This is a genomic window from Limosilactobacillus sp., from assembly GCF_041859915.1.
Taxonomy (GTDB): domain Bacteria; phylum Bacillota; class Bacilli; order Lactobacillales; family Lactobacillaceae; genus Limosilactobacillus.
The window spans coordinates 1-57671 of sequence record NZ_JBFLGB010000003.1 but is presented as its reverse complement, the minus strand read 5'-3'; the positions used below and the strand labels follow the sequence as shown (position 1 = coordinate 57671).

48 protein-coding genes, 6 tRNA genes and 1 riboswitch (1 of these 55 running past the window's edge) are annotated in these 57671 nt (G+C 43.5%); of the genes, 46 read left to right on the top strand and 8 right to left on the bottom strand.

The window, feature by feature from the left end; translation table 11 throughout:
• From ACEYV4_RS01200 to ACEYV4_RS01175, 6 genes are all read left to right on the top strand, one after another.
• On the top strand, window positions 1–1450 hold the 3' portion of the coding sequence (locus ACEYV4_RS01200) for a hypothetical protein (RefSeq protein WP_373841629.1). 104 nt of this gene lie to the left of the window's left edge; the window shows 1450 of its 1554 coding nt (coding positions 105–1554); its start codon lies off the left edge, out of view; it ends in the stop codon at window positions 1448–1450.
• 78 nt (window positions 1451–1528) lie between these two features.
• Window positions 1529–2578, top strand: a complete 1050-nt coding sequence (locus ACEYV4_RS01195; RefSeq protein ID WP_373841614.1) for a zinc-dependent alcohol dehydrogenase family protein — start codon at window positions 1529–1531, stop codon at window positions 2576–2578.
• Between the two features lie 41 nt (window positions 2579–2619).
• Entirely contained in the window at window positions 2620–3207 is a 588-nt protein-coding gene (locus tag ACEYV4_RS01190; RefSeq protein ID WP_373841613.1) for a peptidylprolyl isomerase, read from the top strand.
• A gap of 121 nt (window positions 3208–3328) precedes the next feature.
• Window positions 3329–3940, top strand: a complete 612-nt coding sequence (locus ACEYV4_RS01185) for a GTP pyrophosphokinase family protein (protein WP_373841612.1) — start codon at window positions 3329–3331, stop codon at window positions 3938–3940.
• Between the two features lie 13 nt (window positions 3941–3953).
• A complete protein-coding gene (locus tag ACEYV4_RS01180) occupies window positions 3954–4613 on the top strand; it encodes a response regulator transcription factor (RefSeq protein ID WP_373841611.1) in 660 nt (219 codons plus the stop codon).
• 14 nt (window positions 4614–4627) lie between these two features.
• Complete coding sequence (locus ACEYV4_RS01175) at window positions 4628–5869, top strand: sensor histidine kinase (RefSeq protein WP_373841610.1); 1242 nt, start codon at window positions 4628–4630, stop codon at window positions 5867–5869.
• 40 nt (window positions 5870–5909) lie between these two features.
• Here the strand turns inward: ACEYV4_RS01175 and ACEYV4_RS01170 are convergent, their stop codons facing one another.
• Entirely contained in the window at window positions 5910–6782 is an 873-nt protein-coding gene (locus ACEYV4_RS01170) for a LysR family transcriptional regulator (protein WP_373841609.1), read from the bottom strand.
• 129 nt (window positions 6783–6911) lie between these two features.
• Here ACEYV4_RS01170 and ACEYV4_RS01165 point away from each other — a divergent pair, with 129 nt between their 5' ends.
• The 6 genes from ACEYV4_RS01165 to ACEYV4_RS01140 all read left to right on the top strand — a co-directional run bounded on the left by ACEYV4_RS01165 (window position 6912) and on the right by ACEYV4_RS01140 (window position 15307).
• Window positions 6912–8531, top strand: a complete 1620-nt coding sequence (locus ACEYV4_RS01165; RefSeq protein WP_373841608.1) for a malolactic enzyme — start codon at window positions 6912–6914, stop codon at window positions 8529–8531.
• A gap of 149 nt (window positions 8532–8680) precedes the next feature.
• Window positions 8681–10069 (top strand): class II fumarate hydratase, encoded by a 1389-nt coding sequence (locus ACEYV4_RS01160; RefSeq protein ID WP_373841607.1) that lies wholly within the window; start codon window positions 8681–8683, stop codon window positions 10067–10069.
• 22 nt (window positions 10070–10091) lie between these two features.
• Window positions 10092–11483 carry a flavocytochrome c gene (locus ACEYV4_RS01155; RefSeq protein WP_373841606.1) on the top strand — a complete coding sequence of 464 codons (1392 nt, stop codon included), beginning with the start codon at window positions 10092–10094 and terminating at the stop codon, window positions 11481–11483.
• A 213-nt stretch (window positions 11484–11696) separates the two neighbouring features.
• Window positions 11697–13061: a threonine/serine exporter ThrE family protein gene (locus ACEYV4_RS01150; protein ID WP_373841605.1), complete on the top strand. Its 1365-nt coding sequence runs from the start codon at window positions 11697–11699 to the stop codon at window positions 13059–13061.
• A 10-nt stretch (window positions 13062–13071) separates the two neighbouring features.
• Window positions 13072–13722: a uracil-DNA glycosylase gene (locus tag ACEYV4_RS01145; RefSeq protein ID WP_373841628.1), complete on the top strand. Its 651-nt coding sequence runs from the start codon at window positions 13072–13074 to the stop codon at window positions 13720–13722.
• A gap of 109 nt (window positions 13723–13831) precedes the next feature.
• Window positions 13832–15307: an MFS transporter gene (locus tag ACEYV4_RS01140; protein WP_373841604.1), complete on the top strand. Its 1476-nt coding sequence runs from the start codon at window positions 13832–13834 to the stop codon at window positions 15305–15307.
• 79 nt (window positions 15308–15386) lie between these two features.
• Here ACEYV4_RS01140 and ACEYV4_RS01135 read toward each other — a convergent pair whose 3' ends face one another.
• Window positions 15387–16724 carry a replication-associated recombination protein A gene (locus ACEYV4_RS01135; protein WP_373841603.1) on the bottom strand — a complete coding sequence of 446 codons (1338 nt, stop codon included), beginning with the start codon at window positions 16722–16724 and terminating at the stop codon, window positions 15387–15389.
• A 102-nt stretch (window positions 16725–16826) separates the two neighbouring features.
• Between ACEYV4_RS01135 and ACEYV4_RS01130 the strand changes: the two genes are divergently transcribed.
• Both ACEYV4_RS01130 and ACEYV4_RS01125 read left to right on the top strand, forming a co-directional pair.
• Entirely contained in the window at window positions 16827–17816 is a 990-nt protein-coding gene (locus ACEYV4_RS01130) for an alpha/beta hydrolase fold domain-containing protein (protein ID WP_373841602.1), read from the top strand.
• 14 nt (window positions 17817–17830) lie between these two features.
• Window positions 17831–18400, top strand: a complete 570-nt coding sequence (locus ACEYV4_RS01125) for a DJ-1 family glyoxalase III (RefSeq protein WP_373841601.1) — start codon at window positions 17831–17833, stop codon at window positions 18398–18400.
• 80 nt (window positions 18401–18480) lie between these two features.
• Here the strand turns inward: ACEYV4_RS01125 and ACEYV4_RS01120 are convergent, their stop codons facing one another.
• Together ACEYV4_RS01120 and mprF are read right to left on the bottom strand one after the other, a co-directional pair.
• On the bottom strand, window positions 18481–19443 hold the full coding sequence (locus ACEYV4_RS01120; protein ID WP_373841600.1) for a 2-hydroxyacid dehydrogenase family protein: 963 nt from the start codon (window positions 19441–19443) through the stop codon (window positions 18481–18483).
• Between the two features lie 101 nt (window positions 19444–19544).
• Window positions 19545–22133 carry a bifunctional lysylphosphatidylglycerol flippase/synthetase MprF gene (gene mprF, locus ACEYV4_RS01115; RefSeq protein ID WP_373841599.1) on the bottom strand — a complete coding sequence of 863 codons (2589 nt, stop codon included), beginning with the start codon at window positions 22131–22133 and terminating at the stop codon, window positions 19545–19547.
• A gap of 128 nt (window positions 22134–22261) precedes the next feature.
• Here mprF and ACEYV4_RS01110 point away from each other — a divergent pair.
• Window positions 22262–22336 (top strand) — tRNA-Asp (locus ACEYV4_RS01110).
• A gap of 62 nt (window positions 22337–22398) precedes the next feature.
• Window positions 22399–23277 (top strand): RluA family pseudouridine synthase, encoded by an 879-nt coding sequence (locus ACEYV4_RS01105; protein WP_373841598.1) that lies wholly within the window; start codon window positions 22399–22401, stop codon window positions 23275–23277.
• Window positions 23278–23504: 227 nt separating this feature from the next.
• On the opposite strand, the gene ACEYV4_RS01100 is transcribed toward ACEYV4_RS01105, so the two are convergent.
• Both ACEYV4_RS01100 and ACEYV4_RS01095 read right to left on the bottom strand, forming a co-directional pair.
• Window positions 23505–24068 carry a DUF4811 domain-containing protein gene (locus ACEYV4_RS01100; RefSeq protein WP_373841597.1) on the bottom strand — a complete coding sequence of 188 codons (564 nt, stop codon included), beginning with the start codon at window positions 24066–24068 and terminating at the stop codon, window positions 23505–23507.
• Window positions 24065–25522: an MDR family MFS transporter gene (locus ACEYV4_RS01095; RefSeq protein ID WP_373841627.1), complete on the bottom strand. Its 1458-nt coding sequence runs from the start codon at window positions 25520–25522 to the stop codon at window positions 24065–24067. The genes ACEYV4_RS01100 and ACEYV4_RS01095 overlap by 4 nt, the downstream gene beginning before the upstream one ends.
• A 197-nt stretch (window positions 25523–25719) precedes the next feature.
• On the opposite strand from ACEYV4_RS01095, the gene ACEYV4_RS01090 reads away from it, so the two are divergent.
• The 7 genes from ACEYV4_RS01090 (at window position 25720) to ACEYV4_RS01060 (ending at window position 32270) form a co-directional block, all read left to right on the top strand.
• Entirely contained in the window at window positions 25720–26160 is a 441-nt protein-coding gene (locus ACEYV4_RS01090; protein ID WP_373841596.1) for a MerR family transcriptional regulator, read from the top strand.
• Window positions 26161–26256: 96 nt separating this feature from the next.
• On the top strand, window positions 26257–26604 hold the full coding sequence (locus ACEYV4_RS01085; protein WP_373841595.1) for a DUF3368 domain-containing protein: 348 nt from the start codon (window positions 26257–26259) through the stop codon (window positions 26602–26604).
• 268 nt (window positions 26605–26872) lie between these two features.
• Entirely contained in the window at window positions 26873–28633 is a 1761-nt protein-coding gene (gene rnjA / locus ACEYV4_RS01080) for a ribonuclease J1 (RefSeq protein WP_373841594.1), read from the top strand.
• 263 nt (window positions 28634–28896) lie between these two features.
• Entirely contained in the window at window positions 28897–30084 is a 1188-nt protein-coding gene (locus ACEYV4_RS01075) for a lysostaphin resistance A-like protein (protein ID WP_373841593.1), read from the top strand.
• A 156-nt stretch (window positions 30085–30240) separates the two neighbouring features.
• Complete coding sequence (locus tag ACEYV4_RS01070) at window positions 30241–30717, top strand: universal stress protein (RefSeq protein WP_373841592.1); 477 nt, start codon at window positions 30241–30243, stop codon at window positions 30715–30717.
• A 167-nt stretch (window positions 30718–30884) separates the two neighbouring features.
• A complete protein-coding gene (locus ACEYV4_RS01065) occupies window positions 30885–31568 on the top strand; it encodes a VIT family protein (RefSeq protein ID WP_373841591.1) in 684 nt (227 codons plus the stop codon).
• Window positions 31569–31583: 15 nt separating this feature from the next.
• A complete protein-coding gene (locus ACEYV4_RS01060) occupies window positions 31584–32270 on the top strand; it encodes a VIT family protein (protein WP_373841590.1) in 687 nt (228 codons plus the stop codon).
• A 101-nt stretch (window positions 32271–32371) separates the two neighbouring features.
• On the opposite strand, the gene ACEYV4_RS01055 is transcribed toward ACEYV4_RS01060, so the two are convergent.
• Window positions 32372–33316: a cation diffusion facilitator family transporter gene (locus ACEYV4_RS01055; RefSeq protein ID WP_373841589.1), complete on the bottom strand. Its 945-nt coding sequence runs from the start codon at window positions 33314–33316 to the stop codon at window positions 32372–32374.
• A 201-nt stretch (window positions 33317–33517) separates the two neighbouring features.
• Between ACEYV4_RS01055 and ACEYV4_RS01050 the strand changes: the two genes are divergently transcribed.
• From ACEYV4_RS01050 to ACEYV4_RS00955, 20 genes are all read left to right on the top strand, one after another.
• Complete coding sequence (locus ACEYV4_RS01050) at window positions 33518–34171, top strand: metal-dependent transcriptional regulator (protein WP_373841588.1); 654 nt, start codon at window positions 33518–33520, stop codon at window positions 34169–34171.
• A 99-nt stretch (window positions 34172–34270) separates the two neighbouring features.
• The gene (locus tag ACEYV4_RS01045; protein WP_373841587.1) at window positions 34271–35026 is read left to right on the top strand and encodes a threonine/serine exporter family protein; all 756 of its coding nucleotides are present in this window, start codon (window positions 34271–34273) and stop codon (window positions 35024–35026) included.
• Window positions 35027–35037: 11 nt separating this feature from the next.
• A complete protein-coding gene (locus tag ACEYV4_RS01040) occupies window positions 35038–35505 on the top strand; it encodes a threonine/serine exporter family protein (protein WP_373841586.1) in 468 nt (155 codons plus the stop codon).
• Between the two features lie 46 nt (window positions 35506–35551).
• Window positions 35552–36226 carry a phosphatase PAP2 family protein gene (locus ACEYV4_RS01035; RefSeq protein WP_373841585.1) on the top strand — a complete coding sequence of 225 codons (675 nt, stop codon included), beginning with the start codon at window positions 35552–35554 and terminating at the stop codon, window positions 36224–36226.
• A 44-nt stretch (window positions 36227–36270) separates the two neighbouring features.
• Window positions 36271–36723, top strand: coding sequence for a GNAT family N-acetyltransferase (locus ACEYV4_RS01030; RefSeq protein WP_373841584.1), 453 nt, complete (start codon window positions 36271–36273; stop codon window positions 36721–36723).
• 33 nt (window positions 36724–36756) lie between these two features.
• Window positions 36757–36930: riboswitch (Lysine riboswitch) on the top strand.
• A gap of 75 nt (window positions 36931–37005) precedes the next feature.
• Entirely contained in the window at window positions 37006–38490 is a 1485-nt protein-coding gene (locus ACEYV4_RS01025) for an amino acid permease (protein ID WP_373841583.1), read from the top strand.
• A 112-nt stretch (window positions 38491–38602) separates the two neighbouring features.
• Window positions 38603–39244, top strand: a complete 642-nt coding sequence (locus tag ACEYV4_RS01020) for a deoxynucleoside kinase (protein ID WP_373841582.1) — start codon at window positions 38603–38605, stop codon at window positions 39242–39244.
• 65 nt (window positions 39245–39309) lie between these two features.
• A tRNA-Val gene (locus ACEYV4_RS01015) sits at window positions 39310–39382 on the top strand.
• A 3-nt stretch (window positions 39383–39385) separates the two neighbouring features.
• Window positions 39386–39467 (top strand) — tRNA-Leu (locus tag ACEYV4_RS01010).
• A 90-nt stretch (window positions 39468–39557) separates the two neighbouring features.
• Window positions 39558–39629: transfer RNA gene (locus tag ACEYV4_RS01005), tRNA-Gly, on the top strand.
• A 5-nt stretch (window positions 39630–39634) separates the two neighbouring features.
• Window positions 39635–39708 (top strand) — tRNA-Arg (locus tag ACEYV4_RS01000).
• A 52-nt stretch (window positions 39709–39760) separates the two neighbouring features.
• Window positions 39761–39834: transfer RNA gene (locus tag ACEYV4_RS00995), tRNA-Pro, on the top strand.
• A 77-nt stretch (window positions 39835–39911) separates the two neighbouring features.
• Window positions 39912–40586 (top strand): matrixin family metalloprotease, encoded by a 675-nt coding sequence (locus ACEYV4_RS00990; RefSeq protein WP_373841581.1) that lies wholly within the window; start codon window positions 39912–39914, stop codon window positions 40584–40586.
• Window positions 40587–40843: 257 nt separating this feature from the next.
• On the top strand, window positions 40844–41863 hold the full coding sequence (gene adhP / locus ACEYV4_RS00985) for an alcohol dehydrogenase AdhP (protein ID WP_373841580.1): 1020 nt from the start codon (window positions 40844–40846) through the stop codon (window positions 41861–41863).
• Window positions 41864–42036: 173 nt separating this feature from the next.
• On the top strand, window positions 42037–42504 hold the full coding sequence (locus tag ACEYV4_RS00980; RefSeq protein ID WP_373841579.1) for a CtsR family transcriptional regulator: 468 nt from the start codon (window positions 42037–42039) through the stop codon (window positions 42502–42504).
• 13 nt (window positions 42505–42517) lie between these two features.
• Complete coding sequence (locus ACEYV4_RS00975) at window positions 42518–45004, top strand: ATP-dependent Clp protease ATP-binding subunit (RefSeq protein ID WP_373841578.1); 2487 nt, start codon at window positions 42518–42520, stop codon at window positions 45002–45004.
• 138 nt (window positions 45005–45142) lie between these two features.
• On the top strand, window positions 45143–45742 hold the full coding sequence (locus ACEYV4_RS00970; RefSeq protein WP_373841577.1) for a TetR/AcrR family transcriptional regulator: 600 nt from the start codon (window positions 45143–45145) through the stop codon (window positions 45740–45742).
• Window positions 45743–45966: 224 nt separating this feature from the next.
• A complete protein-coding gene (locus ACEYV4_RS00965; protein WP_373841576.1) occupies window positions 45967–49575 on the top strand; it encodes a DNA-directed RNA polymerase subunit beta in 3609 nt (1202 codons plus the stop codon).
• A gap of 47 nt (window positions 49576–49622) precedes the next feature.
• The gene (gene rpoC, locus ACEYV4_RS00960; protein ID WP_373841575.1) at window positions 49623–53258 is read left to right on the top strand and encodes a DNA-directed RNA polymerase subunit beta'; all 3636 of its coding nucleotides are present in this window, start codon (window positions 49623–49625) and stop codon (window positions 53256–53258) included.
• A 77-nt stretch (window positions 53259–53335) separates the two neighbouring features.
• Window positions 53336–54517 carry a DUF998 domain-containing protein gene (locus tag ACEYV4_RS00955; protein WP_373841574.1) on the top strand — a complete coding sequence of 394 codons (1182 nt, stop codon included), beginning with the start codon at window positions 53336–53338 and terminating at the stop codon, window positions 54515–54517.
• A gap of 44 nt (window positions 54518–54561) precedes the next feature.
• On the opposite strand, the gene ACEYV4_RS00950 is transcribed toward ACEYV4_RS00955, so the two are convergent.
• A complete protein-coding gene (locus ACEYV4_RS00950) occupies window positions 54562–55248 on the bottom strand; it encodes an A24 family peptidase (protein ID WP_373841573.1) in 687 nt (228 codons plus the stop codon).
• Between the two features lie 253 nt (window positions 55249–55501).
• Here ACEYV4_RS00950 and rpsL point away from each other — a divergent pair, with 253 nt between their 5' ends.
• The 3 genes from rpsL to ACEYV4_RS00935 form a co-directional block, all read left to right on the top strand.
• Complete coding sequence (gene rpsL, locus ACEYV4_RS00945) at window positions 55502–55915, top strand: 30S ribosomal protein S12 (RefSeq protein ID WP_373841572.1); 414 nt, start codon at window positions 55502–55504, stop codon at window positions 55913–55915.
• 19 nt (window positions 55916–55934) lie between these two features.
• Window positions 55935–56405, top strand: a complete 471-nt coding sequence (gene rpsG / locus ACEYV4_RS00940) for a 30S ribosomal protein S7 (RefSeq protein ID WP_006500626.1) — start codon at window positions 55935–55937, stop codon at window positions 56403–56405.
• A 136-nt stretch (window positions 56406–56541) separates the two neighbouring features.
• On the top strand, window positions 56542–57671 hold a 1130-nt coding region (locus ACEYV4_RS00935; protein WP_373841571.1), incomplete at its 3' end, for an elongation factor G.

Here is a 57671-nt window from a genome sequence, read left to right as displayed (position 1 = left end):
AGTAACGGGAGATTTCATTATTTTCATTAATAATCACTTTAACCTTCCGGTAATTGTTCGTCACCCGCAGCGTTTTAATGATTCCCGCTCATTTATGACCGCTTTTAAGCGTAATTTTATTCAAATGTTAGAGTTAGCTCCGATTCCGCACGCCAAAATCCGGCTGATTCGGGATGCCCAGTTTAAGCAAATCAGTTTTGGCCGTCAGATTCCAGTTGCAGTTCAACAGCGATTGCAACGCTGTGAAAGTATTTTAACGGGTCCTAATTCCTTAATCGATTGGGGAAACCAGCCCACCAATGCCCAATTAGCTTTAAAAATGGCCGAAAATATTGTGACACGAGATTCAGCAACGGGTGATCACTTGACGGCCAGTGAACTCTTGGAAAACTACGTAATGGAAAATTACCAACTGCCAGCTCACCCACACTTTAATGAGCATAACCGCACTTATCTTTATCGCAGTCAGTCACTTAATGACATCATGAACGCCACGATGGTTAGTGAGCACTTCTTGCATGATTATGCTACCTATTTGACTAATCGTCGGAAGAGTGACCAGATAATTGATCGAGACATTGATACGGCAACTGACTACTTGACTTACTGTGAGGGTAATGGAGTTTCGGTATTAGCTGACCTGGGCCTGGTTTACGATTACCTACTTAGTTATGAAAAGCGGAATGACGTCCAGCTAAGCGACTCTCGTTTGCGCAGTCAGGGAATAGCATTACGTGAATTAGGACGCTTTTTGCGTTACCAGGAGCTTTTCTCGGCGGAAGACTTTGACCAGTTCGTTCAGGCAATTGGTCAGGGAATGGACAACCTTGCTTCCCATTTGCGGATATACCACTTACAACGTTGGCTGTGGAATATGCAACAACAGTTTGAAGGCCAACGTAGTGCTATGGAACGGGCCCGCCATTTTCGTAGTGACATTTATACTCTCACGGTAACCCTAGTCGATTACCAGCCGATGATGTGGCGACGCTTTGAACTGAGTGGGGCCACGCGGTTGGACCAACTCTGTTACCAGATCTTGGCTAGCTTTCATGCCCAAGGTAACCATCTTTTTGAAATCAGTGATGGTGACCATCATTATCAATTGCCAGTTTTTGAAAATGGAATAGACAATGAAAGAAATATTCAGCTGCAGTGGTTAGGAGACTATCAGCCAGGAGCTCAACTAACCTTGACTTATGATTTTGGTGACAATTGGCAGTTTCAAGTTGAAATTGATACAGTAAAGAAACAATCGCGGTTGCGTGGTGACGTCACAGCTAAACTAGTTGATGGTAGTGGAATTGGAATTATTGATGATATCGGTGGGGTGACCGGCCTAATGAAAGCTGCACAAGATGACCCTACGATTAACCGAGCTCCAGATCTTGACCATGAACAGAAAATTTGGCGGCAACGAGTAGAAAGGCTTAGACAAAACTATGCCTAATGATGTTCTTTTCTTCACAAGCTCACGAAAAGGGTTACAATAAATATGTAGAGTTTAATTAAGTGAGGGTGATAGACAATGAGTAAGCAAATGGATAATTTACCAAAGACAATGAAAGCTTGGGAAGTAACCACGCCGGGACCAATTAATGGTGAAAAATCGCCGCTCAAAATGGTTGAAAAGCCGGTGCCAACCCCAGGACGTGGTGAAGTCTTGGTAAAGGTTTTGACCTGTGGGGTTTGTCATACTGACCTCCACGTTGCTGAAGGCGACTTACCAGTGCATAAAGAGCACGTTACTCCTGGACACGAAATTGTCGGTCGGGTTGTTGCCGAAGGACCGGAGACGCAACGGTTTAAGCTCGGTGAACGGATTGGAATTCCGTGGTTCCGTCATGCCTGTGGTGTCTGCAAGTTCTGTCGGTCTGGTCGAGAAAATCTGTGCCCCCACTCCGTTTACACCGGTTGGGATCATGATGGTGGCTACGCAGAATACGTGACCGTTCCGGAAGGCTTTGCTTACCGAATTCCAAAGAAGTTTGATTCATTAGAGGCTGCTCCGTTGCTCTGTGCCGGAATTATTGGCTACCGGGCTTATGAACGGGCTAACGTTCCTGCCGGTGGTCGGTTAGGACTTTATGGCTTTGGTGGTTCTGCCCATATTACGGCGCAGATTGCCTTAGCCCAAGGGGTTGAAGTTCACGTCTTTACTCGTGGGGCTGATGCCCGCAAGTTCGCCCTTCAACTCGGTTGTGCTTCTGCGCATGGTGCCTATGACTTGTCTGACGTACCGTTGGATTCTTCAATTATTTTTGCCCCAGTTGGCGCCATTATTTTACCGGCATTGGAAAGCTTGACCCCAGGTGGTACTTTAGCTCTAGCTGGTATTCATATGACCGATGTTCCAACTCTTAATTATCAAAAACACCTCTTCCATGAGAAGACGATTACCAGTGTTGAAAGTAACACGCGGCGTGATGGTGAAGAGTTCCTTACCTTGGCTGATCGGCTTGATATTCATCCTGAAGTTCATGAATACGCCTTTGATAAGGCCGATGAAGCCCTTAAGTACGTTAAGGCTGGTGACATTAAGGGTGCTTGCGTACTGCGGATCAGTCAAGATGACTAAATCATTACATCGCGATCTTAAAAGTGAAATGAGGAATAAAAATGGATTATCCACAACTAGCATTAGACCAAGTTAAGGGTCCTCAAGTAACCATCAAAACTAACTTGGGAACGATTAAGGCCCAACTTTTTAACCATCTGGCTACTAAGACAGTCAAAAACTTTATTGAATTAGCAAAAAAGGGCTACTACGATGGGGTTATTTTTCACCGAGTAATTCCTGATTTCATGATTCAAGGTGGTGACCCAACCGGTACCGGCCGTGGTGGCAAAAGCATTTATGGTCATCCCTTTGAAGATGAATTTAGTGACCAGCTTTTTAACTTTAACGGGGCCCTTTCAATGGCTAATGCTGGTCCAAACACTAATGGTAGTCAATTCTTCATTGTGTCTAATGAACACGTACCGGCTAACATGGTTGCTCAAATGAAGGCGGTTGGCTATCCGCAAGTGGTGATTGATTATTATCAACATCATGGTGGAACTCCGTGGCTGGATCACCGTCATACTGTCTTTGGCCAGGTGATTGCTGGCATGGACGTAGTGCAAAAGATTAGTAAAGTTCAACGTGACCAAATGGATAAGCCAAAAGACGACGTAGTGATGGAAAAAGTTACTATTGATGAATAATAAATAAGAGCATTAGGCGGCTGAGATATTTCAGTCGCCTTTATTTTTTCGTTAAGAGTAACGGATAGTGATTTTTGATTGTTAGATACTTGTTATAATGAAAACATTGGAGGGAATCAGAATGTCAATCTATGGTCCTTATGATCAAGACCTGCAAAAAATCTTAGCCACCACGCGTGACCGAATTCAACAACTAAATCAAGCGGTGGTAACAGCTCATCAGCCGAAGCTTTATGAGCACTTAATTGGTCGGGTTAAAGAACCAGCAAGCATGGAAGAAAAGTGTCGACGTAAAGGTTATCCGGTGACAACTGAATCGGCGTTACGGCGCTGCCACGATGCCGTTGGACTGCGGATTGTTTGCAATTTCATTGATGATATTGATCGGTGTTTGAAACAATTACGTCGGGCCAATTGGTGCACAATTGTTCAAGAGAAGGACTACATTACCAATGCTAAACCTAATGGTTACCGAAGTTATCACCTGATCTTAGATGAGCTGACCCCTTATAAGGATATTGATGGTCGTCAACCGGGTCACTTTTATGTGGAGATTCAGCTACGAACGATTGCCATGGACACTTGGGCTAGTTTGGAACATGAGATGAAGTATAAACACCATATTAAAGACCCCGAACGAATCAGTCGAGAACTAAAACATTGTGCCGACCAGCTTGCCTCGTGTGATGTTCAGCTACAGACAATTCGGCAATTAATTCATGAAGAAAATTAGGAGGATATTGAAGATGCGGATTTTAGTGGCGGAAGATGAACAACAGTTAGCCCATGTTCTAGCAACGGCAATGCGGGCGAGTGGTTATCAGGTCGACGTTGTGGGGGATGGGCAAGCCGCTGTTGATTATGCTCGAAAGAATCCTTACGACGTGATTATCCTTGATATCATGATGCCGGTTAAGTCTGGCCTTGACGCCTTGCGGGAGATTCGAGCGAGTGGCGATCAGACTTACGTAATGATGTTAACGGCAATGGGTGAAGAGGATGACCGGGTCAATGGCCTCGATGCGGGGGCTGATGATTATTTGACCAAGCCATTCTCCCTCAAAGAGCTGTTAGCGCGATTGCGATCCCGAGAACGGCGCAGTGAGGACTTTAATCAGGATGTTTTACAATATGGTGATTTAACCCTTAATCAAAATGACCAGTCCATGGAGAGTCACAATTCGATTGGCCTGACTGGGAAGGAGAGCCGCCTTCTCCAGTACCTGATTTTAAATGCAGGTAAAAAATTGACAACTGACGAACTGATTAACCATGTTTGGCCAGATGAAGAGGCCGATGCTGAAGACGTTTGGATTAATATTTCCTACTTACGCCAGAAATTGCAATCGATTCGGTCAACGGTCAAGATTAGTGGTGAAAAAGGTGGTTCGTTTACATTAAAATAGGCGGGTGCTAACCAATGATTCAAAAATTCCGTTATAAGTTTATTGCTATGTCAACCGTCGCTCTTCTGGTAGTTATCTTGACAATTGTGAGTAGTATTTGCGCGCTCACTTACTATCATGCTCGTCAGGAGGTCAACAACGTTTTAACTATATTGATAGATAATGAGGGACAGGTTCCTAACGATAGTCAAGTCCGCCAGTATCCTCAACCCCAATTTAGTCGGGAGGGCCTTCAACAATATCGTTATTTTAGTGTAGCTTTTAATCGTGATACCAAAACGACAACGGTTAATGATAATCATATTGCTAGTGTTGATCCTCAGGAAGCCCAGAAACTAGGGCAACGAGTATCAAAGCGTCGTCGTACAACAGGACAGTTGTGGTACCAGGGAGTTTCGTATGCTTACCGGGTTCGTAAGCAGAAACGAACAACCACCATCGCCTTCCTTGATGAATCATTGCTGATGGCGCGGACAAAAGAATTGATGCATACCGGTCTTTTTTTGGGAGTCATTACTCTGGTTCTTTACACCATTCTTTTAATGCTTTATTCACGTCGCGTCATTAAACCGATTATTCAGGCTGAACACCGCCAGAAACAGTTTATTACTAACGCTAGTCACGAATTAAAAACACCATTGACGGTCATTGCCGCTAACACCGAAATGCAAGAGATGCTTGGCGGAGAGAATGAATGGACGAAAAGCACCCATGAACAGGTTGAACGTTTAACAAAGTTAATCAATAACCTAGTTTCTTTGGCTCGCATGCAAGAGCAGCCCCACATTACGCTGACGACGGTCGACATTAGTCAAATTGCCCGGAAGGCAGCCAGCAGATTTGTCAGTGTGGCTCGGTCGGGTAATAAACAATTTGCGACTCAGGTGGTTTCTCAGTTGAAAGTAGACGGTGATGAAAATCTGTTGCGGGAACTTTTTAATATCTTATTGGATAATGCTAATAAGTATTGTGATCCCCAAGGTACCATTCGTTTAACCGTCCAAAAGGGGAGGTACGGTAAAAACGTGGTTATTACAGTTGCTAATACTTACCGACAAGGGGCAAACGTGGACTATCACCGATTCTTTGAGCGTTTTTACCGGGCTGATGAATCCCATACGAAGGGCAGTAAAAGTGGTTTTGGCATTGGCCTTTCGATGGCTCAATACATTGTTAGGCTGATGAAGGGGAAAATCACTGCCAAGTATGTTGACCATTCGCTTGCCCTTGTGATTACGATGAAATTGGTTAAATAAGAAAATCTCCAGTCACGAAAAAATGACTGGAGGTTTTCTATTATTTGGCTAAAAGGTTCCAAAGTTCTTGTTTAGTTGGGGTTAGAATAGTAGTTTTACGCGTAGCAATAGAAAGATGAAAAATTGGTTGAACACGATTAGTGAGTGCTAAACTAACAACCTGGTCAGCCGGGGTAATCGCCAGGCTGGTTAAAAACGAGATACCTAGTCCCTCAGCAACCATTGCTTTAATAATGTGGATGTCGTTGGTCCGGTAAATGATGTGGGGACGGAAATGAGCGGCTTGACACATTTGCTTGAAGGCCTGTTCATGAAAAAATTCAGTATCAGGAATGATAAAGGATTGGCCTTTGAGACTAGCAAAGTTGATCTTTTGCTTGTTAGCTAATGAATGCTGGGGACCGACGATGATTTGGAAAGGGTAATGGACGAGTTCATGGGCCTTAAGGTTGGAATATTGAAGTGGGGTAAGCGAACCGAGCAAGGCCACATCAAGTTCTCCGTGAGTCAGTAACTGCAGAAGTTCTCGAGAGCCGTGCTCATAGGTTTCCAACTTTTCCATCAGGTGGTGACGCATCAGTAATGGTGTTAGTGGTGGAAAGTAGTAATTACCAATAATGGGTGGCAAGCCGAAACGGATCTTGGTTGAATTGGCCCGGGCGATTTCTTTACGGGCGACGGCCAATTCGTTGAGGATTATGTTGATATGGCTAGCAAACTGCTTGCCAGTCGGGGTAATGTGGAGTTGCTTGTGAACATGGTCCCGAATAAAAAAGGTCGTATCAAAATCACGTTCGAGTCGTTGAATCGCCATCGTGATTGTTGGCTGACTGACATGAAAATCACTAGCAACCGCTGAGAAATTTTGCCTTTTGACTAAGTGTTGATAATATTCTAAATCCTTAATTTTCATTTTAATTGCCTCTATTTCAAGCATTGAATGGCAGTCCATTAATTTTCTTTATATCTTAGCACAAGTTTGACTATAAATGTGGGGCCTCCTTATGATGTGGATAATTAATCAAGAAAGAAGCGGTATTGAATGAACAAGGCAATGGCGATTTTAAACAATCCTTTTAAAAATAAAGGGACGGCATTCACAATTACGGAGCGTCAACAACTTGGTTTGTTAGGGGCACTGCCGCCGCGGGTTAAAACCATTGAGGAGCAGGCTCAAGAAACTTACGCTCTCTTTAAGACTAAATCTAGTAATATTGAAAAGCGGCATTTCTTAATGGAAGTTTTTAACACCAACCGGACATTATTTTTCTACCTGATGAGGCAGCACATTACGGAATTTATGCCAATCGTTTATGATCCGGTAATTGCCGAATCAATTGAAGCGTATAATGAACGCTATCAGCGCCCCCAAGATGCCGTTTACCTTTCCGTCAAACATCCCGAACGGATTAGAGAAAGCTTGACGAACGTCAGTAATGGACGTGATATTCGCTTGATCGTGGTTACCGATGCCCAAGGAATCCTTGGCATTGGCGACTGGGGGGTCGATGGGGTTGATATTGCCGTTGGTAAGCTGATGGTTTATACTGCAGCGGCCGGTATTGACCCAGCCCAGGTACTACCAGTTTCTATCGATGCTGGGACCGATAATTCCAAACTATTGAATGATCCCAACTACCTTGGTGAACGTCATCCGCGGATTACTGGTTCCCAATACTTTACTTTCATTGATCAATTTGTTGACCAAGTGGAAGCACTTTTTCCCAAAAGTCTGTTACATTTTGAAGACTTTGGTCGGAACACCGCTGCACGACTCCTTGATAAGTATCGGGATAAAATTTTAACCTTTAATGATGATATTCAAGGAACCGGGGTAATTGCCTTAGCCGGAGTTTTAGGGGCAATGAAAATTTCTAAGGAAAAACTAAGTGACCAGACCTTCTTGACCTTTGGTGCCGGAACCGCGGGCATGGGAATTGTCAAGATGCTTTACGATGAGTTAATTCGTCAGGGCCTCAGTCCCCAAGACGCCAAACAGCATTTTTACCTCGTTGATAAGCAGGGCCTGCTTTTTAATGACACCGAAGACTTAACCCCTCAGCAAAAACCGTTTACTCGTCAACGAAATGAATTTGCCAATGCTGGTCAATTGACTGACTTGCTAGCCGTTGTTAAAGCCGTGCAGCCAACGGTTATGATTGGAACTTCTACCCAGCCAGGGGCTTTCAATGAACGGGTCGTTAAAGAAATGGCTGCCCACACCAGCCGTCCGGTGATTTTTCCCTTATCAAATCCAACTAAACTGGCTGAGGCCAAGGCAGCGGACCTATTGAAATGGACTGCTGGCCGGGCTCTGATAGCGACTGGGATCCCGGCTGCTGATGTTAGGTATAATGGAGTAACTTATCAGATTGGTCAGGCTAACAATGCCTTAATTTATCCTGGCGTTGGCTTTGGTGCTTTGGCGGTTCAGGCAAGGCTGCTAAATGATAAGATGCTAGCTGCTGCTGCCCATGCTCTTAGTGATTTGGTAAAAGCTGACCAACCTGGAGCTGCCGTCTTACCGCCAGTAGCAAAGCTGCCAGTCTTTTCTAAGCGGGTAGCTGAACAGGTTGCTCAGTCAGCCATTGATCAACACTTGACGACATTAACTGATGCTCACCAGGCGGTTGCCGATGCTAGCTGGGTTGCACAGTATTGATTAATAACAAAGTCGATGAAGCAATGGCGGCCATTAATCTTAGACCGTTAATGACATTTAACACTGGGTTAGTGCTATAAATGATGTATAATGATTCACAAATTGTTATGGATGGTTGTCATTAATTAATTTGTCTGGAGGTTTTCAAGATGACAGAATACCGTACTGAAGAGGATACGCTGGGTCCCGTTAAAATTCCTGCTGACGCACTGTGGGGCCCACAGACGGAGAGAAGTCGTAATAATTTTCCAACCGGCCCATACATGCCACTAGCGATCATTCGAGTTCTGCTTCATATTAAAAAGGCTGCCGCTCAAGCCAATATGGAAGCACAGGCAATTACTCCTAAAAAGGGTAACCTGATTATTAAGGCAATCGATGAATTATTAACCTTAAATGATCGTGACCTGCGGCAACATTTCCCACTGAAGGTTTACCAGACTGGTTCCGGAACGCAAACCAACATGAACGTAAATGAAGTTGTTGCTCATAAAGCACACCAACTTAATCCGGCCGTCGAAATTCTGCCCAATGATGATGTTAATAAGGGGCAGAGTTCCAACGATACTTTTCCAACGGCGATGAACGTTGTTGCCCTGAAAGCATTAGCTAAGCTAAAGCCAGCCGTTCAGCACTTGATTGGTGAACTGAAAGTTAAGCAAGATCGGTACTGGAAAACAGTCAAAGTTGGTCGGACCCACCTTCAAGATGCCGTTCCATTAACCTTTGGCCAAGAAATTTCCGGGTACGTAGCGGCCCTAGAACACGACTTAAATTATCTTAAGGCATTGGAGCCAACCCTTGATGAACTGGCCATCGGGGGAACTGCTGTCGGGACTGGGCTGAATGCTGCTCCTGGGATGCCTGCTAAAATTGCGCACAAGTTAAGTACGGTTTATGGTTTACATCTGACCGCTAATAGTAATAAGTTTTTTGGCTTAGCTAACCACTCCGGCTTAAATGTTGTTCACGGTGCCCTTAAGACTCTGGCTGCTGATGTGTTTAAGATTGCTCAGGATTTGCGTTTTCTTGCTTCTGGGCCCCGAGCAGGTTATGGCGAATTAAATCTCCCGGCAAACGAACCGGGCTCTTCTATTATGCCTGGTAAGGTCAACCCAACTCAGGCCGAAGCCGTCACGATGGCTGCTATCCGGGTTTTTGGTAATGATACCGTAATTACGATGGCTGCTTCCCAGGGAAATTTCGAGATGAACGTTTATAAGACGGTGATGATCGCCACCTTTCTGGAATCTGTTAACTTGTTAACGGGCACTATTACCAGCTTTGCCGATAAGTTAGTGCATGGCTTAACCGTCAACCAAAAGCGAATGACCGAAATGGTTAATAAGTCCCTGATGACCGTAACTGCCTTATCACCCCACATTGGTTATCACGAAAGTGCCAAGATTGCCCAGACCGCAGAGGAGACCGGTAGCACTTTAAAAGAGGCGGCTTTGAAATCCGGAAAAGTAACTGCGCAACAGTATGACGAATGGATGGATATGTTGAAAATGACCAATGCAGAAAACAAGAATTAATGAGACAAAGGAGTGGAGATTTATGGCGGAAAAATTTCAACCATTATCCGTTGGTAAGTTAGCTGATGACTATGATGTTATCATCATTGGCTCTGGAGGAACTGGCTTGACGGCCGCTATCCAGGCACATGAATTGGGAATGAAGGTAGCCGTTTTTGAGAAGGAAGAACAACTTGGTGGCAACACCAACCGGGCTTCTTCCGGGATGAATGCCGCTGAAACCAATGTCCAGTTGAAACACGGAGTGATCGACAGCGTTGCCGATTTTTACCACGAGACTTACAAGGCCGGTGGTCGCCTCAACGATAAGGACATGTTAGGTTACTTTGTTTACCATAGTGCTTTGGCAATTGATTGGTTGGCCGATCACGACATTAAACTCGATGACATTACCGTTACCGGGGGGATGTCAAAAAAACGGACGCACCGGCCAGCAAGCTTGGCACCAATTGGTGGTTTCCTGGTTAAAAATTTGTTAAGAGTGATCGCTAATGAGCAAATTCCGGTCTTTAATAAAACTAGGGTCACTAAACTAGTTCAAGACAGTCAGGGGAAAATCAGTGGGGTCCGTATTAATGCTAATGGCTTGATCAAGACGATCAATGCTAAGACAGTAGTCCTGGCGACGGGTGGTTTTGGTGCCTCTAAGGAATATATCGCTCGTTTTCGCCCGGATCTGAAGAATTATAAGACCACCAACCAGCCAGGAGCCACGGGGGATGGATTAAAATTAGCTGAAGATGTTGGTGCCGAATTGATGCAAATGAACCTGGTGCAGGTCCACCCGACCGTTCAACAGGATCATCCCCATGTCTACTTAATTGGTGAAGCTGTTCGGGGCGAAGGTGCTATTTTGGTGGACGCTCAGGGGAAGCGCTTTGTTAATGAACTTACCACCCGTAAGATCGTTTCCAATGCAATTACGGCCCTGCCCCAGCACAGTGCTTATCTGATTTTTGACCAGGGGATTCGAGAGCGGGTTAAAGCAATTGAATTTTACGATAAGACAGGATTAGTAATTCACGGTGATACCATTGCGGAGCTGGCTAAGAAGCTACACATGGACCCAACAATATTAGAAGAAACTGTGAAAGACTGGAATAGCGCGGTTGATGACCATCACGATCAAGCATTTGGACGCACGACCGGGATGGATCGAAAAATTACGAAGCCGGCTTTCTTTGCTATTCACATTGCCCCAGCCATTCACTACACAATGGGCGGTATTCACGTAACGCCAAAGACACAGGTGCTTGACGGTAATGGTGACATTATTAAGGGCTTGTACGCGGCTGGTGAAGTTGCTGGTGGCCTGCATGGCAATAACCGGGTTGGTGGCAATTCAATTGCTGAAACAATTGTATTTGGCCGACAAGCTGGGCAACAGGCAACCCTGTATGTTCGTAATTTATAAGCAAGATTAAATGAGTTGAATAAAATTAATACGTGCAATGTAGCCTTTTAGTTTGCATTGCGCGTATTTTTAGTAATTACGTTGAATATGATTTTATAAAACGCTTGTGAAATATTTGTCTTAATAGCCAAGGAGGAACTTGACAGTGGTCGTATAATGGTTAGTGGTTTTTGGCAATTTTAAGAATTGATGATAGGAGATTAGCAATTAGTCATGAAGAAGGATGACGAATTAATGTCTGGCTTTCAACCAGCGCGGCACTTATCCGCAAAGCACCACATGGCCATTCCGTGGCAGGATTTTTTTACAAACGATAACTTTACCACGGCTAACGAGGCTAACCTTGTTGAACGAGCGGCAATTGTTGGCCGAATTGGTTTGATGATGCTTTCGTATGGAACTGGGGCTTGGCGGGTACGCGATTCGATGAACATCGTGGCTCGTAAGTTAGACATGACTTGTACTGTCGATATTGGCTTGGTGTCATTAGAGTATACTTGTATGGATGCCCACCACAGTTATACCCAAGCGGTATCATTGCCTAGTACGGGCGTGAATACGACTAAGCTTTCCAAGATGGAACGCTTCATCGACGAATTTAATGCGCACGGCGATAAAATGACAATTGGTGAGATTCACGCCCGCTTGGAAAGAATCGCCCATTCGAAGGGAAACTATGCTCCTTACCAGGTTGGCTTAGCAGCAGCTTTAGCTTGTAGTGCCTTCGTTTTTCTCCTGGGTGGCGGTCCAATTGAGATGGCTTGCAGTTTTATTGGTGCTGGCCTGGGCAACTATGTCCGTCGCAAATTGATTGATCGTCACATTACCCTGTTTGCTTGTATTGCAATTGCTGTAGCAGTCGCCTGCCTAACTTACTTACTCTCGTTAAGCCTTCTTCAGTTAGGGTTGCACGTTAGTTCTCGTCATGAAGCGGGATACATTGGGGCAATGCTATTCATTATTCCTGGTTTTCCTTTCATAACTAGTGGCTTGGACATTTCTAAGCTCGATATGCGTTCCGGCCTTGAACGAATGGCTTATGCGATTGCCATCATTTTAGCGGCCACGTTGGTTGGCTGGATTATGGCATTAACAGTTAACCTTCGCCCTGAAAATTTTGCGGCATTGCCATTATCACCACTAGCAATGTTGTTATTGCGGATCCCAGCAAGTTTTTGTGGAGTTTTCGGCTTTTCAATTATGTTTAACAGTACACCACGAATGGCTGCTATTGCTGGCCTAATTGGGGCTGTAGCTAATACGACCCGGTTGGAGTTAGGCGATCTAACAATGGTGCCTGCCGGAGCTGCAGCCTTCATCGGCGCTTTAATAGCCGGTCTGTTGGCCTTTATTGCCAAGCGCAAGGTTCGCTATCCGCAAATTTCAATTACTGTTCCATCGATTGTAATCATGGTGCCAGGACTGTACCTGTACCGGGGTATGTATAATTTGGGACTAACCTCAATTAGCGTAGGGGCCCTTTGGATTACCAAGGCTTTGCTAATCGTTGTCTTTTTGCCGTTAGGATTGATTGCGGCACGTATCTTGACCGACGTAAAGTGGCGACATAATGGTTAATGGTAAGAACATGCGGATTTCCTATCCTACTGATTTGCTGGCGGCTGTTAAAAAAGCTACTGTGGGTTGTCGTTTAACTGGTTTTACGCCGGGACAAGGACCACGGCACCCTAAACTAATGCTCATTGGTGAAGCTCCTGGTCGCCATGAGGCCAAAGTAAATGTCCCATTTTCCGGGGCCGCGGGTCGAGAATTGATGAAACTAGTGGGTTTAATTGGTTATTCCCGTCAAGATGTTTATATTACCAGTGTGGTTCGACAGCGTCCCTATTCGGTCAAGGTGGTTAAAGATCGACGTACTGGTCAGCTAGTAAAGAAAACGCCTAACCGGACACCGACTAAGGCAGAAGTGCGAGCCTTTGCACCGCTCTTTGATTGGGAACTTCAATACGTTGCCCCACAAATTTTAGTACCACTAGGCAACACGGCCTTGCAGCGTTTGCTTGGTAACCAGGCCCGGATTGGTCAGCTACATGGTCAACCAATCGAAGCACCAATTCAGAAAGCCACTTCAGCAGATACGGGTTATCGTTGGACGAAGCGTAAATACCGGCTTTTTCCGATGTATCATCCGGCAGCCCTTCTTTATGCGCGACGGTTAGAACCAGTTATTCGTGACGATTGGCAACGATTAGGAAAATATCTGCGGGAAAATAAATAAAGCAATATACTTTTAAGATAAGAACACTTATAATGGAAAATAGTCTGAAAACTTCTTGTTCGCAAGGAGTTTTTTAGTTTGGCCAAAATGAGAAAGGGAGGATGATACTTTGCAAGCCAACCGACGACGAACAATTGTGACGGGCGCGTTATTGCTGTCCAATATCATGGCCGGAATGGACGGCACGATTGTCAATACGGCCCTACCAGCAATCACCGCTGACCTGCATGCTCTCCAGTATATGGGGTGGATTGTGGCGACCTTCTTGCTAGGGATGGCAGTCGCCACACCACTGTGGAGTAAGTTCGGTGAGCATCAGGGTAATAAGGTTGCCTACATCAGTGCAACGATCATGTTTATGGTTGGGGCAATTTTTCAGGGACTGGCGCCTAATATTCTCTGGTTCATCATTGCGCGAACGGTCATGGGGATTGGTGCTGGCGGAATGAACACTATTCCTTTCATTGTTTTTGCCGAAATCTACCAAAACTTACGGAAACGGGCGGAAGTGTTGGGCCTTTCTAGTGCTTGCTTTGGTGGTGCTTCAATCATTGGCCCACTGCTTGGCGGGTGGCTTGTCGATACCTTAAGTTGGCACTGGGTCTTCTACGTTAACGTCCCGATCGCTATTATTGCCATTACAATCATTAGTATTTTTTATCATAATTCTGGCCAGCAGGCAGCTGGTAAACCAGTCGATTACCTGGGGGCCACCCTGTTAGTAGTTAGCCTATCGATGATTTTAGTTGCTGTTCAACTGGTTGGTACGACAGCATGGTGGATTATTGCCATCTTGGTAGTTGTTGGTTTGATTTTGCTATTCTGGATGGCAAAGGTCGACGCAAAAGCAACCGATCCGATTGTACCCAGTCGCCTTTTTAAAAATAAAGAATTAGTAATCGATTACCTCCTTTTTGTGATCATTTGGGGATCTTTCATCGCCTTTATCACCTATATTCCAATGTGGGCCCAGGGACTATTGGGCCTAAGCGCCCTACTCGGTGGAATGACGCAAATTCCAGGAGCCGTTACGAATTTCTTGGGATCTGAGCTAGTACCAGTCCTCCAAGGACGGTGGGGTAAGTATTGGATTGTTACCACCGGCGCCGTCAGCATTTTCATTGCCTTTGTTGGAATCCTGTTGGCCGGTCAAAATGCGCCATTTTGGGTATTGCTAGCGATGGGCGCCTTCGAAGGAATGGGTGTTGGGATGGACTTTAATATTTTGCAGATCAGTGTCCAGACCGATGCCGAACTCAGGGACGTCCCAATTGCCACCTCAATGGGTTACCTTTTGCGGATCCTCAGTCAAACCCTGATGGCGGCAGTTTATGGAGTTGTTTTGAATAACCAGCTTATTCGTGGGGTCAAAACCCACCATGGAATTACCATGACAATGCTAAATAAACTATCTAACGCCGCGACGGCCAGTCAGTTGCCGCATTCTTTGGTGCCAACGATGCGCACCATTCTTTATAGTGGCTACCGTGATATTGTAATTACGGCAATTGTATTGATTATAATTTCATTGTTAATCGTGATTCCATTGGGTTGGCGACATCACTTAGCTAATATTCGTGGTTAATAAATAATAAAATCAGGGTCTAAAGAAATTTATCTTTCTTTAGACCCTAATTTTTTGAAAGTGGGCAAGGAAACACTTTTTAATGATTTCCCTTTTGAGGATGGCGGCGGTGCCACTCGGCAATTTGTTCCAGTCGTTTGCGAAAACGGGGTTCAAATCCTTGATTCCCAGGGTGATAGAAATGCTGGCCAGCTAATTCCGGTGGCATGGTAGTCATCGTGGTTAGTTTATCCTTGGTATCATGGGCATATTGGTAACCTTGACCGTAATGAAGCTTTTTCATCAGCTTTGTTGGTGCATTCCGAATCTGAAGGGGAACGGGTAAATTACCAGTCTTCTTGATGATCTGGTGAGCAGCTTGTCGAGCGGTATAAACCGCATTGGACTTAGGAGCTAGTGATAAATAAATCACGCATTCGGTCAGATAAACATCACATTCCGGCATTCCTAAAAATTGACAGGCTTGGAAGGTATTAATAGCGATACGCAGGGCGTTAGTATCGGCTAGACCGATATCTTCACTGGCAAAACGGACCAATCGTCGAGCAATGTAAAGGGGATCTTCGCCACCGTCAAGCATTCGCGAGCACCAATAAATAGCCGCATCCACGTCACTGTTACGCATTGATTTATGAAGGGCGGAAATAAGATTATAGTGTTCCTCATCGTGCTTGTCATAACGTAATGATCGGGTATTTACCAGTTGAGCTAGATCGTTAGTTGTCACAGTTACCTTTTTCCCATCGCGTTGACCGTTTAAGACTGCCATTTCTAGAGTATTGAGAGCGACTCGCGCATCCCCATTAGCAAAATGGGCGATGGTAAGCAGTTCACTTTTCGAACAATGGATCTCTAAGCCCGGGAAGCCGGCCGGATGATTGAGGGCTCGTTTAAGAATTTGGACGATGTCGTCTATGGTTAAAGCCTTAAGGACAAAGACCCGACACCGGGAGAGCAGGGCGGCATTGATCTCAAAAGACGGGTTTTCGGTAGTGGCCCCGATTAAAATGATACTGCCACGCTCAACGAAAGGCAGGAAAGCATCTTGTTGGGCCTTGTTAAATCGATGAATTTCATCGATAAAGCAGATCGTTCGTTCACCATATTCTCGATTTCGTTCAGCCTCTTCCATAATCTTTCTGATCTGTTTGATACTGGATGTGACAGCGCTAAAGGTGATGAAATGCGCTTTAGTTTGGTGGGCAATAATTCGAGCTAGGGTGGTTTTACCAGTTCCTGGTGGCCCCCAGAAGATGAGTGAGGAAAGCCGGTCATGCTCAATCAGTTCACGAAGCACCTTACCGGGACCAAGCAGGTGTCGCTGTCCCACAAAATCATCGATCATAGTGGGTCGGACCCGGTTAGCAAGGGGGGTATTTTGTGGTTTTGACTGAGCAAATAACGATTCTTGGTGCATAATGGGACCTTCTTTCAGCTGTATTTTAAACTAAATCTTAACAAAATTGTATTAAGAAGCGTGTTAGGATAAGGGTAACGAAGCTTAAAGGGGCAAAAACTGATGGAGAAACTAAAAAAATTTCGTGGCAATGGACTTGCCGCCAAAATCATGAATAATCTGGAAAACAGTCTGCGCGAATTACATCGGTGCGGTGATCACCGGTCGAACAAGGCCACCTTCATCGAAATGGGGATCCAACTCAGCGGTTTTAAGCATTCCCTATCGGATCCGGCGGCCTTTACTCAGCTTCTTCAAACCGCTCGGGAGACAAATGCGTCACCATACGTTTTGCCCCAGGTGACCTTTAACGTTAAAGTGCGCCAGTTAAAGCACTACCGAATTCCCGTTTATGCCCTTAATGAACGGGGTGGTGACCAGCCGGTGGTGGTTTATCTGGCTGGTGGTGCTTATATTCAACCGGCAGATAAGGCCCATTGGCAGTATCTTAATGAATTGGCCCGACAGACTGGTGCCCGGGTATACGTTCCAATCTATTCATTAGCGCCTCAACATAATTTTCGGTCTGCTTACCAAGAATTAGCCCAACTTTATGCTAGACTTTATCAGCTGGTGCCAGCCAGCAATATTACTTTAATGGGTGATTCAGCAGGAGCGGGATTGGCGCTTGGCTTTAGTGAATATCTTGGGCAGCGCGGTCTACCACAACCGGGACACCTGATCTTAATTTCACCATGGCTCGACCTGGACCTTACCAATCCAGTGATTGATCATTATGAACAAAATGATGTTACACTGAGTCGGTGGGGCTTACGTAAAATTGCGGATCTTTGGGCAGGTGAAGCTAGTCACCGTGACTATCGCTTGAGTCCATTGTTGGGGAATCTTGATCAGTTACGGGATGTCTATGTTATCGTTGGAACAAAGGAAATTATGTATCCCGATGCGGCCAAATTGGTTAAAAAGCTCAAGGCAGCGGGAATCTCTGTTCATTTTGTGATCGGGCGTGGAATGTTTCATATCTACCCTCTTTACCAGGTTCCCGAAGCCACACAAGTGATGCGTCGAGTTGTTAAAGTTGTTAATTCTTAATGAGGTGATTAGAAATGGCTAAAGTTGCAGTTGTATTTGCACCAGGTTGTGAAGAAGTCGAAGGATTATCGATCATCGATGTTTTGCGTCGGATGGGTGTTGAAACCACGATGGTTGGCTTGGAAGGCCTTAAGGTACCAGGAGCACACGGAATTGAGTTAACTTGCGACCGGGTGCTGGATGACTCTCTATTGGACTATGACGTGGTCGCCTTTCCTGGTGGTCGTGGTGGTGCCCAAAAATTGCGTGACAATGCCCAGTTGGAGAAGTTGATGCAGGAGCGCAACCAACAAGGAAAGTGGGATGCTGCCATGTGTGCGGCCCCGATCGCTCTGGCTAAATATGGTCTTTTGGATAACCGCGACTATACCTGTTTTCCAGGTATCAACAAGGAAGTAGACAAGACCGCCAAGAATGCCCACTTTAAGGAAGACATTACCGTCGTTGATGAGGGCGGCAAGGTAATCACTAGTCGGGGCCCAGCAACTGCCTTGGCTTTTGCCTTTCAGATTGCGGAAGTTCTAGGTTACGACACCAAGCAGATCAAACACGAAATGTTGTATGATTATTTGATGGATCAATGATAATTAATATCAATGTTAACTAAAAGAGCAGGGCTGCAATTTGAATTGTAGTCCTGCTCTTTTAGTTAGTATTTAACGAATTATTTATTAACGACATATTTGACAAGGTCACCATTGAGGGTTGCGACGGCATTGTTAGCGACGATCTTTCCCATACCGTCCCGCGCTTCAACGGAGGCGTTTCCAATGTGCGGCGTCAAAATAACGTTATCAAGCTTCTTAAAGGCGTCATTCACATTCGGCTCTGCTTCGTAAACGTCTAATGCCGCTCCGGCAATTTCGTGGTTGTTCAAGGCTTGTAAGAGAGCCGCCTCACTGATAACTGGACCACGGGCACAATTGATTAAAACAGCACTGTTCTTCATTAACTTAAACTGGTCGGCATCGATCATGTGATGAGTTTCTGGAGTTAATGGGCAATGTAAGGTCACGACATCGGCCCGCTTGAGTAATTCATCTAAGCTGACATATTCGGCAGCACAGGCAGCTTCGGTAGCTGGGTCAGCTTGGTGCCGTTGTGTATAGATAATTTTCATATTAAAGGCGTGCATCCGTTTAGCAACTGCACTACCAATGCTTCCTAAACCAACAATGCCGAGAGTCTTACCAGCTAGTTCATGGCCAAGGAAGAAAAGCGGTGCCCAGCCATCAAAACCAACTGTCCGCATGGTATGATCACCCTCTACGATCCGCCGCATTAAGGCAATCATCAGTCCACAGGCAACTTCGGCCGTAGCAGTTGAAGAAACAAATGGCGTGTTAGTAACGTCAATTCCCTTAGAACGAGCGTATTTAGCATCAATGTTGTTAAAACCGGCTCCAAAGTTAGCAATCAGTTTGAGGTTAGGTGCGGCATCAATTACATCCTTATCAACCTGGGTAGACAAAGGGGTGATGAGGACTTTGCAATCACCAACGTGTTTCAATAATTCCTCTTTAGTGATTAAGCCTTCGCCATTGAAAACCTCGTAATCAAGCTTAGCCTTGTCTAAAATCTTGGTTGCGATTGACGGTAATTTTGCGGAAAGATAAACAGTAGCCATTTTTTTCGCCTTCCTAAATAAAATACAAAGTAAACGCTTTCCGTCTTTTATTATATGCTTACTAAATATTTAATTCAAACGAGCAACAGTACTGGTAATGTTTAGTTATGGTTTAACCAGAAAAAGAAGAGATGGTGGCCTTTTTGGTCGATTCGTTGGTTAACCACACTGACTAAAATTAACATATTAGCGACTAGCGAATTTTTCTTACGGTAGGCAATGTAACGTGATTCCCAAAGGGAGGCATATTTATCTTTGTAATGACGGAGACCCTGAAAGCCATAGAGGTGGTAGCCGTATTCGTAAATGAAGTGAGCAATTTTTTCTTCAATGAAGCTGAATTGTGATTCACCGACGTTGGAAAGCGGGGCCATTCCAAGGTCAAAGTAGGTATAACCATTTTCTTGACCGTATTGATACATACTAATGAAGACCTTATCCATGATTCCCGATGGGGCATCCTTGCTATGCCGCATTAAGTCGATAGTCAAAATCTTTTTGCTTCCGGTAGGCATAAACGTGGCAAAAGCAACCATTTTACCATTCTTGTCACGCACAATGCCCACGGGAGCCTGGTTAATATAATAAGGGTCAAAGAAACCTAGTGAAAATCCCTTTTCCACTTCATGGCCTAACCAACTATCTGAAACCTGTTTCATTTCAGCCATTAACTGATCACTGAATGGCGGTTTAATAACGTTGAAAGTATAACCTTCCCGGTCGAATTTATGCATTAGAGCTCGTTGTGAACGCTGCTTCTTACCAGCGAGGGTAAAATCGGCTAACTTGACTAGTCCACTTTCACCAGTCTTGATAAAATCAAAGCCAAATTCGTGTAAGAGGAGAGTGACGTCATTGGACACCTCGTAGAATACTAATTGGTAACCATATTGGTCGGCTTCCCGAATAAATTGACGAAAGGCTGGTCGCCAAACAGCACGATTACCAACTGGGTCACCCATGACAACGAGGCGGTCGTATTTACGTCGATACATGAAGAAAAGTTGGTCGTGTTGGTCGACCTGGTAGTAATAAAGGGCTTTATCCCGAAGAAAAGCGAGGTGGCTGATATTAGATCCACCATATTCCCTGATGACTTGACGAACTCGTGTGGCATCAAAACTGTGGATGGAATTGAAGGGATCCCAGCCAGTGGTGAAGTAGCGGAGAATGATAAACATTAGGATAAGGCCAATCAACAAACCAATCATACCGGATAACCAGATTCGTTCACCAGGGAAAAAGAGAAATTGTGGGATATGATGCTTGTCGGTATATTGCGGAGCATTGATAACACCAACGATGATGTAAAGAATGAAACTACCAGCGAAGATTAAGCCATCGATAATAAATTTACTAATGGAATATTGCAGTTTTTGACGGTAAAGCACGTGTCGAGACATCAAGACAAAGAGAAGAACGATACTTAAATAAATAGTGAGACTCCAGGTCCCTAAATTCCAAATGGTATTGCCAATACCGATTAGCAATAAGATCAGTGTTGGCCAATAAGCTTTTTTAACCTTAGCTTGGAGTCCTCGGGCACAGGCTAACATAGCGACCGCAAAGAGAATGGTGGTCATTTGATGGAGGAAGAAGAAGGTGTAAGGGTAAAGGTGCTGGAATAGTTTATTTTGGGCTGTCAAGTCAGGAACAGAGGCTGTTAAAAGCATTAGAATTCCGGAGATATACATAAAGGCGGTAATTAGAAAATAAGCGGTTTTACGAACCATCATTAGTGGTAGGCCATCGAAAAATTCATTCATTTGGTAAGCCAGGTTATGAATGAACATTCCCGCTGCTACGATCAATGGGACAATATAATAGAAAATTCGAAAAAGTAACAACCAAATCACGATGGTTGTCCGTGGAATCCCCAAGAGAGCTAATTCAAACATCATCATAACGTCGAAAGATCCTAGTGCACCGGGAATCATCGAAATTACCCCGAGCACTTGGGCAACCACATATAGTGGGAAAACACTGATTAAGTTTTGTCGAACTCCAAGGCACCAACCAACTAGTAGGAAGAAAAGCGCCACCAGTAACCATTCAAAGGTAGAACTAGTGACAATGAAGCCTTCTAATTTAGGGGTGATATCTTTAAAAAACTTACTGTCATGAACGAGAGTGAAGTAAAAAACTAATGGGAAATAAAGCCCGCCGCCTATTAACCAAATTGCGTACTGGTGGAAATGCCCACCATTATGGAAAATAAACATGATAATGAGGGCTAGCCAACAAATAACGGAAAGTCCAGACAGTAAGAAGAGAGCAATTTTGGAAATTGCAAAGAGAATTTGCTTTTTAGTGGCGTTTTTACGATAGAAATAGGCTCGTAAAGTAGAACCCAGTAATCCACCGAAGCCAGCAATGTTAGTTAGGGTGTTAGTAATCCAACCGCAACGGATAATGTAGGATCGGGGAAATTTCCCGGGTAATAAATGCGCAATGGCAAAATCGTATCCCAACATTGGAATGACGGCAATACAACCCGTTACTAATAGTAAGATGAGACTTGCCCAGGAAAGATTAGTTAAGCCCATTCCAACCTGATGCCAGTTAACGGTTTTAAAAAAAGCACCTAGGGCGTGGATGACAAAAATTAGTACTGATGTGACAAAGAGTAGTTTAATGATCCGGGAATACTTTTCCCACCAATATTCAAAGTGCACCCTAAAAGCATCCATTACAATTTCCTCCTTACTGTAATGATTGCCTATATTATAAGCTATTTAACAAGGGTCGTCAGGGAACCAAACAAATTAAGTATTGACGTAACGATTAAGTTCACGTATACTCATAAGTGTTGATAAATGGTCCGTTGGTCTAGTTGGTTTAGGACGCATCCCTGTCACGGATGAGATCACGAGTTCGAGTCTCGTACGGACCGTAATATTACAGAAAAGTTGAGTCCTGATACTCAGCTTTTTTATTTTGCATTGGAGGAAACAGATGGAAAATACATGGGTTTATCGAGGAACCAAGCCAATCAAGATTAAGAAATATTTACAACAGTTGGGAATGGGACACCGTCTTTTCAATGAAATAAAAAATGGACAAGGAACCTTTCTGGTTGACCACCGTCCAGTACGGCCAACCACCAAAATATTGCCTAACCAACCATTAACCATCAAAGTTCAACCAGAGCCCTCTGATCCTCGAGTTATTGCTAGTACGTTACCCCTTCAGGTGACTTATGAGGATGCCAACTGGTTAGTAATTGATAAGCCAACTGGGATTAGTTCAATTCCGGGTCCCAGCAACCAAGAAACAACGATTCTTAACCAGATTAAGGGTTATTTAAAGCAAAAACAGGCACCAGATTTACGGCCCCACCTGATCACCAGGCTAGATCGTGATACTAGTGGGTTGCTTTTAGTTGCTAAACATCATGTTGCTTCTAGCATGATTAGTCAGCAAGTCCAGCAACACCAAATGTTGAAAGAATATTCGGCCTTAGTTAAAGGGGTAGTTAAAGATGATCATGGTATGATTGAACGGCCAATTGCCCGCCGCCCTGGTCAGGCCCGCCGGGTAGTTGCTCAGGATGGTCAAACAGCCCGAACCGAATATTGGGTCGAAAAACGTAATTCGACTTGGACCTTGGTACGAATCCGTCTACATACTGGTCGGACACACCAGATCCGGGTACATTTTGCTAGCATTGGTCATCCATTAATGGGTGATTCACTATATGGTGGAATGGTAACTGGTGTTGACCATCAATTATTGCATGCCGCGAAGTTGTCATTCACTGATCCCTTTACGTTACGGCAATTAACCTTTACTTCACCGTTGCCAATTGAATTTAAGCAGTTTATAATTCAATGAAGAGTCAAAACTAAAAGGCTGACGAGAAAGTTTCCTTCCCGTCAGCCTTTTAAATCTAATGCATTTGCTTTAACAGTTGTCTAACTTGTTGAGCTTGGAATTCTTGTTTAGCGTGTTGGATCACTTGTTGTCTTTGTTTAGCACTTAAGTGTGGATTTTTGATCATTGCCTTTTTTATCTGAGCACTTACATAAGCTTTACCAGCCTGTTGGGCAGTTGCTTGTCCTTTAACTGCTTGTGGCGACTTGTGGCGACTTGGCAGCCGCTTGTAATTTACTAGCCTGTTTAACCGTTAATTTAACGTAGGTTTGAGGATATTCCAGAGTATTAGTACGCTTAACCAGGCCCTTGTTCATTCCGGACCATGCGTAAAGGACCCGGTAAAAATTATTCTTGTAACGCCAGCGAGTTTCCGTGGTGACAAGCCGTGGGGTGGTTCGGTTGGTCCACTTAATTTTACTGTGTGTGTATTCGTTGGCTTGAGTATGTTGGGGCTTTTGCTGATGAAGGGTCGTCTTATAGATATAAACGTTATCTTCGCCATTGGTGCCAACAGGTTGATAAAGTGCTAAGGGCATTGTAGGCGCTGCTGAATAGATTCGACGATTGGTAGTCGTAGTAACTTGGTACATCCCAAAATGATGACTATAGTTAAGAGTCATCAGTGCGGTCGAGCCAACGAAGAGTAGACCAGTGATAGTCGTTAAGGCAACTCGCATGCCAAAATTTTTGACTAGCATTACACTAAGGAAAAAGGCAATTGCGGCTGCAAACATAATAATAACGATCATGATTCTTGATCCTCCTTTCGATTGGTGGAGTTAACGATGTCGGCATTGCCGATTCGTGGATGGATCCCATTCCCACTCGTGACGAAGAATGTTAAGACAAGGCCGAGTAGTGAAAAAACGATTGCAAACCAGAAGGCAGCATGGTAGCCCATCAACGTAGCATCAAACATCTTGGACTTGTATTGCAACGGTGCCTGGCTTAGCAGTGCATGAGCGGGCTTGTGGTTGTTAGTAATATTGGTAAGGACGGAAATCATAATTGCTGTCCCTACAGAAGTGGCAACTTGCCGTAAGGTGTTATTAACTGCTGTTCCGTGGGCAATTAAGTTAATAGGTAAAGAATTCATTCCGGCGGTGGTGACCGGCATCATTACCATGGAAATACCAAACATCCGCACTGCATATAAGAAAACGATGTAAAGAGTTGGTGTATCACGAGTAATAAAAGCAAAAGGCAAGGTACCAACAGTCAAAATGAACATCCCGGTAACGGCCAGCCGTTTAGCACCGTAGCGATCAAAGAGGGTTCCAGTTACTGGACTCATAATCCCCATTAACAAAGCTCCAAAAAGCAAGGTGAGCCCTGAATGAAAGGCCGACATACCATGAATGATTTGCAAGTAAAGGGGAATAACCAGTTCTACTCCAACCATGGCCATCATGACGATTGAACTCAAGATTGTAGCCAAGGTGTATTCGGCACTTTCAAAGACCTTAAATTCTAGGAAAGGTTCATCAAGCTTATTTTGCCGCAACACGAGGATAACCACGAGAATAGCACCGATGATGATCGTGCTGATAACCAGTGGACTAGTCCAGCCTTTATCACCCACACTGGAAAAGCCATAAAGCATGCTACCGAAGCCGGCCGTTGATAAGACAACAGATAACCAGTCAAGTTGAGGATGGTGGTTGGGGATCACGTTTTTAACGAGGAAAAAACTAGCAATGATAACCAAAGCAGTAATTGGCACAATCATACCGAAGAGCCAGCGCCAACTATAGTTATCAATAACCCATCCAGAAAGCGTGGGCCCGATTGCTGGAGCCAAACCAATGACTAAACCGTTTAGCCCCATGGCAGCTCCCCGCTTTTCTGGTGGATAGATCAACATCATAATGTTCTGCATTAGTGGCATGGTGATTCCCACCCCGACCGCTTGGGTAAGTCGAGCGGCAAACAGGACACCAAAGGATGGCGCTAACCAAGCCATGACTGTGCCAATTTCAAAAATAATCATGGCAATAATAAAGAGCCATTTGGTATTGAAACGGCTACTTAGGTAAGCACTGATCGGGATCATGATACCGTTGACCATTAAGAAACCAGTTGTAAGCCATTGGACTGTTGAAGTACTAATATTGAAGGCATTCATCAAGGCAGGAAAGGCTGTCGAAAGAATGGTTTGGTTAAGAACCGTACAAAAGGCCCCAATCAAGAGGACTAGGACCATTAGAGAACGATTATATGGTTGATTATTAATGTCGACATTAGCTGCGGCATTGTTATTCACGTGGAAGACCTCTTTTCATTTTTTTGTCATGGTTATGATAGTAAGATAATTTAACATTTTTGTCAAATTATTTGACAAAAATGTTAAATAAGATATATTTTTAGTATGATAATTTAATCGTTGAAAGGAGAAATTGAATGGATTCGTTAGCTCAACGGTTACGTAACCTCTGTGTAAGTGGTCAATTGAAAATTAGCTTGACAGAATTAGCAAAAGAAACTGGAGTATCGCCACGCCAAGTTCGCTACTGGGAAAGAAAGGGGTACATTAAGTCTGAGCAGAACCAGCAAAATGCTAATCACCGTTTTAGCCTAGTTACTATTTTTCAAGTAGCGATTATCAAATATTTTTTGGATCAGGGATATACTTTGACAGCTGCTGTTCAGAAGGAACGTCAGCGTCGTGAGAATATGGCTGTTTTTAAGCAATTCATAGGAGATCGAATCACTAATGTTCGACAACTTGGTGAGCACAGTGGGGAAGTGGAGCTAGGACCGCTAACCGATGACCCAACAAAGGAAGTTTATGCCCTGGTGAAGAATGGTCAGACTAGTCTCCATCTTCGTCCTAGACAATGAGAAGTACGATTTAGTCATTCCATTATGACTATTTTGTGTTATGGTGGAATAGTGAATAATAATCCTTAAATTTTTGTATAAAGGAGGACGACACTTGTGAGTGAGCAAGGAGTACACTATACGGACCTCGATGCCGATGCCAAGGAAACAGCCTTGAAGTCTTTTATTAGTTATTACATTAACCAGTACCAGCAAAATAATCTAGAGATTCTGGGGTCAAAGGTTGATAATGGTGTAATGAGTACCATTAATGAAATCTTGAACTTGAATAAATTTATGGGTCACACAGAATTAATTGCTGAAAGTTACCGCTTATCTAAACCTTGTTATGAGAAACTTCTGAATGAATTGACAGATGTTTTATATCAAGAAGATGGCGAACCGGTTTCTGGCTGGGAAAAGAACTGGGAAGAACAAGAAATTAAGTTACCAAATGAAGACTAAATCCATATTAGCCCTAAAAAGGAGATGACATTGCCTCAATGGCATGTCGTCTCCTTTTTGCTTTGCTTTTAATTTACTATCCTCATTGTACTTAGTTGTGGTAAAATAAAAGCAGTTTTACGTACGGATAAAAAATAACCCAAATGATTGCCAATTGAATAAGTATTTACCGACCTTGTAAATCACAAAGCGGTTCTTTTGGCCTACTTATTTTTCCGTGAGAACTTATGCGTGAGAATTGTTAAATAAAAAAGGAAAGAAAGGTATTATGGCAAAGTTAAAAATTAAGAATAACGAAGTTGCCTTTTACGCCATGGGTGGCCTTGGCGAAATCGGCAAGAATATGTACTGTGTTCAGTTCCAGGATGAAATTGTTATTATTGATTGTGGCGTTCTTTTCCCTGAAGATGAGTTGCTGGGGGTTGATTATGTCATTCAAAACTATGACTACCTGGTAGAAAATAAGGATAAAATCAAGGGAATCTTCATTACTCACGGTCATGAAGACCATATTGGCGGATTGCCATTTCTTCTACAAAAGATCAATGTGCCAATCTACGCTACCCCGTTTGCAATGTCGCTGATCAAGGGAAAACTTGATGAAAAACATTTGCTGCGCAACGCTGAATTGCATGAAATTAATGAATTCGATGAGGTGCACTTTAAGAAGTTATGGGTTAGTTTCTTTAGAACGACTCACTCCATTCCAGATACTATTGGGGTAGCGGTTCACACTCCTCAAGGAACGATTGTTTACACTGGGGATTTCAAATTTGATTTAACCCCGGTTGGGCACCTGCCAGGTCCTAATCTTCAGCAAATGGCCAAACTAGGGGATGATGGAGTTCTTCTCCTAGCTTCCGATTCGACCAATGCAGAACGTCCGCAATTTACAAAATCTGAGCGGTGGGTTGATATCCATATTCGCCGAATCTTTGAGCGGATTAAGGGACGAATTATCTTTGCTTCTTTTGCTTCCAATGTTTATCGGTTGCGGGAAGCTTCTGATGCTGCTATTGCTCAGGGCCGTAAGATTGCCGTTTTTGGTCGAAGCATGGAAAATGCCATTGCGGCTGGCCAGGAACTAGGGTACTTAAACATTCCCAAAGATTCCTTAATTGACCAAAATGATATTAATAATTATCCACCGGAAAAGGTCCTGATTATGTGTACTGGGTCTCAGGGTGAACCAATGGCGGCCCTGAGCCGGATTGCTAACGGGACTCACCGGCAGATTTCTATTCAGCCAGGGGATACGGTAGTCTTCTCCTCTAATCCAATTCCGGGCAATACCACTAGTGTTAACGCCTTAATCAATAAGCTGGAAGAGGATGGCGCAAGCGTAGTTCATGGTTACGTTAACAATATTCACACTTCTGGTCATGGTGGTCAGATTGATGAAGAATTTATGTTACGTTTAATGAAGCCCAAGTTTTTTGCACCGGTGCATGGTGAGTACCGGATGCAAAAGATTCATACCAAGTTGGCTCAATTGACCGGGGTACCGAAGCAAAACTGCTTTATTTTGGAAAACGGGGATGTTTTGGCATTAACAAAGGATTCTTGTCGGCTGGCTGATCATATTGATAGCGTCAGTGATGTTTATATTGATGGCCGGGATGCTGGCGACACGGTTGGTAATCCAGAAATTCGTGAACGGCGGCTCCTATCTGAGGAAGGTGTAGTTACCGCAATTGCCGTGGTTGACCTGAAAGATTACCAAATTGTAGCAGGCCCAGATATTGTTTCCCGAGGCTTTGTCTATATGCATGAATCGCAAGAATTAATCAAGGCGGCTAACCATGAGGTCTTCTGGGCAATTTTGAATACCTTTAAGAATCACAAACATGTGGACCAGCGGGCGTTGAACCGGACAATTATTAGTCGGTTACAAAAATTGCTTTTTGACCGAACGGGTCGTAAACCAGTCATTATTCCAATGATTACCATCTTAAATGGGAATCATCGGTCAGAGAATCATCATTATCGGCGTTCAAATCGCCACCGTAATAATAAGAAGGAAGAATGAACACCGTCAAAGAACTAATAGCGCTCAACACGGTAATAAGAATGAGCATCATCAACATCACCGCCGATCACACACGAATAATTCAAAGAAACATGATCAACAGTCAGCGACTAGTCACAATTAAGATTAAGTAGAAGAGACTTGCGGAAATATTTTCTGAGCAAGCCTCTTTTTTTGGATAGCATTAAAATTAGCTTAGTTTTCTGGTATCATCAATATTAATTAGTAAATTGTAATTCATGAAAGAGAGGAAGGAATTCCAGATGTCTGGAAGTGATTATTTAAAAATTTGGTACCGGGTTCAGATTGGGGCCACCCTATTAATCCTGGCAATGATGATGATTCGTAACTATGAATTTGATCGTCGGCGAATAGCTGCATTATTACTGGTGATGGTAGCAGTGCTAGCAATTGGCCTGATTGTTGAAATTCTTGACCAGCTGCCGGCAGTTATTAAACGGATTAATGCATGGCTCCAAGTTCTTTTGCAACCATTAATTCTTATTATGGCTTGGGATGTTATTACCCGGGAAATAATTGTTTTACTACATTTGCCATCGCGTGGTGTAGTTACCCTAATGATTATCTATTATTTTGTCATGTTTGCCCCCTTTGCCAACGTAATCGGTGGACAGCTAACTTTCAGTATTGAACGCTTTATTTTTGTATTTTGGACAATTCTTGTGGCCTTCTTACCCCTGATGGCCTTACCAACTAACCTGGTTGATAACCATTTTCTTTTAATGGCGTTATCAACGGGGGCAGTGGGAGCAGTATCCTACTTTGTTTTAATCATGACCGCCATGCGGGCCTGGAAACTTTCTTGGCCGGGTCTTCGTCCGCAATGGAGCAATGATTTTAACTGGTGGATTCTCTTAGGACTTGTTGCCCTTGACTTAATTTTCACCGCTCTTAATATCGGTGAGGTGCCTAATCTTCATGAGGCAAGTTGGGATTTAACCATGTCCGCCTTTGAAGCCGCTGTTTTGGAAGAAACACTTTTTCGTTTTGCAATCCTTGGGATCCTGTTTTATGCTTGGCGCAATTTCAAGCAACGTTTACCCTTGGCAATCGTGGTTAGCGCCTTGCTATTTGGCTTGGCACACTTATCAAATGCTGCCTTACAACATTGGGATATGACAATTTTACAAGCAGTTAGTGCTTTTGCTTTAGGGCTATTTTTTGCCATTGTTTATGTTTATACAGGTCAACTTTGGTTGGCAATGTTAATGCATGGCTTACTGGATTGGACGAGCTTTGTGGTAACCGGTTCTGATTTAATGCGAGGAACAACCTCCTGGCAAGATTGGGTAAGCGTGTTAGTGGAATTGGTCGTCTTTGTCGGAATAGCGGCATGGATGATGTTTGGCCAACGACGCCACGTAATGGAGCGGCATGTGGCCCGTTTAACAGGTGAACATCAACGTTTTGGCTTTTCAATTCGGTATTAATACTGAAGTCCAATGAATAGAGACTTTTATTTTAGGAATACCAAAAATAATTATTTACAAATGCTAGATAAGTAGTAATATAGAAATTGTAAGTTTAACGAAGGCGGGTAAGCAATATCTAGATCGTTAAATGAAAATGGAGAGAGGGGTATATTAATGTTTAAGATTACACCAAAGAAATTCAAGCGAATCCTCGTTGGGGTTGATGACGCACCGGATGCCCGGGCTGCTTTTTCATATGCAGTCGATAAGGCTAAACGTAATGGTTCTGAATTAGGGATCGTTTCGATTCTTGAAACCGGCCACGTTAGTGTTTACCAGATTCTAGACAAGGACTATGTTCACAGTAGTGAGGATGAATTGCGGAAACGGGTTAATGAATATGTCCAGGCTGCCATTGATTATGGTGTTGATCCCAAAAAGATTACGGCCATTGTTGACCAGGGTGAGCGGCCAGCGGAACGGATCTGCAACCATGTCATTCCTGCTTTCCAGCCTGATTTACTAATTGTTGGTTCAATCGGTAAATGGGGTAACCGAAAGGCCGTTGGTTCTCAGGCATCTTATATGACCCGTCACGCCGGAACCTCTGTTTTTGTAATTCGTACGACAGCAGTTGAAGATAACAAATAAGCCAATTTTAGAAGGCAACAGGACGATAGCCAAACTGGCCATCGTCTTTTTGTATACTATTAATTATTTGAACGTTTCTAAATTAGGATACTTATTGCCATACGTTAGGTTGAAATACATTATTTTTATGTTATAATAATTCTAAACTAAGAGGGGAAGGCGACGTAATGCCAAAGAAAAAAATGTCGCTAGCACAAAAGGTCAATGTTCTGCGGGCCAGTGTGATGGGAGCTAACGATGGAATTATTTCTGTTGCTGGGATTGTTATCGGTGTGGCAGCCGCAACTAGTAATCCTTATTCTATTTTAATTTCTGGACTATCCGGAAGCCTAGCCGGGACAATTTCAATGTGCATGGGGGAATACGTTTCCGTTTCTACCCAAAAGGATTCTCAAAAGATGGCGTTGATTAGTGAACGTCAGCGGTTAGCTGACCAATACCAACAAGAGTTTAATTACGTTCAAAGAAAGTATGAAAAACAAGATATTGATCCACAACTTGCACATCAAGCAACTACGGAACTGATGGATAAAGATGCCTTGGGAACAGCCGTTCAAGAACGGTATGGCTTTAATCCACGCGATTTTACGAGTCCGTATGCGGCCGCAATTGCTTCTTTTATTTCTTTTCCTACTGGTTCTATTTTACCAATGGTAGCGGTCACGATGGCTCCCGGTGACGTTCGGATCTTGGCAACGATGATCGCTGTTTTAGTGGCACTTCTGATTACCGGTTATTGTGCCGCCATCCTTAGTAAGGCTAACCGAATAAAGTCAATGCTTCGCAATGCGATGGCAGGCTTTTTGACGATGTGTGTAACTTATATTATTGGTCAGCTGTTTGCTCATTAAGGGGATTGAAGTACAATGGCAAAGATTAAGCGTCAAAAACAGACGATGGAAGAAAAATTAAATACTTTGCGGGCTGGTGTACTAGGCTCTAATGATGGTATCTTGACTGTTGTAGGGGTTTTGGTATCCGTGGCGGCTGCAACGTCTAATCGTTTTACGATCTTCATCGCTGGCCTTTCGGACCTATTAGCTTGTGCTTTTTCAATGGCTTGTGGTGAATATGCTTCTGTTTCTACCCAGCGTGATACCGAGGAATCGGCGGTTAAAAAGGAACGACACCTATTAAAGACCAACTTTGCTGACGAATTAACTGCGGTTAAGCAATACTATATTAATAAAGGAGTTACTCCGACGACTTCGCTAGCAATTGCAAAAGATTTGTTAAATAAAAAACCACTGCGAACGATGGTACGAATTAAATACGACATTGAGTTGGGGCATTTTCTGAGTCCTTGGGATGCAGCTTTTTCTTCACTCTTTAGTGCTGCCGCTGGGGGAATTTTTCCACTCTGCGCAATGACCTTTGCACCTAATGCCTTAAAATGGTATGCGGTTATTCTAGCGGTTGTTTTAACAAGTGCCTTAACCGGATTTATTAGTTCTAAACTTGGCAATGGTTTAGTTAAGATTGCGGTGATTCGTAATATTATCATTGCCTTGATTACTGTAGCAATTCACTATGGAGTCGGTAAATTATTCTAAAATAGTTATTAGTTATGTTATGCTGGGTAACTGGTATTTATAAAATAAATAGACGGCTAGTAAGAAATGTATTTCTTACTAGCCGTCGTTTATTTTAAGCTTTAACGTGATTGTGAAGTTTTCTGACCAGTTTTATAACCGTCGGCCTGAATAATGTGTTCTTCATCAACCGGAGTATTGAAAAGTTCCTCATCGCGCCCCCGAGCACATTCTGCTTGAAGGGTAATGTGACAGATGCCATATTTTTCACGCAAAATCTTTTCAACTTGAGTATAAATCTTTTCAACTTGGCTGAGTAGCAAGTCTTGGCAATTAAGGTGGGCAGAGAAAATGATCCGGTGTTCGTCAATCATCCAAGCGTGAACATGGTGAACATCTATTACTCCGGGGACTTTTTTGATGTCGCTAGCAATGCTTTCGTAATCGAGATCTGGTGCTGATTGCATTAAAATTTTGACGGTTTGATTAATGATTGGCCAAGCTTCGTAAGCAATGTAAAGGGCCACAGCAATCGTTAAGAACGGGTCTAACCAGGGAATGTTGACAAAGGTTAAGATTACTCCACCGATGATTACCGCTACCGATGAGAGTGCATCAGAAAGCACGTGAAGATAGGTAGCTTTGACGTTCAGGCTATCGTGACTGCCGGCGTGCAGCAAAAGAGCGGAGGCAAGGTTAGCCAACAGCCCAATGATAGCTACTATCATCATTACCCCACCATTAATGTGCTGGGGATGATCAAGCCGTTGGATGGCTTCACCAATCAGGAAAATGGCAATGATAACCAGTAAAAGACTATTAGTAAGTGCTGATAGGATTTCTGCACGTCGGTATCCGTAAGTTCGTTGACGGGTTTCGGGATGACAGCCAATATGCTGAGCAAAGTAACCTAGAACAATTGAGAAAGAATCACCCATGTTGTGGAAGGCATCTGACAAAAGGGCCAAGCTCCCGGAAATCAATCCTCCAATAATTTCGACAACGGTGATTAAAACATTGAGTAAGGTAACCGCCAGAAAACGTTTACCGGTTATCTTTTCTTCCATAAAATTGGTCGCTCCTTAGTTATGAATTGCAATTGTTTGCCTAACCGGACTATAATTATTAATTGTTACTCGGTAAAAGTTAGGGTTTCCAAATTACTCTTTCATGATATGCTATAATAATTTTATATTCAACTGAGTGATTGAGACTATTATTTTCGTGACCGTTCGAAGGCCAGATTCTTACTTAGAGGTGAATTAGTATTGACTCCAATGAAGGAAGACTACCTGAAAATCATTTTCGAACTTGGCGGCAGTTACAAGAAGGTTTCTAATAAGGATATTTCCTTAGGATTGGGAATTGCAGCTGGTTCTGTTACTGAAATGGTTTCCAAGTTGGCGGATGAAGGACTGGTCGTCCACGAACCGTATGCGGGAATTACACTAACTAAAAAGGGCCAGCGTTATGCAGCTGAGCTTGTTCGTAAACACCGCCTGTGGGAAGCTTTCTTGGTGGATAAACTCAATTATAACTTTGCGGATGTTCATCCGGAAGCTGAAGTCCTTGAGCACCAGACGAGCGATCGTCTAGCTACGGCTTTAGATGATTTCCTTCACCATCCCAAAACCTGTCCTCATGGTGGGGTAATTCCAGCAGCTAATGGTCATTTTCCCGATGTTAGCCACCGTTTGCTTGCTGACGCCAAAGATGGCGAGAAAGTAGAGCTAGAACGTTTTCTGGATAACCATGAGCTCTTGACCTATTTAGAGGAGCTTGACCTTCGTCCTCAGGATAAGGTAATGGTTGTTCGTCATGAACCGTTTGAAGGCCCCATTGTGATTACCAAAGTAGGAGAAAAAACACCAATTAATGTTTCTTACAAAGCAGCTCACAATATTTTTATTAATGAGAAATAGTTTGCGGTTAGCCCGGTAAGCAATAATTTTGTTTACCGGGCAATTTTCTTTGCTAAAATACACTTATAAACAAACCTTACTGAGGGAAGTGGAAAAATAGTGTTAACCAAGAAGCGACGACGCTTGGCATTGCGAACTTGTTCTCTAGCTGGACGATTACTAGTGGAAAATGGATCGAACATGGATCGGGTTAATGACACTCTCCATCGAATGGCTAATAGTGCAGGATTAGAGGACTTTCAAGCCTTTACTACCGTGACCGGAATGGTGTTAGGAGCAAATAAAATGCCTAATGCGATTGTAATGGATATTCGGCGACGTAAAAATGATTTGAGTAAGGTGACGGCCGTTAATGAAATTTCCCGGGAAATGGCCCAGGGCTTGGTTACCTTACCAGAAGCCTACGCTCAGTTACAGTGGGTCGATCGTCAGGGCCCTTACAAGTATCAAAACCTAATTGAAGCTCTGGCAGCGGCAATTTTAAGTTTGGCCTTGATGATTGTCTTTACTGGTGATTACCAAGACTGCTGGGCTGGCTTTATCGATGGTGGTGTTAGTTATGCCGTTTTTTCTTATATGATTCGTAAATTTAAAATTCAATACTTAGGTGAATTTTGTTCTTCTTTAGTAATTGGTTTTTTAGCTGTCCTGCTGGTAAAACTCGGTTGGGCACAGAATGTTAACGACATTATCATTGGAGCAGTGATGCCGTTGGTTCCGGGAATTCCGTTAACTAATGCCGCACGCGACCTGGTTTCGGGTAACCTGATCAGTGGACCAACTCGCGGAGTTGAAGCCACGTTAACGGCCGTGGCTATTGGAAGTGCAATCGTGATCGTCTTGCACTTTGCTTAGGGGGCGGGATAATGCATTATTGGTTAAATTTATCACTTCAGTTTATTCTTTCCTATATTTCAACCATTTGCTTTGGAATTTTACTCCATATTCCTGTCCGTGCATATAACGTTGCGGGTATTATTGGTGGTGGAGTATGGGTGGTTTATTGGATTATGTACGACCAAAAGGGGATTGGTTTGTCGTTTAGCAACTTAGCGGCGGCGGTTTTAATTGCTGTCTGTAGTCGCTTTGCCGCCCAACACAAGAAAATGCCCGCAATTGTTTTTGAAGTACCGGCCTTAGTCCCATTTGTACCTGGTGGTCAGGCTTATAAGATGGTGCGTAATTTTGCGATTGGTAATTATCACTTGGTGAATATATATTTTTATCAGGTAGTGGTGATTGTCGGGGCTATTACCCTTGGCTTTGGACTAGGAGAACTTTTGAACCGTATTATTCATTATCATCATTGGCAAATTATTAAAAGGACTCGATAATGTGGTATACTCAGTTGAAATCTAAAATAGGAGACTAAAATTAAAAATGTTTATTGAACGAGATCACTATCGATGGCGTCGCTTTGTCATCAGTGGCGGATTGTTTATTATTTTGATGTTGTTACTTAAATTTAATTCATCAGTTTTAACAATGATTGATGCCGTTTTACAGTCGCTTTTTACTGGCCAACATGTTGAAGGAGCTGGCTGGCTTCATGCTTTGATGACACTTTTGTCATTTCTGGCTAAACCGGGGATGGACATTTTATGGGCTTTAATCATCGCTGCTTGGCTGTGGATTAAGCGTTACCGGATTCCGGCATTATGGGCACTCGGTACCTTGTTTGGTGGCGATATTTTAGGAGAAATCTTCAAGCATATCGTTAAACGGGCTCGTCCAGCTCAACACTTAGCAGCTGATAATGGTTATAGTTTTCCGAGCGGTCACACCTTAGGAATCTTTTTAGTGGCGGCGATCTTATTGTTGATTGTTATTCCATTGCTTCGTAAACACTCGACCCGAACCATTTGTCAGATATTGATTGTCTTTGTCGTCTTTTTTGTGGCGGTTTCCCGGGTTTACCTGTATGCACATTGGCCTTTTGATACGATTGGGGCAATGCTGCTTGCTTACGCTTGGCTTCAATGTGCTGAGTGGTTGTATGTGGCTTGGGCACCACGTTTGCGTCGAGTAGCATTCTTGTCAGATTCTGAAATTTAAGAGGAAAGCGGCTGAGGAGGGATCCTTGGTCGCTATTTGCTATTATGATGATTACGACTAAAAGATTAATTATTCAACGAGCGGTTATTGGTGACGTACCAGGCTTGCGGACTCTGTTAGCTGATCAACGCTTATTGCGCCTTAGTCGTTTTACGATTTTGCCGACCTCACCAGCCATTGCAATGATGATTGAAACATTGCATCCCCTGGTTATTCGCCAACGAAACGCACCTAAACATATTATTGGTATGCTCACTTTGCAGCGCCGGGGAGAAAGAAAATGGGAATTAGGCTATCTCTTACAGGCCGCTTTATGGGGACATGGAATCATGACTGAGGCGGTAGCCGGGGTTGTTTCACAATTAAAAGCAGGAACGAGTTTAATTGCTTTTGTGGAGCCGCAAAACCGGGGATCGCAGTTGGTCCTTGAGAAAAATGACTTTCAACGTTACCGGGAAGATGCTTGGCAAATTTGTTATCGGTATGATCAAAAATAACTTGTGTTATAGGAAGATTAGAGTATAATTAGAATATAATGAAGAGGTTGCGTTGCTCATTAGTAACATTGGTTAGGTGAATAAGCACCATAGCCAACGCAAAAGGGAGTAATGCCGAAACGTAGCTAGTCTTATTGCTAAGCTGAGTTGGGTCATCGCCTAAAAGGTGGTGAACTGTCGCAAGTACTGCGGGGCGCTTCCAAATAGATTCAAATATTGGGTCTTTTAATGGGGTTCCCCGTTAGAAGGCTTTTAATTTAACTATTTTGGAGGAATGAGTTTATGGCAGATAGTACGGATCATTCGACCGGTCATATTAAGCGATCTCTAAAGACTCGCCATTTGTCAATGATTGCCCTAGGGGGGACCATTGGGACCGGTCTTTTTATTACTAGTGGTGAGGCAATTTCCACTGCTGGGCCAGGTGGAGCCCTGGTGGCCTATGTTGTGATGGGCTTCATGGTTTACTTTCTGATGACTAGTCTAGGAGAAATGGCTACCTATATGCCGGTGACTGGTTCTTTTTCTGCCTATTCGACGAAGTTTGTTGATCCTGCCCTTGGCTTTGCGATGGGCTGGAATTATTGGTTAAACTGGGCGGTTACGATCCCTGTGGATGCAACGACGGCCGGAATCATTATGAATTATTGGTTACCCAATGTTCCGCAATGGATTTTTAGTGTGACCGTTCTAATCCTGATTTTTGTAATCAATTACCTTTCCGTCCGTTCTTATGGTGAAACAGAATATTGGTTGGCATTAGTTAAAATTGTTACCGTGATTATCTTCCTAATCATCGGTGTTGCCATTATCTTAGGAATTATGGGTGGCCATGCGGTTGGCTTAAGTAATTTCCATTATAAGAAAGCACCGTTTGTTGGCGGAGTTCCATCAATCATTAGTGTTTTCCTGATTGCTGGATTCTCCTTCCAAGGGACTGAGTTAGTCGGAATCACCGCTGGTGAAGCTAGTGATCCTGAGCATTCCGTTTCTAAAGCAATTCATTCAACTTTTTGGCGAATCCTAATCTTCTATATTTGTACAATTTTCATTATTGCATGCATTTTGCCATATACAGACAAAAATTTGTTGAACCAAAACGTTTCGAACGTTACGATGAGTCCGTTTACAATTATCTTTAAGCGGGCTGGCTTGGCAATTGCTGCTAGTATCATGAACGCTGTTATTTTGACGGCGGTAATTTCTTCAGCTAATTCAGGACTGTATGCTTCAACACGAATGCTCTTTTCTCAAGCACGTGAAGGCTTTGCTTGGCGCTTCTTGGGGTACGTTAACAAGCGAGGGATTCCAATTTATGCTTTAATAGGAACGATGTTTGTTTCTACATTGATTTATTTGACTCAATTTATTGGACCGCAAGCTTATAATTATTTGATTAGTGCTTCCGGTTTATGTGGCTTTATTGCTTGGCTAGGAATTGCCGTCTCACATTGGCGCTTCCGGCGGGCTTACGTTACTCAGGGCCGTGACCTTGGCGATCTTAAGTATCGTTCATCTTTCTTCCCGTTTGGACCGATCTTTGCTTTCATCGTTTGCTTCATTGTCATTTGTGGACAGAATGTGAATGCCTTTATCAAGTTGGATTGGCAAAATATTGCTATTTCCTACATGAGTGTACCAATCTTCCTGATCTTGTTTATTTACTACAAGGTTCGGTACAAGACGCATGTGATTCCACTTGACCAAGTAGACCTTTCACATGGTACCAAGGGTGAAAAGTATGTACCAGATGATGAGAATAAATAATTATTAACCACAAAATATGGCCGCTTATTAGTGGCCATTTTGGTTTTAAATGGTAAAATGGTAGGCGTGCATTTTGAAAATAAGACTAGAATGAAGAAGGGATAGTTACTAAATGATTGCTTTAGCAGGAACAATCGGAGCCGGAAAAACCAGTTTGACTCGGCTCTTAGCCAACCATCTAAATAGCCAAGCCTTTTATGAATCCGTTGACGACAACAAAATTTTGCCGCTCTTTTATAAGAATCCCAAGAAGTATGGCTTCTTATTACAAGTTTATTTTTTAAATAAGCGTTTGGATGAAATCAAAGCTTCTTATGGTAATGATTTAAATGTTTTAGATCGTTCAATTTTTGAGGACGCTTTGCTGTTTAAGCTTAATGCTGATATGGGACGGGCAACGGAGACTGAATCAAATATTTACTCTTCGTTGTTGCATAATATGATGGAAGAATTACCTGATCAGCTTCATCAAAAGACTCCTAATCTGTTAATTACGATTCAGGTATCGTTTAAGACAATGCTGCGGCGAATCAAAAAACGTGGTCGTTCTTATGAACAAATTACCAATGATCCGTCACTCTATTCTTATTACAAGAATCTTAATGAACGATATGCGACTTGGTATCAAAACTATGATCAAAGTCCTAAAATATTAATTGATGGTGATAAGTATGACTTTGTGGAAAATCCAACAGCTGCTCACAAGGTTTTACAAATGATTGACCATAAACTAGCAGAATTGAATTTAAAATAATATTTGACAAAGCATTACTAACGGTGTTATATTGATTAAGTTGATTTGTTTCAACTTAATTATTTGGAGGATTAGCTCAGTTGGGAGAGCATCTGCCTTACAAGCAGGAGGTCACAGGTTCGAGCCCTGTATCCTCCATATGCGGATGTGGCGGAACTGGCAGACGCGCAAGATTTAGGATCTTGTATCTTTTGATGTAAGGGTTCAAATCCCTTCATCCGCATTCAGCTTTTTCAAAGAAGCTGTTGACAATTCTGTTAATCACGTGTATAGTTTATAACTGTTGATACGGAATGTGTCAAGAACTTAATATGCGGAAGTAGTTCAGTGGTAGAACATCACCTTGCCATGGTGGGGGTCGCGGGTTCGAATCCCGTCTTCCGCTCTTATGCACCCATAGCGCAATTGGATAGAGTGTCTGACTACGAATCAGAAGGTTGAAGGTTCGACTCCTTCTGGGTGCATTGTCAAGCGTGACAGTTATCTCGTGGAGATGGGTGTGACGCTTATTTTTTTCGGAAATTAGCTCAGCTTGGTAGAGCGCTGCGTTCGGGACGCAGAGGTCGCAAGTTCGAATCTTGTATTTCCGATCACCTGAAGCTACTATCTGGAAGATTATTCTAGGTAGTGGCTTTTTTGTATATTGATACAAAGAGGGAGGTGCCTTATGCGTAAAATTATTTTAGTAGTGGCTACTATTTTTGCTGGCCTAATGATCTCAGTTAATGTTAACGCGGATCAATTTCCCAATGCATCACCGTTCAATTCATCTGCGGAATCTAGTACGGAAACAGAACTTAACATTGATACAAATAATGGTCGTGCGTCTCACCATTATGAAATTCCGCAAAATACACCAGTCCCACTAGAAGGAATTCGGTGGCCAAGTCAACGAGTTACGATTTGTTTGCAAACGGATGATCCCAAGATTCGACAGGCTTTTCAGGATGCAGTTAAGCGTTGGAATGCGACAAAGGCGATTCACTTTGTTTGGATAAAGGATCCCAAGCAAGCTCAGGTGGTCGCTCAAGATGGGGACCTATCGGATAATACTCATCCAGCAACGGTTGGCTATGTGACCTCACAGTTAGGTTCCACTGAAACTAAATTTAATCCTGATACTAATACTTTGATTAAGGCCACCTCGACTCTTGACCCGACACAGCTTGATTATACTAATCGTCAATTTCGTAGTGAAGTTGCTCAACACGAACTCGGCCATTCAATTGGCCTTGCTCATGCACCGACTTATGAACATAGTGTAATGATTCCCCGAAATATTAGGACTGGAATTACAAAGAACGATGTTGAGAGTGTTAGAATGTTATACCATCATGATTAGTTATTACTAAGCATTAGTAAGCAATTGTGACATTTTGCGCAATATTCTAGGAAAAGTTTAGTAAAAAACGTCAAAATTTTTTAAATTGGTTGTATAAGCTGAATCCGCACCCTAATAACAATCGTTAGTAATTACACAAAATTGGTCTGGAAACGGTGTCAAAATAGTTGGAAAATTCACTTTAAATTCCTTAACCAATCTGGTAATATTAACAATGTGAAATGTATAACATGTTGATGAAAAGGAGACTTTACCTTATGAAAGCTGCTGTTATTAATGATCCAGTAGACGGATTTGTTACTGTTAAGGATGTTAAACTTCGTGACCTTAAGCCGGGCGAAGCATTGGTTGACATGGAATATTGTGGCCTTTGCCACACTGATCTTCATGTTGCAGCTGGTGACTTTGGTAAGAAGCCTGGTCGGATTATCGGTCATGAAGGTGTTGGCCGTGTATCTAAGGTTGCTCCTGGCGTTACTTCTTTGAAGGTTGGTGATCGAGTATCAATCGCTTGGTTCTTCAAGGGCTGTGGCCATTGTGAATACTGCTTAACTGGTCGTGAAACACTTTGCCGCCACGTTCTGAACGCTGGATACACTGTTGATGGTGCGATGGCTGAGCAATGTATCGTTCCAGCCGATTATGCAGTTAAGGTTCCTGAAGGCCTGGACCCAGTTGAAGCTACTTCACTGACTTGTGCTGGTGTTACTATGTACAAGGCTTTGAAGGTTGCTGATATTAAGCCTGGTCAATGGGTATCAATTGTTGGTGCCGGTGGCCTTGGTAACCTTGGTGTTCAATTTGCTCATAACGTCTTTGGTGCTCACGTTATCGCCGTTGATGGTAATCCTGACAAGTTGGAAGCTGCTAAGGAAAATGGTGCCGAAATTTGCATCAACCGTCATGATGGTAATGTTGATGAACAGATTCAAAAGAAGGTCGGCGGGGTTCATGCCGCAGTTGTTACTGCTGTTACTACTTCTGCCTTTGATCAAGCCGTTGACTCACTACGCCCAGATGGTAAGTTAGTTGCTGTTGCTCTGCCACAGGGTGATATGAAGTTGAATATTGCTAAGACGGTATTGGATGGAATTATCGTTGCCGGTTCCTTAGTTGGTACTCGTCAAGACTTAGCTGAATGCTTCCAATTCGGTGCTGAAGGTAAGGTTCACCCAATTGTTCACACTCGTAAGCTGAGTGAAATCAACGATATGATTCAAGAATTGAAAGATAATAAGGTTGTTGGCCGGAACGTTGTCGATTTCAGCCTGGACTAATTAATAATTGATTTTAATAAATAATAAAGAGGTTGGATGATCCAACCTCTTTATTATTTATATATAAGATAACTTACTACTCGTCTCCGTCTCCAAAGGCATTATTAAAGCAAAATTAGTTAAAATATGGTAAAATATTGGTCAGAATTAGTCAAACAACGGAGGGTGATGGAATGGAAAACAGGAGTATTTCGGATATTATTGAAGACTACCTCAAAGGAATCTTTGGTGACAATACTCAAATTGAAATCCGCCGTTCAGAAATTGCTGATCATTTTAATGTGGTTCCATCACAAATTAACTACGTGATTAAAACTAGGTTTACCATTCAAAATGGTTACCTGGTTCAAAGCAAGCGTGGTGGCGGTGGCTACATTCGCATTGAGCGAGTTAATTTACTTGACGACGTGGATGTGTTAGACTCACTGGTCCAAGCAATTGGTGATTCGGTTCGTGAACGGGATGCATTTGACATTGTTCAAACGCTTTATAACGAAGGCGTGATTTCGCAGCGTGAGGGTGACCTAATGCTAGTAGCCTTATCTAAACAAACGCTTTCGTTAAATAATGCTAATTTGGAAAATAAGCTACGTGCACGAATATTAGTTTCGTTTCTCAATCGGCTACGCTATGAAAGTTAGAGGATGATTGTTAATGGATAACATGTTTACACCAAGCGCCAAACACGTGTTGGCAATCGCACATGAACAGGCAAAATACTTTAAACACCAAGCAGTCGGAACTGAGCACTTGCTATTAGCCCTTTCCATGGATAAGGACGGGATCGCTAGCAAGATTTTTGAACAGTTTTCAATTACCAGTGACGATATTCGTGAAGAAATTGAACGACTTATTGGTTATGGGACGATGGATGACCTTGGCCCGGCAGACTATTTACCATACTCACCCAAGGCTAAACAGGTGTTATCCTTAGCTGGTCGGGAAGCTCAGCAGTTGCATACTCCCAAGATTGGGACTGAGCATTTGCTGCTAGCTTTAATTGCTGATGATGGAGTCTTGTCGTCACGAATCTTGTATAGCCTCGATGTTTTGCCGCGTCAGGTTCGTAAGGTAACGCTACGGCGCCTAGGTATTGCGGAAAGTCAGGTTCGCCAACGTGCTAATCAACAGAGAAGTCAAGCTGCTGGTGGAACTCCAACATTGGATAAGTTAGCACGGGATATGACGAAGATGGCTCGTGAGCACAAGCTTGACCCGGTGGTTGGCCGTAGCAAGGAAATTAAACGGGTTGTCCAAATTCTTAGTCGACGAACGAAGAATAACCCAGTCCTAATTGGTGAACCCGGAGTTGGTAAAACTGCCATTGCGGAAGGACTGGCTCAACGGATGGTTGCCGGTACCGTTCCAGAAGAACTGGCTGATAAAAGGTTAATGGTTCTTGACATGGGTTCATTAGTTGCTGGGACTAAGTACCGTGGCGAATTTGAAAATCGGTTGAAAAAGGTAATTGAAGAGATTCAAAATGATGGTCACGTTATTCTTTTCATTGATGAACTACATACGCTGATTGGTGCTGGTGGTGCTGAAGGGGCAATTGATGCTTCAAACATTTTGAAGCCAGCATTGGCACGTGGCGACTTACAGACCATTGGGGCAACGACTCTGGATGAATATCAAAAATATATTGAATCTGATGCGGCCCTAGAGCGGCGTTTTGCTACTGTCCAGGTAGATGAACCGACACCGAAAGCTACTTTAGCAATCTTAAAGGGGCTTCGACCAAAGTATGAGGAACACCATCACGTTAAAATTACGGACGAAGCCTTGGAACAGGCGGTCAAGCTCTCTAACCGTTACATCACGGATCGTTTCCTGCCCGATAAGGCAATTGACCTAATGGATGAGTCAGCAGCAATGGTCCGTGTTGATGCTGAAGAAAAAGCCGATCGTAAACCATCCTTAGAGGATAAACTGACCAAGTTGCGTTCTCAAAAAGAGGCGGCAATTGAAAATCAGGACTTTGACCGGGCTGCCAAATTACGACAAGACGAATTAACGATGAAGTCCAAATTAGATCGTCAGACTAAGCGGTCTGTCCAAGCTGATCAACAGGGTTACCAGCTAAAGGTTAGTGGGGAAGATGTTGCTAAAGTCGTTTCAGAATGGACAGGAGTACCATTGACCCAGCTGAAAAAGAGCGAGAGCGAACGACTTGTTAATCTGGAACGTGTTTTGCACCGACGAGTTATTGGCCAGAATGAAGCCGTCAGCGCGGTGGCCAAGGCTATTCGGCGGGCACGAAGTGGGCTGAAAGATCCTAACCGACCGATTGGTTCTTTTATGTTCTTAGGTCCGACTGGGGTTGGTAAGACCGAATTGGCAAAGGCTTTAGCTGAAGCCATGTTTGGTTCCGAAGATAATATGATTAGGATTGATATGTCCGAATATATGGAGAAATACAGTACTAGTCGTTTAATTGGGGCAGCCCCAGGCTATGTTGGCTATGATGAAGGTGGCCAGCTGACGGAAAAGGTTCGTCAACACCCATATTCCGTAGTTCTGCTGGATGAAGCGGAAAAGGCCCATCCTGATGTCTTTAATCTCTTATTACAGGTACTAGATGATGGGTACTTGACCGATGCTAAGGGACGTAAGATTGATTTTCGTAATACCATTATTATTATGACTTCTAACCTCGGAGCAACCCAACTGCAAGATGAAAAGACGGTTGGCTTTGGTGCTAAGAATATCAATCAAGACTACAATGCGATGGCGGCGGCTATTAAGCAACAATTAAAGCTTCATTTCCGGCCTGAATTTTTGAACCGAATTGATGAGACAATCATTTTCCATTCTCTTAATAAGAAGGAATTACACCAAATTGTTAAGCTGATGGCTAATAAACTGAATACTCGAATTGCCAGCCAAGGAATTAATTTGAAGATTACTCCCGCAGCAATCGACGAAATCGCTAAGTTAGGTTACAATCCAGCTTATGGGGCTCGGCCACTGCGACGGGCTCTCCAGGATCACGTTGAGGATAGCCTTAGTACTGCCTTGTTAGATGGCCAAATTAAGGCTGGCGATGACGTCACGATTGGGTGTCACCGTGGTCAACTGACGATGAAAGTTAAACAACCAACGGCTGACCGGCCGGTTTTAGTTAAGTTAAGTAAATAGTAAAACTACGTTAATGAAGACTAGCAGGTAATTTAACCGCTAGCCTTTTTAATTTTCAATTTTGTGAAAACGTTGTCAAGAAATCGAGGCTGGTCTTATAATATTGATAGTGTAATTTTTAAGGAGGGCATTAAATAAATGCAACGGACGGAACGGCTTGAAAAGACACGGCAAGCAATTTTACGTACGGCTACCCGGCTTTTCTTGCAAAAAGGCTTTGGGCAGACATCAACTAGGGACATTGCTAAAGAGATCGGGATTACTCAACCGGCTCTTTACCATCATTTCAGTGATAAGGAAGTTTTGTTTCTGGAAGTAATGACCCGTTTCTCGGCTAAGGTACGCCGAGATATCGATAAAGCGTTGCGTAAACATGCATTGTCACCTGAAGATCAGTTATATGAGATTGTAAAAGCTCTCAAGCGCCATCATCCCATTAGTATTTATGAGCAATATAGTCAGGCTATGCGCCTATTATCGAAGAACGCCCAGCGTAAGTTCAATATGATCTTTATGATGGATTATCTTCAGCCAATCAGTGATTATTTTAAACAGCCACGGGTTAATTTACGGGCTGATCTTTTACCGCGGGAAGCTGCTGAATTATTTTTAGCTAGCTTAACGCCAATTTTTGGTACTTACCAATTAATTGGGGGGCACGCAATTAATGGTGAACAACGTAGTAAGTTGATCTTAGATTGCATCATTAATGGTTTATGTCACCCTTCTGCAAATTGAGTGGGGTTAATTGTTGACAATTAAAAGACATAACGATATACTTTAAGAGTATGTAATTTGTGAGTTCATTTGAACGTGATGATCTATTGTCCACCATGTTCTGTAATAAAACCAAAGACAGTTAACGAACTGTTTTTGGATTTTTTTTGCTCAAAAGTTGGATTTTGGTGTAATTGTAATCAAAATGTAACATTTGAAAATGACTCACCCAACAAATTAGAGAGGTGAACAGTTTGGCCGGACATTTAGTAAAATACGGTAAGCACCGTACCCGTCGTAGCTACTCCCGGATTAAGGAAGTTCTCGAGTTGCCTAACCTGATTGAAATTCAGACTGATTCTTATAATTGGTTCATGGATAAAGGGTTACGGGAAATGTTTAATGACATTATGCCGATTGACGACTTTCAGGGTAAGCTTTCTTTGGAATTCGTTGATTATCAACTTTTGGAACCAAAGTACACGATTGATGAAGCACGTGAACACGATGCAAACTACTCTGCACCACTACACGTTACCTTACGATTAACTAACCATGAAACTGGTGAAATTAAATCCCAAGACGTTTTCTTTGGTGACTTTCCACTGATGACTGACCAGGGGACCTTTATTATTAATGGTGCTGAACGGGTAATCGTTTCACAATTAGTTCGTTCACCAGGTGTCTATTATAATGAAGAAACCGATAAGAATGGTCGGCCAAGTTATGGTGCTACCTTTATTCCTAACCGTGGTGCTTGGCTGGACTACGAAACTGATGCTAAGAATATTTCCTATGTACGAATTGACCGGACACGGAAATTACCAATGACCGAATTAGTTCGGGCATTAGGCTTCGGTTCTGATGACGAAATTATTGATATGTTCGGTGGTGACAGTGAAACCCTATCACTAACCTTGGATAAGGATGTGCACAAGAATGCCGAGGATTCTCGGGTCGAGGAAGCCTTAAAGGACATTTATGAACGACTGCGTCCAGGTGAACCGAAGACTGCTGATTCTGCGCGAAACCTGTTAACAGCACGGTTCTTTGATCCTAAGCGCTATGACATGGCACCAGTTGGCCGTTACAAGACAAATAAGAAACTGATGCTAAAGTACCGTTTGCTTGGTGAAACCTTGGCGGAAACCTTGGCAGATCCTGATACTGGTGAAGTATTGGTTCAAAAGGGTGAAACGGTTACCAAGGAAATTCTGAAGAAGTTGGAGCCATACCTGGATCGTGATGACTTTAAGATGGTTACCTATACACCATCTGATGAAGCGGTTGTAACTGATCCTGTGAAGCTGCAAAAAGTTCTGGTTTACTCTAAGGAAGATCCAACCCGGGTTGTGCCAATTATTGGTAATGGTCATATTCCATTGGCCCACAAGCATATTACACCGGCTGACATTTTAGCTTCCTTGAACTACTTCTTTAACCTACAAGAAGGAATTGGCTTTACTGATGATATTGACCACTTAGGTAACCGGCGAATTCGTTCCGTAGGTGAACTGTTACAAAATCAGTTCCGGATTGGTTTAGCACGGATGGAACGGGTAGTTCGTGAACGGATGTCAATTCAAGATCCTGACACCGTTACGCCACAACAGTTGATTAATATTCGGCCAGTGGTTGCTGCTATTAAGGAATTCTTTGGTTCCTCTCAGCTTTCCCAATTCATGGACCAAACCAATCCATTGGGTGAATTAACTCATAAGCGTCGTCTATCTGCCCTTGGTCCTGGTGGCTTAACTCGTGACCGGGCTGGCTATGAAGTGCGGGATGTTCACTATACCCACTATGGTCGGATGTGCCCAATTGAAACGCCAGAAGGTCCAAACATTGGTTTAATTAACAGTTTGGCTTCCTATGCCCGTGTTAATAAGTATGGCTTTATTGAAACACCATACCGGCGCGTTTCCTGGAAGACCCATAAAGTTACTAACAAGATTGATTACTTGACGGCCGACGAAGAAGATAACTTTGTGATTGCCCAAGCCAACTCACCATTAAAGGATGATGGCTCATTCGTCGATGATCAAGTTATGGCTCGTGACAAGGATGAATACGTTGAAACAAGTGTTGAAAACGTCGACTACATGGACGTTTCACCAAAACAAGTTGTCTCCGTCGCTTCCGCATGTATTCCATTCCTTGAAAACGATGACTCTAACCGTGCTCTGATGGGTGCCAACATGCAGCGGCAGGCGGTTCCTTTAATCAACCCACATGCACCACTGGTAAGTACTGGGATTGATTATAAGGCTGCACATGACTCTGGGGTTGCCATGATTGCCAAGAAGCCCGGAACGGTTGAATATGTTGATGCTCGTGAAATTCGGGTTCGTGAAGATGATGGCAGTCTTGATACTTACAAGTTGATGAAATTTAACCGTTCTAATAATGGGATGAATTACAATCAACGGCCAATCGTTAAGGTTAATGAACATGTTGATACTGGTGACATCATTGCAGATGGACCATCAATGGAACAGGGTGAATTAGCACTTGGCCAAAACCCATTAATTGCTTTCATGACCTGGCAAGGTTATAACTTCGAAGATGCCATTGCCATTAGTGAGCGACTGGTTAAGGATGACGTTTACACTTCGATTCACATTGAATCATACGAATCTGAAGCCCGTGAAACAAAATTAGGGCCGGAAGAAATGACTCGTGAGATTCCTAATGTTGGTGAAGATGCTTTGAAGGACCTTGACGAAAACGGAATTGTTCGGATTGGTGCCGAAGTACATGATGGCGATATCCTGGTTGGTAAGGTCACACCAAAGGGAATGACTGAACTGTCTGCTGAAGAACGGCTACTACATGCTATCTTTGGTGAAAAATCACGTGAAGTTCGTGACACCTCATTGCGGGTTCCTCACGGTGGTGGTGGAATCATCCAAGATGTTAAGGTCTTCACTCGTGAAAACGGTGATGAATTGTCCCCCGGTGTTAACACGATGGTTCGGGTTTACATTGCTCAAAAACGGAAGATTCAAGTCGGCGACAAGATGTCTGGTCGTCACGGTAACAAGGGGACCGTTTCTATCGTAATTCCTGAAGAAGATATGCCGTATATGCCAGATGGAACACCAATCGACATCATGCTTAGTCCAATGGGTGTGCCATCACGGATGAACATTGGGCAGCTGCTTGAATTACACCTTGGAATGGCTGCCAAACGGCTCGGTATTCACATGGCAACGCCAGTCTTTGATGGTGCTAATGACAAGGACGTTTGGAATGCTGTTCGTGAATCCGGATTCCCTGAAGATGGTAAGACGATCCTTTACGATGGACGTACTGGTGAACCATTTGAAAACCGAATTGCCGTTGGTTCAATGCACTATCTGAAGTTGGCGCACATGGTTGATGATAAGATTCACGCTCGTTCCACTGGTCCTTACTCTCTGGTTACGCAACAGCCACTGGGTGGGAAAGCCCAATTTGGTGGTCAGCGGTTCGGTGAAATGGAAGTTTGGGCCCTTGAAGCTTACGGGGCTGCCTACACTTTGCAAGAAATCCTGACCTACAAGTCTGATGATACCGTTGGACGGGTTCGGACTTATGATGCCATTATTAATGGTCAACCAATTCCAAAGCCGGGTGTTCCAGAATCATTCCGGGTTCTGGTTAAGGAATTACAGGCTCTTGGCTTGGATATGAAGGTCTTGGACGCCAACCACAAGGAAATTCAACTTAAGAACATGGATGAAGATGACTCTGAAGTCGTCAGCGTTGATGCCTTAGCCAAGTATGCTGAGCAGCATAATGCTGATAACAAGAAAAAGAATTCTGCTTCAAAGGCCTCATCTGCATCAAAGACTGAAGATAAGACAAAGTAAGCAATCATTCTTCAACCGAGATTTACTGAAATAAGGAGGAACATCCTTTGATTGATGTCAATAAATTTGAAAGTATGCAGATCGGTCTGGCTTCCCCAGATAAGATCCGTAGTTGGTCGTATGGTGAAGTCAAAAAGCCAGAGACGATTAATTACCGTACCTTAAAGCCGGAAAAGCAGGGCCTGTTTGATGAACGAATCTTTGGCCCAACTAAGGACTACGAGTGTGCTTGTGGTAAGTACAAGCGTATTCGTTACAAGGGTCGAATTTGTGACCGTTGTGGGGTCGAAGTTACTAGTTCTAAAGTTCGTCGTGAGCGGATGGGTCATATTGAACTAGCTGCTCCCGTTTCTCATATCTGGTACTTTAAGGGAATTCCAAGCCGGATGGGCCTGGTCTTGGACATGAGTCCTCGTTCCCTAGAAGAAGTAATCTACTTTGCATCATACGTTGTACTTGATCCTGGTGACACCCCACTGGAAAAGAAGCAACTATTATCCGAAGCAGATTATCGTGCTAAGAAGCAAGAATATGGTAACCGGTTTAAGGCTGAAATGGGTGCGGCAGCGGTTAAGAAACTGTTGGCCGACGTTGACTTGCAAAAGGAAGCCAACGAACTGAAAGACGTACTAAAGGAAGCTACTGGTCAGAAGCGAACACGAGCTATTCGGCGGTTGGATATTCTAGAAGCCTTTATCAAGTCTGGTAACAAGCCAGAATGGATGGTTATGGATGTCATTCCGGTAATGCCACCTGATCTTCGGCCAATGGTTCAACTTGAAGGTGGTCGTTTTGCAACCTCTGATTTGAACGACCTTTACCGGCGGGTCATTAACCGGAACAATCGTTTGAAGCGGTTGCTAAAGCTTCAAGCTCCGGGAATCATCGTTCAAAATGAAAAGCGGATGCTGCAGGAAGCCGTTGATGCCCTGATCGATAATGGTCGGCGTGGTCGTCCAGTTACGGGTCCTGGTAACCGTCCACTAAAGTCCTTATCTCATCTGTTAAAGGGTAAGCAAGGACGATTCCGTCAAAACCTATTAGGTAAGCGGGTTGACTATTCCGGTCGTTCTGTTATCGATGTTGGTCCATCTCTGAAGATGAACCAGATGGGCTTACCGGTTCCAATGGCTCTGGAACTCTTCAAGCCATTCATTATGCATGAACTGGTTAAGCGGGGCCTGTCTGCAAATGTTAAGGCCGCTAAACGCAAGATTGACCGACGTGACGACGATGTCTTCGATGTTCTAGAAGATGTTATTAAGGAACACCCGGTATTACTAAACCGGGCACCTACCTTGCACCGGTTAGGTATTCAGGCCTTTGAACCAATTCTGGTTTCTGGGAAATCGATGCGGTTGCACCCATTAGTATGTACCGCCTATAATGCCGACTTTGATGGTGACCAGATGGCCATCCACGTGCCATTGTCTGATGAAGCCCAGGCTGAAGCTCGTTTGCTGATGCTAGCAGCTCACCACATCTTGAGTCCACGGGATGGTGAACCAATCGTGGCGCCATCTCAGGATATGGTTATTGGTAACTACTACATGACCACTGAAGATAAGGGCCGTGAAGGCGAAGGTATGATCTTTAAGGATACCAATGAAGCCGAAATGGCTTACCGAAACAACTATGTTTCTCTGCAAACGCGGGTTGGTGTTCAGGTTTCTTCGTTCCCTGACAAGCCATTTACGGATGAACAGCGGGGTAAGATCATGATGACCTCCGTTGGTAAGCTGATCTTCAACCGGATTATGCCAAAGGACTTCCCATACATCAATGAGCCGACGGATGCTAATATCCATGAAGGGGTTGCTGACAAGTTCTTCTTGGACCCTGGCGAAGACGTCCATGCTTACTTGGAGAATGCACCACTGGTTCCACCATTCAAGAAGGGCTTCTTGTCCGACATCATCGCTGAAGTTTACAAGAAGTACAAGGTTACAAAGACCTCTCAATTCTTGGACCGGATGAAGGACCTTGGTTATTATGAATCCACTATTTCTGGATTAACCACTGCCATGTCCGATATTCATGACCTACCTGAAAAACCTGAAATCATTAAGAAGGCACGGAAGCAGGTGGCACTGATCACTAAGCAATTCCGGCGTGGTCTGATTACTGATGACGAACGGTATGAACGGGTTATCGGCGCATGGAACGATGCCAAGGATGAAGTCCAGAATAAACTGATTGAGCACATGGATATCCACAACCCAATCAACATGATGTCTGACTCTGGTGCTCGTGGTAACATTTCTAACTTTACCCAGCTAGCCGGAATGCGTGGTTTGATGGCCGCACCAAACGGCAAGATTATGGAATTGCCTGTCCTGTCTAACTTCTATGAAGGTCTGTCTATCCTGGAAATGTTCCTGTCTTCACACGGTGCACGTAAAGGAATGACTGATACTGCTTTGAAGACTGCCAACTCAGGTTACCTGACTCGGCGTTTGGTTGACGTGGCTCAGGACGTTGTCGTTCGTGAAAAGGATTGTGGCACTGACCGTGGTCTAGAAGTTACTGCCATTACTAACGGTAATGAAATGATTGAACCACTCTATGATCGGATTATGGGCCGGTACACCATGAAGTCCGTCTTTGATCCAAAGACTGGTAAGAAGATCGTTGGTAAGAATGTCTTGATCGATGAAAACATGGCTCACAAGATCGTTGATGCAGGTGTGAAGAAGGTAACGATTCGTTCTGCCTTTACTTGCAACACGGAGCACGGTGTTTGTGAACGTTGTTATGGTCGAAATGCTGCTACTGGTGACCGTGTTGAAATGGGTGAAGCTGTAGGTACAGTTGCTGCCCAGTCCATTGGTGAACCAGGTACTCAGCTAACTCTACGGAACTTCCACACTGGTGGTGTTGCCGGCAACGAAGATATCACCCAAGGTCTTCCACGTGTTCAGGAAATTGTTGAAGCACGTAATCCTAAAGGACGTGCAACTATTTCTGAAGTCACTGGTGAAGTTGAATCGATTGAAGAAAACCCAGCTGAGCGAACTAAAGACGTGACAGTTAAAGGTGAAACTGACACCCGGACTTACACGCTGCCGATTACAGCTCGGATGCGGGTTGCAGAAGGTGACTTTATTCACCGTGGGACTGCTCTAAATGAAGGTTCCATTGATCCAAAGGAACTGATCCAGGTTCGTGATGTTCTGTCTACTGAAACTTATCTTTTGGCACAAATTCAGGGTGTTTACCGGATGCAGGGGATTGACCTGTTGGATAAGCACGTTGAGATTATGATTCGTCAGATGATGCGGAAGGTTCAAGTCATGGATCCAGGTGACACTGATTTACTGCCAGGTCAAAAGATGGATATCGGTCAATTCCGTGATGCCATTAAGAAGACCCTTTACGCTGGTGGTATTCCGGCAACGGCTCGCCCATTGATTCTTGGAATTACTAAGGCGGCTCTAGAAACTAATAGTTTCCTGTCTGCAGCTTCATTCCAGGAAACTACTCGTGTCCTGACCGATGCCGCTATTCGTGGAAAGAATGATCCGCTGGTTGGCTTGAAGGAAAATGTTATTATTGGTAAGATCATTCCTGCTGGTACTGGAATGGCAACCTACCGGAACATTAAGCCAAAGGAAGTTAGTGTTGCTGCTTACTCTATCAAAGACCTAGAGGCCAAGATGAAAGAGGAAGATAAGCAAAACTAAGCTTGTGGATAAATAAACTAAAGCGGCTGGTAAGAATGGCTTACCAGCCGCTTTTGGTGCATAAGTGAGGTGTTTGTTTGAAAAAGTATCGAATTGAAATTCCTGTCTCGGCATTAAAGCAGGCTAACTTCAAAGCAGGTGATTGGCTAGCCTTGAGTGTTAACCATAAGCAAATGGACCTTCGACCAGTCCGGGTGATTGACCAGCTCCCTCAGATTAGCTTTTGGTGGTATGCTTTGCCAGCAACTATTATGATGGTTATTTTTTACTTGTTTGCTCGTTTTATTAATCATTCCCAGTTGATTCCGTTAACTGGTGATAACTATTCATTGGCTAATGGGGCAATGATCTTAGGGGTTATTTCGGGTTTGGTTACCTTTATGACGGTTTTTATTGTGGAAAAGGTACGAAAAACGGGGCCCGCTAAGAACTTTTATTGGCGTAGCCTGCCACCATTAGCCATTGCCTGTGGATTAATCATGCTGTTTTCCTTTTCGGCGGTATTTTGGTTATTGGGGCAAATGTTTAAAGATGCTAGTTTTGATATCTATACATCAACATTTTTTGCCTTTGTGATTATTGCTGGGGTAAATTATATTATGATTAACCTAGCAATGACGTTGACTTCAGGCGTGGTTACTAACCTGTTGACAATTATGATTATCGGTGGAATGCTTTTTTCGATGTTGACTAATTCATCACGGGATTGGTGGAAACACAATTTTAGTTTTCTCGGGACCGCTAAGAATTCTACTAACTTACAATTCAACATTACTTTGATTTTTTCTGGTTTGTTAATGATGGTATTAGTTGACTATCTATTTGTTAATCTTCAGAAAAAGTACCGGGGGAAGCGGGTCTTAGTGTTACGTTGGTTACTATATGCTTTATCAGCCTGTATTGCTTGTATTGGCCTTTTTCCGAATGATCCTCGGTTTCATATTCTCCATGACCGGATCTCGATGTGGTTAGTCTATATCATGCTAATTATGATTGGGCTAATTCGCTGGATTTTGCCAGAGGTCACCCGTCAATTCCTGGTGCTTTCTTATATTATTGGCTGTTTGATGGGACTAGGCTATATTTTCTTTAAGCTTAGTGATTATTTGTCTTTGACAGGTTTTGAATTACTCGAATTTGGATTAGCTTTTTCTTGGCTGCTTCTATTACTGCAGAACATTGAAAACTTAGCTCGTTTTGGACACGATCTCTTCTTGGTAACGATTGTACCGGATGATCAGTGGAAGGAAAAAGAATAAACGAATAAAACCACCTCATTGTTTTTATATTGAGGTGGTTTTTGTTATCTATTGAAAAAAATAAAAATTAAAATAGTGGCAAAGCAAAGGGCTGGTAAAAACGGGAGTCGTCGAGTCGAAGCTACTTTGAACCATAGAAGGGTGAATAAGCAGGCGATTAATAATATTACGATTCCCCAATACCATCCGAAAACGATAAAAGTAATGGTGAGAAACATTACGTCACCGCTCCCCATGGCGTGATAATAGTAAGTGGGAATGCTAATAATTATTAAGAAGATTAGACTTAATATTAATTCGCTTTTTTCTGGCCAATGCCAATTAGGAATAAGGAAAAATAAGGGGCTTAGTCCTAGCAGACTGATCGGGTAAAGGCATTGATAGAGTCCATCAGTGGTGGTGATGAAAAGAAGCCCCATTAGCCAAGCCAGGATTAATAAGTCATGGTGTAACTGACCAGTGGCTAAAAGTGACATCCCCAAGCCGCAGCCAGCTTCGCTAAGGGGCCACCAATAATTAAGTGAATGATGACAATAACAGCAATGGCCACCCTGAATCAGGTAACCACCAATGGGAATGAGCTGCCACCAGGTGAGTAGATGGTGACAACTTTCGCAATAAGAGCGTCGTGGGTACCAAGGACGTTGCCCACAACCCAAACGGTAGGCGCAAAGATTAGTAAACGAAGCTAAACAGGCGGCTAGGACAAAAAATACTAATTGAACAAGCATATTAATTCCTCCTGTCTATTTAAGACGTTAAAATAATAGGAGAACATTAAATTAATTTAGCGAGCGTCCGTTGACATTTATTTTGGGACGTGATAACCTATTTAAGGTGCTTTTTAAGCAACGGAGTGTCTGTCGTTGGGCAGACTAATGCGTCAACGAAGGCACGATAATCTAATATCCATCCAGTCATTTTTTTATTCATCAAAAAGAACCGCCTGGATGTGTGGACTTAAATTAAGAAAGGGGAAAAATTATGCCAACCATTAACCAATTGGTACGCAAAGGCCGTAAGAGCCACAAGGGCAAGTCAAAGTCACCAGCTCTTGGTTATGTTTACAATACTTTTAAGAAGGAAGAAGTTCATACTCCATCACCACAAAAGCGTGGGGTTGCTACTCGTGTCGGCACAATGACTCCAAAGAAGCCAAACTCAGCTTTGCGGAAGTACGCCCGTGTTCGTCTTTCTAACCTGATTGAAGTTACTGCTTACATTCCTGGAATTGGTCACAACTTACAGGAACACTCAGTTGTTTTAATCCGTGGTGGTCGTGTAAAGGACCTTCCTGGGGTTCGTTACCACATCATCCGTGGTACTCTTGATACTGCCGGTGTGGAAGGCCGTATGCAAGGTCGTTCCAAGTACGGTGCCAAGAAGCCTAAGAAATAATTAAAGGAGGGGTAAATCAATGCCACGTAAAGGACATGTTGTAAAGCCAGAAGTATTGCCAGATCCAATTTACAACTCAAAGCTGGTTACTAGTCTGATCAACCACCTGATGATCGACGGTAAGCGGGGTACTGCTACTAAGATTCTGTACGCTGCTTTTGACCGCATCAAGGAACAAACCGGCAACGATCCAGTAGAAGTTTTCCAACAAGCTATGGACAACGTTGAACCAGTTCTGGAAGTTAAGGCACGCCGTATCGGTGGTTCCAACTACCAAGTTCCAATCGAAGTTCGTCCAGAACGTCGAGTAACGCTGGGCCTGCGTTGGATTGTTCAATACGCTCGTCTTCGTGGTGAACACACCATGGTTGAACGTCTGGCAGGCGAAATCATTGATGCATCCAACAACACTGGTGCTTCAATCAAGAAGAAGGAAGATACTCACCGCATGGCCGAAGCCAACCGTGCTTTTGCTCACTACCGGTGGTAAGCTTCATCAATTGTTGATAGCTGCTTAGCTGTCGACTATGATGTGAGGGGTGACGCAGATATTTAATCGAACGTCACCCCTTTTTCTAAAACTAATTTAAATTGATTTTTTTAACTGGAAGGAGAAAACTTTTAAGATGGCTAACAAACGTGAATACCCTCTTGAAAAGACCCGTAACATTGGGATCATGGCCCACATCGATGCTGGTAAGACCACGGCCACTGAACGGATTCTTTACTACACTGGTAAGATTCACAAGATTGGTGAAACCCATGATGGTGCTTCCCAAATGGACTGGATGGATGAAGAAAAGGAACGTGGTATCACGATCACGTCCGCTGCCACTACGGCCGTTTGGAAAGACTACCGTATCAACATCATCGACACCCCAGGTCACGTTGACTTCACTGTCGAAGTTGAACGTTCGCTGCGTGTTCTTGATGGTGCCGTAACGGTTTTGGACGCTCAAGCCGGTGTTGAACCACAAACCGAAACTGTTTGGCGTCAAGCTGACGACTTCGATGTTCCTCGAATCGTCTTTGCAAACAAGATGGACAAGATGGGTGCCGACTTTGACTACTCTGTTCAAACGATCAAGGACCGTCTGAACGTTACGCCACTGCCAATTCAAATGCCAATTGGTGCTGAAGATGACTTCATCGGTGTTATCGACCTGGTTAAGATGGTTGCCTACGTTTACGATGAAGATGCTGAAGGTAAGAACTGGGATACTGTTGAAATCCCTGCTGACCTGAAGGACGAAGCTGAATCTCGTCACGATGCACTGCTGGAAACGCTGGCTGACGTTGATGACAACATCATGGAAAAGTACCTTGGCGGTGAAGAACTTTCTGTTGAAGAAATCAAAGCTGCTATCCGTAAGGCTACTCTGTCTGAAGAGCTGTTCCCAGTTCTGGCAGGTTCGGCCTACAAGGATAAGGGTATCCAAATGATGCTGGACGCTGTTATCGACTACCTGCCATCTCCACTGGATGTTAAGCCATTCGAAGCAACTGATGAAAATGGTGAAAAGGTTGAATTGACTGCCGGTGACGACAAGCCATTTGCCGCTTTGGCATTTAAGATCGCTACTGACCCATTCGTTGGTCGTTTGACGTTCCTGCGTGTCTACACTGGTTCTCTGCAATCAGGTTCCTACGTTCTGAACGCAACCAAGGGCAAGCGTGAACGTGTTGGTCGTCTGCTGCAAATGCACTCCAACCAACAACACGAAATTCCAGAAGTGTTCTCTGGGGACATTGCTGC

What these genes read in the sequence shown, in the direction of transcription:
- ACEYV4_RS01055 (WP_373841589.1), bottom strand. Translation starts at nt 33,316, where the DNA reads ATGGAAGAAAAGATAACCGGTAAACGTTTTCTGGCGGTTACCTTACTC.
- rnjA (WP_373841594.1), top strand. Translation starts at nt 26,873, where the DNA reads ATGGCAAAGTTAAAAATTAAGAATAACGAAGTTGCCTTTTACGCCATG.
- ACEYV4_RS01060 (WP_373841590.1), top strand. Translation starts at nt 31,584, where the DNA reads ATGGCAAAGATTAAGCGTCAAAAACAGACGATGGAAGAAAAATTAAAT.
- ACEYV4_RS01030 (WP_373841584.1), top strand. Translation starts at nt 36,271, where the DNA reads ATGATGATTACGACTAAAAGATTAATTATTCAACGAGCGGTTATTGGT.
- ACEYV4_RS01185 (WP_373841612.1), top strand. Translation starts at nt 3,329, where the DNA reads ATGTCAATCTATGGTCCTTATGATCAAGACCTGCAAAAAATCTTAGCC.
- ACEYV4_RS01145 (WP_373841628.1), top strand. Translation starts at nt 13,072, where the DNA reads ATGCGGATTTCCTATCCTACTGATTTGCTGGCGGCTGTTAAAAAAGCT.
- ACEYV4_RS01165 (WP_373841608.1), top strand. Translation starts at nt 6,912, where the DNA reads ATGAACAAGGCAATGGCGATTTTAAACAATCCTTTTAAAAATAAAGGG.
- ACEYV4_RS01100 (WP_373841597.1), bottom strand. Translation starts at nt 24,068, where the DNA reads ATGATCGTTATTATTATGTTTGCAGCCGCAATTGCCTTTTTCCTTAGT.
- ACEYV4_RS01040 (WP_373841586.1), top strand. Translation starts at nt 35,038, where the DNA reads ATGCATTATTGGTTAAATTTATCACTTCAGTTTATTCTTTCCTATATT.
- ACEYV4_RS01150 (WP_373841605.1), top strand. Translation starts at nt 11,697, where the DNA reads ATGAAGAAGGATGACGAATTAATGTCTGGCTTTCAACCAGCGCGGCAC.
- ACEYV4_RS01105 (WP_373841598.1), top strand. Translation starts at nt 22,399, where the DNA reads ATGGAAAATACATGGGTTTATCGAGGAACCAAGCCAATCAAGATTAAG.
- ACEYV4_RS01075 (WP_373841593.1), top strand. Translation starts at nt 28,897, where the DNA reads ATGTCTGGAAGTGATTATTTAAAAATTTGGTACCGGGTTCAGATTGGG.
- ACEYV4_RS00990 (WP_373841581.1), top strand. Translation starts at nt 39,912, where the DNA reads ATGCGTAAAATTATTTTAGTAGTGGCTACTATTTTTGCTGGCCTAATG.
- ACEYV4_RS00975 (WP_373841578.1), top strand. Translation starts at nt 42,518, where the DNA reads ATGGATAACATGTTTACACCAAGCGCCAAACACGTGTTGGCAATCGCA.
- ACEYV4_RS01155 (WP_373841606.1), top strand. Translation starts at nt 10,092, where the DNA reads ATGGCGGAAAAATTTCAACCATTATCCGTTGGTAAGTTAGCTGATGAC.
- ACEYV4_RS01135 (WP_373841603.1), bottom strand. Translation starts at nt 16,724, where the DNA reads ATGCACCAAGAATCGTTATTTGCTCAGTCAAAACCACAAAATACCCCC.
- mprF (WP_373841599.1), bottom strand. Translation starts at nt 22,133, where the DNA reads ATGGATGCTTTTAGGGTGCACTTTGAATATTGGTGGGAAAAGTATTCC.
- ACEYV4_RS01020 (WP_373841582.1), top strand. Translation starts at nt 38,603, where the DNA reads ATGATTGCTTTAGCAGGAACAATCGGAGCCGGAAAAACCAGTTTGACT.
- ACEYV4_RS01090 (WP_373841596.1), top strand. Translation starts at nt 25,720, where the DNA reads ATGGATTCGTTAGCTCAACGGTTACGTAACCTCTGTGTAAGTGGTCAA.
- ACEYV4_RS01025 (WP_373841583.1), top strand. Translation starts at nt 37,006, where the DNA reads ATGGCAGATAGTACGGATCATTCGACCGGTCATATTAAGCGATCTCTA.
- ACEYV4_RS01175 (WP_373841610.1), top strand. Translation starts at nt 4,628, where the DNA reads ATGATTCAAAAATTCCGTTATAAGTTTATTGCTATGTCAACCGTCGCT.
- ACEYV4_RS01180 (WP_373841611.1), top strand. Translation starts at nt 3,954, where the DNA reads ATGCGGATTTTAGTGGCGGAAGATGAACAACAGTTAGCCCATGTTCTA.
- ACEYV4_RS00970 (WP_373841577.1), top strand. Translation starts at nt 45,143, where the DNA reads ATGCAACGGACGGAACGGCTTGAAAAGACACGGCAAGCAATTTTACGT.
- rpsL (WP_373841572.1), top strand. Translation starts at nt 55,502, where the DNA reads ATGCCAACCATTAACCAATTGGTACGCAAAGGCCGTAAGAGCCACAAG.
- ACEYV4_RS01190 (WP_373841613.1), top strand. Translation starts at nt 2,620, where the DNA reads ATGGATTATCCACAACTAGCATTAGACCAAGTTAAGGGTCCTCAAGTA.
- ACEYV4_RS01130 (WP_373841602.1), top strand. Translation starts at nt 16,827, where the DNA reads ATGGAGAAACTAAAAAAATTTCGTGGCAATGGACTTGCCGCCAAAATC.
- ACEYV4_RS01125 (WP_373841601.1), top strand. Translation starts at nt 17,831, where the DNA reads ATGGCTAAAGTTGCAGTTGTATTTGCACCAGGTTGTGAAGAAGTCGAA.
- ACEYV4_RS00980 (WP_373841579.1), top strand. Translation starts at nt 42,037, where the DNA reads ATGGAAAACAGGAGTATTTCGGATATTATTGAAGACTACCTCAAAGGA.
- ACEYV4_RS01035 (WP_373841585.1), top strand. Translation starts at nt 35,552, where the DNA reads ATGTTTATTGAACGAGATCACTATCGATGGCGTCGCTTTGTCATCAGT.
- ACEYV4_RS00950 (WP_373841573.1), bottom strand. Translation starts at nt 55,248, where the DNA reads ATGCTTGTTCAATTAGTATTTTTTGTCCTAGCCGCCTGTTTAGCTTCG.
- ACEYV4_RS01120 (WP_373841600.1), bottom strand. Translation starts at nt 19,443, where the DNA reads ATGGCTACTGTTTATCTTTCCGCAAAATTACCGTCAATCGCAACCAAG.
- ACEYV4_RS01170 (WP_373841609.1), bottom strand. Translation starts at nt 6,782, where the DNA reads ATGAAAATTAAGGATTTAGAATATTATCAACACTTAGTCAAAAGGCAA.
- adhP (WP_373841580.1), top strand. Translation starts at nt 40,844, where the DNA reads ATGAAAGCTGCTGTTATTAATGATCCAGTAGACGGATTTGTTACTGTT.
- ACEYV4_RS01160 (WP_373841607.1), top strand. Translation starts at nt 8,681, where the DNA reads ATGACAGAATACCGTACTGAAGAGGATACGCTGGGTCCCGTTAAAATT.
- ACEYV4_RS01065 (WP_373841591.1), top strand. Translation starts at nt 30,885, where the DNA reads ATGCCAAAGAAAAAAATGTCGCTAGCACAAAAGGTCAATGTTCTGCGG.
- ACEYV4_RS01070 (WP_373841592.1), top strand. Translation starts at nt 30,241, where the DNA reads ATGTTTAAGATTACACCAAAGAAATTCAAGCGAATCCTCGTTGGGGTT.
- rpsG (WP_006500626.1), top strand. Translation starts at nt 55,935, where the DNA reads ATGCCACGTAAAGGACATGTTGTAAAGCCAGAAGTATTGCCAGATCCA.
- ACEYV4_RS01195 (WP_373841614.1), top strand. Translation starts at nt 1,529, where the DNA reads ATGAGTAAGCAAATGGATAATTTACCAAAGACAATGAAAGCTTGGGAA.
- ACEYV4_RS01095 (WP_373841627.1), bottom strand. Translation starts at nt 25,522, where the DNA reads ATGGTCCTAGTCCTCTTGATTGGGGCCTTTTGTACGGTTCTTAACCAA.